Consider the following 57,671-nt stretch of genomic DNA (forward strand, 5'->3'; position numbering starts at 1 on the left):
ACATTGTGGTCTGACCGCGAACTGCATAGGAGGCACTCATGTCACACAATCGATCACTCGCAAACATTGCAAAGAACATGCTGTCCGTATTTCTCTTCATTGCTGTCGTTTTTGTCTGTCCGGCAGCTTTGGCCAGCGGCCTGCTGAAACCGGTGCAAAGCCAGTATCAGGATTTAAAGATTCAGTCCCATCACGTCAGTGTCGTGATTGAAGACGGCTACGCAACCACCAGTATTGAGCAGGAATTCTTCAACCCGAATGATACCGAACTGGAAGCCCTCTACACTTTTCCCGTTCCGAAAAAAGCCGTTGTCGGTGAATTCATATACTGGATCAACGGCAAGCCTGTCATTGCCGAAGCAGTCGCGAAAGACAAAGCCAGGGCAATCTACAACGAACAGAAAGATCAGGGGAGCGCAACCGCTCTGACGGAAAAGAACAGCTTCAAAACCTTTGAAATGCGAGTTTTCCCGGTTCAGCCGCAGCAGCAGGTCAAAGTGAAGCTGGTGTACGTGCAGGATGCACTTCTGGATCACGGTGTCGGACGTTACGTTTATCCGATGGAAGAAGGTGGTGTGGATGAACAGGCAGCGTTTTTCTGGACACGCAATGATCGGGTCGAAGAAGCATTCACGTTCAATGTCACCGTCAAGTCGGCTTATCCGGTCGATGGCCTGCGTTTGCCTGCCCACCCTCAGGCGCTGATCAGTCAGTCCCAGCAAGACGGGCAAACGGTCTGGTACAGTGAAATCACCAATCAGTCGCAACAGCAAACAACTGAAGCAAACGAAGCTCAAGCGGTCAACAGTCCTTTCAGACTGGATCAGGACATCGTGGTTTACTGGCGGCTGAAAGACGGATTGCCCGGTCGTCTGGATATGATTGCCTATCGCGACCCGCAACGCAGTTCGCGCGGCACGGTCAAACTCACATTCACACCGGGTGATGACTTAGGCGTCATTTCGCAGGGTCGCGACTGGACATTCGTGCTGGACAAATCCGGCTCCATGACCGGTGACTACAGCACACTGGTTAACGGGGTTGAGCGTGGCCTGGATAAACTGCCAGCCGACGATCGTTTCCGGATCATCATGTTTGACGACAGTGCCCATATGGCAACCAAGGGCTTTTTACCAGTCACGGCAGAGAACATCCAAAACGCCATCGCCTCAGTGAACCGGTATCAGCCAGACGGCGGTACCAACTTATATGAAGGCATTGAAAGCGCCGTCAGCCATCTCGACGCTGATCGCCCGTCCGGCATCGTGCTCGTCACTGATGGCGTGGCCAATGTCGGGACGACTGCGAAGCGTGAATTCCTGAAACTGATGCAAAAATACGATGTGCGCCTGTACACCTTCATCATGGGGAACAGTGCCAACACGCCGCTGCTGGAGCCGATGACCAAAGTCTCAAACGGGTTTGCGATTTCAGTGTCTACCGCCGATGACATGCTGGGTCATCTGATGAACGTTACCAGCAAGCTGACACATCAGGCCTATCGCAATGTGCAGCTTGACATTGATGGCGTCAAAATCAAAGACCTGACCCCGGCACAGATCAACAGCTTATATCGGGGTGAACAGTTGACAGTGTTCGGCCATTATTTTAAGCCCGGTCAAACCCGCATCACGCTTTCCGCCACAGTGAACGGTCAGAAACGTGAATACAAAACCGAGATCAATTTGCCTGAAAGCGCTATGATGAACCCTGAAATTGAACGGCTGTGGGCTTTCTCTGCCATTCGCGATCTGGAAGATCAGATGAACTATCTGGAACAGAAAGACAGCGATATGGAGCAGGCGATTGAATCCCTGGCGGTCGAATATGGCCTGCTGACCGACTACACGTCTCTGCTGGTGGTTGAAGATGAAGTCTTCGAACAATTGGGCATCAAGCGCCAGAACAAACAGCGGGTTGAAAAAGAGCAGCTGGCACGTCAGCAACGCGGGCAGGCCAATGCCGTCCCAACCCAGGCGGATCACGCTCAACCGATGTTTCATCAGTCTGCGCCCAGTTATTCTTCGGGCAGCGGCGGCGGCAGCCTGAACGGATTTGCCCTGCTTGCTCTGCTGGGCTTCACCGCGTGGCGAGTCAGACGACATCAGGGATAACCTCAGAAATTACACGTCTCTCAAGAAGCCAGCCCTCACTGGCTTCTCGCTGCTCATCTCCGGCCAAACTCACCTTTGAAGCATCAATCCCTGGTCACTCAACTATAATCAGCACTCAACTAAAGCTTTTTCTGACGGGTACTTTTCTTTTCATCGGCTCAGAACCTGCATCAAACATCATCAGGAATGTGCCGAAAAGTGGCCGCAACGGAGATTCCCCCCAAAAAAATGCGGAGGTTCAGATGTCCTCGACCAAATTCAATGACATCATTGATAAACCAACTTTTTTTGGTTCTTTATTTTTACTTTTCGCCGTCACTCTTCCTTTAATCTTTTTCCCGGATACCGGTGCCGCCTGGGTCCGAAATGCAAAAGATTTCGTGACCGATCAACTCGGTGTACTCTACCTGATCCTCGGCCTTGGCGCTTTCATCTTCATGGTTTACGTGATTTTCAGCGACATCGGGCAAATCAAGCTGGGTACACCGGAAGAGGATCCGGAATTTTCCACCCTTTCCTGGGCCGCGATGCTGTTCTGTTCCGGGATTGGCGCTTCAATTTTGTACTGGTCGATGATCGAGTGGGCCTATTACTACCAAACGCCCCCTTTTGATATTCCGGGAGAAACCCACGAAGCCGCCAAATGGGCTGTCACTTACGGCATCTTTCACTGGGGGCCCCTGGCCTGGTCGATTTATCTGATCCCTGCCCTGCCAATCGCCTACTTCTACTACGTCCGAAACCATAGTGTGCTGAAAATCAGTGAAGCGCTGATGCCGGTGCTGGGTGATGAACGGGCCCGAGGCTGGCTGGGGAAACTGATCGATGTGTTCTTTATCTTCGGGATGTTAGGCGGCGGCGCCACAACACTGGGCCTCGCAGCACCGCTGATTAATCAGGGGATTCATGAACTGCTGGGTGTTCCCAATAACCTGTATACCCAAATCGTAGTGCTCATCATCTGTACTGCCATTTTTGGTTACAGCGCCTATGCCGGGCTGAAAAAAGGGATTCAGATGCTCTCGAACATCAACATGTGGCTGGCCGTCGGCATTCTGCTGTTTATTTTCATTACTGGCCCAACCCTCTTCATGCTGAATACCGGGGTGGATGCACTCGGCAGGATGATCAATAACCTGTTTGAAATGGCAACCTGGACTGAGCCATTTGCCCAGTTCCGGCAGTTTCCGGATACCCACTTCCCGCAGGACTGGACCATTTTCTACTGGGCCTGGTGGCTGGTCTTCGCACCCAGTGTCGGCCTGTTTATCGCACGTATTTCCCGGGGACGCACCATTAAAACCATGGTTGTCGGTTCTATTTTTTACGGCACACTCGGCTGCTTCCTGTTCTTCATGATCATGGGTAACTACGGCATCTACCTCCAGCTGTCAGAAAAATTAGATGTGATTACCATTCTGAATCAGGAGGGTGCCACCACGGCAATTTTTGCCATGCTGCACACGCTCGCATTGAGCAAACTGGTGATCCTGGCATTTACCATTCTGGCCGTGATCTTCACAGCCACCACATTTGACTCGATTTCTTATATTCTCGCCGCCGTGGTGCAAAAAGAAATTGATGAAGAACCGGCTCGCTGGAACCGGCTGTTCTGGGCATTCGCACTTTCCGTGATGCCGATTACGCTGATGTTTCTGGGTGGGCTGGACACCCTGCAAACCGCCAGCGTCATCGGTGGCGTGCCCCTGCTCATCGTGGCATTGCTTTTATGTGTCTCCATCATCCGTGCTGCGCACTTTGATCTGCGTTATCAGCCTGACTTCGAAGATAAAGAAATCTATATCGAAGAGCTGCCCGAGGATGACCCCTGGACCGAAGACGGCTCCTGGGATCAGGAAGCGCCGGAAGAACACGGGGTTTCTCATGACGACAAACCGCATGACGAAGGCGATCCCGACAGTCACCCCTCAAGGCTCTGACATGAAATTGCAATTACAGGGGCCGAATCCCTGCGGCCCTATTTACACACGGAGAGCAACATGCGTCTTCTGATTGGAATGATCGGTGTTTTCATTTCAGGGATGGGACTAATTCTGGCCGCAGAACCGAGGCTGATTCTCGATTTTCTGGCCCATCATAAAAAACAGCTCTGGCTTCAGATTGTCGCCGTCGTCGCACGCTTACTGATCGGCTACCTCCTGATTGAATATGCAGACCAGAGTGACTATCCATTGCTGGTGGCCGCTTTAGGCTGGATTGCCATTATTGCCGCACTGTTTTTAATGACCCTGGGCAGAGCGAATTTTAAAAAGCTGATCAGCTGGGCGGTAGAACTGAGTGAAATTCAAGGACGAGCAGGCGGTGTGTTCACTGCTTTGTTTGGCGCCATTCTGGTCTATATCGCGCTGTGAATAGAGATCAGACAGTACACCCGGACAGAACAGCCAGAGAGAATCGGCCGCCAGAGAAAATAAGTCACAGCAAATCTGTATTTCCAAGCCCACTGCTATTGATAGGCTTTACATGTCAGGGCATGGGTGCCGTAACCCCAGGTGACCTTCACCTCTCCCTGATGCTCCCACAAGCTTTCATTGCGTCCGACATATTTTGTCCCACTGCCGCTTTCCTGCAGAAACATCAGTGACACGCGGTCGCCGCGTTCGGCAATCAAGGATGGCGGGTCTGTCGGATAGTAAGTTGCAATGACTTCACTGCCCGGCTGATCCTCGCACCGATAAAACACGGTCTGTGTTGCTTTAATCAGCGCGTATTTCGCCTGCAGCTCTGCAATCCGGCGCTGGTATTCCTGCTCGACACATTGATGTTGAGCATCAGCTTTCCAACATTCATTCCGGCCTTTTATCCAGCCTCTTTGCTCCGCTTTCAACACCGGGGGGTGCTCATTCGTCGCTTTTGCTGTTGCTTGCTGATACACATCCGCCAATTGGTTATCCAGCGCAGACAACCTTTCATCCTGACAAATCATCGCTTCAATACTGCCGGCTCGAACAGCACTGCAATCAAATGAAGGCTGAGCCGATTTCGCCTGCGTATACATCAGCACGCCAGTGGCTATGACACTGAAAACGACCCAGCCGACTTTCACTTTTTTCACGTTTTCCGCCTCCGGCGCTGAACTGCCTGTTACAAACTCAACTATAGGCAATAGAATTTCATCCGTCAGAAAAGCATTCAGCACCGGCAGCGGATTCATTTCAATTTACTGAGCAGGCCCGTCATCTGGTTCAGCTGGCTTGTAGTCATCCCTTCAGCCATCGCTTCAGCACCATGGTTAAAACTGACCAGAGCATCCTGGTAAATCTCTTGTCCGGTTGGTGTGAGTTTCACCAGGCTGACTCTGGCATCCCGGCTGTTTTTCTCTTTCTCCACCAAATGGTTTTTCTCCATTGGATTCAGCAGCCGTGTCACACCAGATGCCGTTAAACCCACCGCTTCCGCCAGTACTACCCGGCTCATTGACTGGCCTGCAGTTTCACTGAGCTGATGCAGTACAAAAAATTCAGACACACTGATCCCGTGAGCACTGAGCTTCCGGTCAATATTTTTCATCAGTTTGGTTTGGATTAAAGTCAGTTCCATAAATAGCTGACCCTGCGGACTCATTGCAGACATAAACACCTCGATATAATCAATACTTGATGAATCAAGTATTGATCAACAATTGGTGTGTTATCAAGCAATTTTTTATTTCAGGGGCAGATAAATATCTGTCACCGCTTCATGCTCCGCAACATCCGGAAAAAAGCGGACACGTTCAAAGATCAACGGAAAATCTGCCAAAGATTCTCCGCTTTCGGGAAACCACCGGCCATACAACGCCTGTACGACAGGTGCCAGGCACTCATCTGAGCCAATGTGTCTGACTCTGGCATACCGCCCGGTCGGGATCGTTTTACTGACGATTCCGGCAGCGTCATCCGCCATTGAGTGCTTGACCTCAGCGGCTAGATCAAACCGGTATTCATCTGCCGGTGTTGCTTCCGGATCATCGTAAAGCAGGTTGAACGTCCGGCTGATATCGGGCCGCAGGCCAACTGACTTTCGCCAGGCAATAAAACGCTGGATGCTTGCCCCAAGAGTGACAGGGTCACCTTTGTGTTCAAATACAGCAAGCTGAATTTCGGGGAATTCGACAATTTCTGTTTCTGGTAATTTATCGGTCATGTTCTTTTTCCTGACATTCGAAAGTGGTTGTTGCAATGTCTGCCAGTATTCCCAGTCAGGATTTGCCTGAAATGTCGTGGGGCTCTGACCAAATACCTGCCGGAATGCCCGGGAGAAAGATTCCGCATTTTGATAACCTGCCGTAAATGCGATGTCCGTGACGCGATGTTCTGGCCGATATACCAGTTGATAAGCCGCACGTTTGAGGCGGAGCTGCCGGATATACCCATTCAATGGCATGCCCAGCATTGATGAAAATAAACGGTGAAAATGAAAAGGCGATAAACAGGCAACCTCGCTTAACTGCGCCAGTGCCAGCGATTGCTCCAGGTTTCTGTCGATCTCGTCCAGCACCCGGCTCAACGTTTGATGATAATCAGTCATGATTTTCTCCGGTCATCCGAGCCACCATCATACAAATCTTCCCCGCGGTATGCCTGACCATTCTTGCGCTCATTCAGGATACTCTTCAGGCATCAACAAACAAGCCGGGGCCTCTCGGCACCCGGCTGTTCACAACTACCAGTCTCGTAACAATTTACAGGCCGATGATTCATCAGCGTTCTTATCATCGCGTTATGAAAAGACGTCTCAGGTCACTGCGGTCAGTTTTTTAAATTCTGCCTTATCCCACAGGCCATGAGTCATGATGTCCGCCAGCACATCGACACAATCCCACAAATCGACATAGCGAACATAAAGCGGCGTAAATCCGAAACGCAAAATATTTGGCGCCCGGAAATCACCGATGATATTGCGGGCAATCAACGCCTGCATGATGGCAAACCCCTGTTCATGGGTCAGAGAGACCTGACTCCCGCGCACTACCGGATCTTTGGAAGAAACAATCCCGAAACCAAACTGGCCGCACCGCAATTCAATCAGCTCCATAAACAACTGCCCCATACGCAGCGATTTTTCGCGGATCAGGTTCATGTCAGCAGAGGCCATGATATCGACGCCCACTTCCAGCAAACTCGCGCCGACCACAGAGGTGGTACCACACAAGGTTCTTTCAATCCCTGGTGCAGGCTCATATTCGTCGCGCATGGCAAATGGATTCGTGTGACCAAACCAGCCGCTCAGCGGTTGTTCCAGATGTGCCAGATGACGTTTCGCGGCAAACAGGAAACCCGGCGCACCCGGGCCGCCGTTCAGATACTTGTAACCGCAGCCCACTGCAAAATCGGCACCCACCTGATTCAATGCCACTGGCACCGCGCCGGTGCTGTGGCTGAGATCCCAGATGATCAGTGCGCCTTTTTCATGGGCCTTGGCCGTGATTGCCGCCATATCGAACATCGCACCGCTTTTGTAGTGCACATGAGTCAGCACCACCACGGCGGTCTCTTCATCAATCGCGTCCATGATGCGGTCGCGCGACTCTGTGACCAGGCGTACCTTGCCATCCATGAAACTTTCCAGGCCCTGCAGAATATATAAATCTGTCGGGAAGTTACCGGGCTCAGACAAAATTTTGCTGCGACCGTCATTCAGTTTGACCGCTGCGGCAGCCAGTTTGAACAGATTCACCGATGTCGAATCGGCCACGATCACTTCGCCCGGTTCAGCCCCAATCAGACCGGCGATCTTGTCCCCGACACGGCGCGGAATATGAATCCAGTCATGGGTGTTCCAGCTGCGGATTAAGCCTTGACCCCACTGTTCTTCCACCACTTCCCGGGCTTTTTCTTTTGCGGCTTTCGGCAAGACGCCCAGCGAGTTCCCGTTGAGGTAAATATGGCCTGCCGGCAGCTCAAACTGCCCGCGATATTCAGCCAGCGGATCAACCTGATCCAGCGATTCAAAATAGGCTCTGTCCAGTGTTTGCATGTGACTTTACTCCTTGAAATGATGCCTTACACCACACTGCGCAGCAGTGCCCGAACCGGAGACGCATCCAGCGCATCCAGCTTCAGTGGCGGTGCAATCAGCTCGTAATCGCCCGGGGGCACATCATCTAAAACCAGCCCTTCCAGAATCGCCATCCCATGGCGCCTGACGGCATGGTGCGCACGCATGGATTTAGACGTCTGCGGATCCAGTGACGGGCTATCAATCCCAATCAGGCACGCACCCCGTTCTGCCAGTAAATCGATGGTTTCCGCAGCCACCGCCGTAAAATCAGTAACCCATTGGTTGTGCGGAAATTGCGAGTAGGTTTTCAGAATGACCCGCTCAAGCTGATCCGGCAACTGGCTGATGATGTCCTGCGGTTTCACCCACCCAACCGCCTGAGTTGCATCCACTACCACGCAGGGGCCGATGTAATATTCCAGGCTGACCGCTGCCATGGTTTTCCCTTTGGCATCATAATGAACCGGCGCATCCGCATGCGTGCCCGAATGGGTCGACAGGGTAAATTGACCGACATTCACCGGACATTCGGCACTCATTTCCCAGTGAAAATGCGAAGAAAACTCGGTATCTCCGGGCCAGACTGGCAAGCCTTTTCGCAACGTTTGCGAAATATCCCAAATCTTAATCATGTTTCGGCCCTTCAATCGACGTACGGACCGACCACAACTCAGGGAAGAATTGCAAATCCAGCGCTTTGGTCAGATATTTCACCCCGGACGTACCGCCCGTTCCGCGACGATAGCCAATGATGCGCTCCACGGTTTTCATGTGGCTGAAGCGCCATTTCTGAAAATTGAATTCCATGTCCACCAGCTTTTCTGCCAGCTCGTACAGATCCCAGTATTCGTTACTGTGGTTATAAATCTGAGCCCAGATACGCTCAACGGCCTCACTGGACTGATAGGGCTGTGCGAAGTCACGATTGAGATGGGAATCCGGCACGTCAAATCCGCGATCTTTCAGCAACTGCAGGGTGACGTCGTAAATACTTGGCGCATGCAGCACAGTTTTCAGATGATCATAATATTTCGGATGAGCGCGATGGGCCTGAATCATGGCTTCGTTCTTGTTCCCCAGCAGGAATTCCAGTTCGCGGTACTGATATGACTGGAACCCGGAGCTCTGCCCCAGCTCATCGCGGAAACTGGCATAATCTGCCGGCGTCATCGTCGCCAGTACTTCCCAGGCATTCAGCATCTGAGACTGAATCCGTGTGAGGCGACTCATCATCTTGAACGCCGGACGAAGTTTATCCTGACGGATGTTCTCAACCGCCGCATAAGCTTCATGCAAACACAGTTTCATCCATAATTCAGAAACCTGATGGATGATGACAAACAGCATTTCATCATGTTGTTCCGTGACCGGGTGCTGGCAGGATAACAACGGCTCCAGGGCAAGATACTGGCCATAGCTCATGTCCTGATCCCAATGCACTTTCTCATTGGCCAGATCCACTTTCAGCTTTGGCGCGTCCTGTGCCTTATCCACTTCACTCATAGCATATGTCCTTATTATCAGAGGTCACTTAACCTTTCATTAACAAGTTTACGAAACGCTTTTTTGCCTGTAAATTTCATAAAATAATCAAAATCCATTCATTTTTTTCATACGATATGGCGACAAAAATCAGTACCCGTCACTTACAAATGGTTATGGCTGTGGCAAAAGCAGGCAGTGTGTCAGAAGCCGCCAGCGAAATCGGGCTCACTCAGTCGGCGCTCAGCCACCGGATCCGGGAAGCAGAAAGATTGCTCAATACCGAGCTGTTTTACCGGCAACATAAAAAACTGATTCCGACTAGCGCGGGCCAGCGGCTGCTGTTATCCGCATCCGTCGTGCTCAGTGAGCTGGAAAGGGCTGAAAATGATATCGATAAGCTATCGGTCGGTATTGAACATGTCATTCGGGTCGGCAATGAAGTGTTCGGGGGATATCACTGGCTGCCCCCTTTTATCAAACAGTTTGGCGAAACATATCCAAGCTATGCCGTCGAAATCATTCCGGATGTTTCCCTTGACCCGTTTACCGCGTTACGCAATGGCACGATTGATCTCGCGATTGTTTCCGGCACGATTACCCAAACCGGATTCCGCACTTTCAAATTGTTCCGGGACGAAATGGTAGCTGTCATGCCCGACCATCACCCGGATGCCGGCAAAACCTGGCTCACACCGCAGGATATCGCCTCAAATACTTACATTACCTACCATACGACACCCGGACCCGGCCGGGAGTATGAGCAATTGTTCAGCCCAAACCAGCTGCTGCCCCCTAAAGTGATTCGTGCTGGGGTGACAGAGGCGGTTGTTGAATTTGTCAGAACGGGCACAGGCATCACCATTATGCCGACCTGGGTTGTCAAACCTTATCTGAAGGGCGGCGGTTTAAGCACCGCCAAAGTGACAAAACAGGGCCTTTACATCCATTGGCAGGCCCTGATCCGAAAGGATGAACGCCCAGATTCACCTATTGTGACTTTTGCGAAAGCGCTGAAGAAGAGCGACCTTCAGGCGCTGTAGTCTCCGGCACGGCAAACGACAAAGGCTGATAGCGCAGGCCTGCAAGTTCAGCAGGCCCGCCATTTTTCTGAAAGCCCTGAGATTCATAAAAAGAGACCGCATTCAGTGAGGAACGCACCGTCAGCTCCGGATGCCGACAATATGGCAACAGTGACTGCAACAGACACCGGGCAATCCCCTTGCCCTGCCACTCCGGTAAAACAAAAAGCATGGACAAATGGGCGCCCTGTTTCAGTTCAGCCATGCCTGTAATCACATCCTGTTCTTCATACACCAGCATGAGATTGTCTTCCTGAAGACGCAGCAACAATGCTTCCTTCGATGCAACTTTGAAAAAAGTCTGAATCCCTGCCGGGCGCAAGCTGGTCGCAACACAAGCCATAAACGATGCTTTGACCAACGCTTCAACCTGTCCGACATCATCAGCTGTCATCTGCCTGATTGCCATCCGCATACTCCCCCCTCAATTGAAAATCCGGTTTCAAACCCTGTGCTGACTTGGTTTCTTTTCTCTATCAGGTCTCTCTCCGAACTCTATCCGGCATTGGCCAGCATCGGCAAAACGACCCGGCGATATTCCGCCAGCGCGATGTTATCCGCAGCAATGGTTGCCGGTGCGGTTTCCTGTAAAGACGTCCAGATCACTGCTTCAGCTTCTTGGGCCGAAATCTCGCCGGTCCAATCAGTTACCACGTAATAGTGCAACCGCTGCAATTCCTGCGTTGGATGGTACAGCGTACACAACGGAAAATAACGAACGGGCGTAACGGTAAGTTCTTCTTCAACTTCGCGATGTAAGGCCTCTTCCAGCGTTTCACCGGCTTCGACATGTCCGCCCGGTATCGCCATTAAACCCGGGTCGACCGCTTTGGTGAGTTTACGTTTTTCCAGCAGTATCTCTCCATCGCGAATCAGCATAAAGGACACGCAGTCATGAATATCTTGCATCATGGTTTCGTTCTGCCTCGTGTTGCCATCGGATGATCAGGATTGAGTTGCAACAAATCCCACTGGTTACCGTACAAATCCTCAAACACCGCAACCGTGCCGTATTCCTGCTCGCTTGGCGGACGTACAAATCGAATGCCCTCAGCGACCATACGTTCATAGTCACGCCAGAAATCATCCGTGTTCAGAAACAGAAAGACGCGCCCGCCGGACTGATTACCGATAAAATCCATCTGCTCGGGTTTGGAAGCTCTGGCCAGCAACAGCGCAACACCATCAGAACCCGGCGGAGAAACCACCACCCAGCGCTTGTCCTGCTCTGGCTGATAGCTGTCTTCAATCAATTCGAATTTCAGCTTATTCACATAAAAATCAATCGCTTCATCGTAGTCTTTCACCAACAATGCAACGTGAACTATGGCTTGTTTCATACCTTCAGCCTTCCGTTCTCTGGATCAAAAGTTCAGACATTCTGATTATCTGAAGCATTAAAAGAATACATCCGGACTTCATCTCGAGCGAACCAGCCCAGACGTTCATAAAAACGCTGCGCCGCCTCATTCTCGCAAAAGACAAAAAGATGCGTTTTTGCAATACCAGCCGCCGCCAGCCCTTCCACGGCTTTTTCAATCAGCATCTGACCAATCCCTTGTGAACGATGCGACTCAGAAACGGCCAAGTGCTGCAGATATCCCCTGCGCCCGTCGGTTCCCGCCAGTACAGTCCCCACGACCTTGCCCTGGTGTTCGGCCACAAAACTGGTCCCCGGATTCCGCGCCAGATAAGCTCCAATGCTTTCCGGTGAATCCGCATCCCGCAAAGATAACCCTTCAGATTCAGACCAGATATTCATCACGGCCTGATAATCATCCATCGTCATCTCCCTCAGACTGACCCTCTCCCGCGAACTCACTGAATCCGATGATATGAATGGTGCGACTTCCATGTGACCGTCCCTGTTCTCTTTTTCAACTCTCATTCGCCTTTGCGGCGATACACATATCCGCCCACCCACAACGTTTCGTCTTCTGTGTGCAGATGGATCAGATTGTCATATGCCGGATATCCCATATGAACCGCCTGAGGAAAATCCGTTAAGGGTAAAGCTGCACAGCAGACTGCGCACGCGGGATCTTCCGGGATGTTATACAACGGGTTCGACGCTCGGGCATAAATGCCTTCTTCAGTGCGGGTAAAGAGAATATATCCGCTGAAGTTTTTACCCTGATTCCATGCAGCTAATGCTTCAAGCTCAAAATGAACGGCATTGAGGCTTTCCAGACTATCCAACTCAATACACCATTTCGGTTTTCCGGCACTGAATATGCCTTGTGCCAGCATCTGAGCGGGTGATAACCCGAACCAGCCTGCCTCCGCCACATCCGAAAAATTCGGCGGAACGGCTACAGAAGGCGCCATGCTGACGCTCACCTGATCACCCTGTTTTCGCACCTGGCTGATCCCCGTCCCGGTTTCCACCGAGAATACGGATGACTTCAGATGACTGGCGGCTCCCAGCAATGCATGTCCGCAAATTGGGGCTTCTTTCGAGTCCGGATAAAAAAAGCGAAAACGCACATCGGCACAGTGGCTGTCAGATATCACAACAACCACAGGAATACCTGAGTCCATCGGATTTTCGGCCACATCCGACACAGCCATGATGTTCCCGCCCCGATCCGCACTCTTGCCAAATACCTGATAGATTTCCATGATTTACTCTAAATAAGGTTCAATAACAGACAGGCAGTGATTGACCGTCGCTTCTTTCTCTCCCACTGGGGCAACATAATGGATCGCATTTCTGGCAAACGAGATACCCGCAGATTTTGCAATCAGCCACATTGAAAGATACTGAGATGCCATGCATCCGCCAGCAGTGGCAACCGACTGGCTGGCATGAAATGGCTGCTCCAGCACCTTCAGTCCGGCATCCATTGCCCAGGGCTGCGTGGTCAGATCCGTACAAACCGGCTGATGGTTCTGAATGCCTAATGCCGGTAACCACAATACGCCCGAACACTGGGCAGCCAGCAGCTGTCTGTCCGGGTTCAGTGAAAGTGCATTTAATAAATTTTCATCGGTAACCAGCTGACGGGTACAACTGCCGCTGCCCAGAATCACCGCATCCGCCTGATTGGCATACGCAAGCGGCTGTTGTGCGGAAATTTTCAGTCCATTCATGGAAGTGACTGTCGGTGTGGGGCTGGTGATCTGTACCTGCCAGTGCTCCCCTTTCACCCGGTGAAGAATGGAATAGGCTATCAGTGAATCAAGCTCATTAAATCCGTCAAACGTGAGGATGGCGATCTTCATAGCATTGTCCCTTGCTCTCTTTAATCGTCATTGCGGCATCACTGCCTGAATTGTGTCCGGGAACAGATTAACTTGAATGAATAAAAGGTTACCAGCACTAAATTGACGATCTTATTTTCAGGTTCAATAGGTCTGCAGAAAGAAGCAATCCCCTCTCAGCAGCGGCTCGGATAGCCTTTTCGGGCAGACTTCAGCTTTATTCCGTGGCCAGAGTTCGGGTCGCTTCTGTTTCTGATTCCGGATATAACCTGAACACACCAAAGAAGAAGCACATCAATACCAGGATGAGCAATGCCAGTCCTAATGCTGCAGCGTCAAACGACCAGTCAAACAGGTATGAACAATAAAATGCAACGAATGTATTGCCCGCCGCAATCAGGATGTTTTGGGTCGCTGCCGTTCGGCCAGCAACACCGTTGAGCGTCCTTGATTGCAAAAACGAAGACAGACTCACCGCTGCAAACGTAGTCGAAGCGCCAAAACAAAACAGCATTACCGGCAGCCACAGCAATTGTTCAAACAGCCCGTAGCACAGGAATGCAACAGCAGAGATACCCTGATTCAGCATCAGGAGAAAATCGGAAGAAAGTGACTGAAACCTCCGATGGAATTGCTTCATCAGTATCCCGGACAGAATCGCACCCGATGCATAGCTGACGCTCAGCCACGACAACCAGACGGTATCATCAGAAAATTTTGCAGCCACCAGCGGCGCCAGCAGTAGATAAAAACCTCCCAATGAAGCAGCAATAGAGAAACTGCTGGCCAGACGAACACTGAAAGCCCGGTCGCTTTTGATGAAATCAACAAAATCATGCCAGTTTAGCTGCTGAGGCTTTTCCTGTGCTTCCGCTGTGGTGTTGAAACGGCGGCGGCGATAGATGGAAAGGCTCAGCACGAAGCAGAACCCATAGATCAGTGTCATCAGATAAAAAACGGCAATTTCAGAGTACCAGGATAAAAATAACCCGGTTAGTGATAAACCAATGATCTGACCAAGCTGAGACGCTGATGTCATGCGCCCATTTACCACTTTCAATTCATCTTTTGCAGCAATTTCTCTGACCAGAACAAACAGAGACGTCCGGTAAAATGGCCGGAACACATACACCATCGCGGCAGCAATCAATAAACTGACCGAATAGAGCACGTCATAGCTCATCGCCAGAAAAAGAAACACAGACACACTCAGTGCATTAATGGCAATCAGTATCCGGGCCGGTGCATATCGGTCCGCAAAAGATCCGGCATAAAGCTGGATGAGCGTGACAATTAAAAATTCGCCGCCATAAGCTGTGGCAAATGCCCACAAACTATTCGTCTGATCGTATAAAAGTTTGCCCAGTAACAGCGTAAAAATGGCACTGGCCATCTTGGTAAAAAATTCGATATAAGCCGGAAAATTTTTCAAAACTTCACCCAGTCGATGGATTGATTCAGAGACGCGATACCAGAAAGCAAGGACACACGGGATGAACATTTGGCCCTGAAGTCAGCCTTCAGCGCTCACACCGTTGGCGCTTCGGGCTGATGCGGCACCACGACTTTCAGTCCGGGCCAGTGTTCGAGCCACTGTTTTTCTGCCACTCTTGTCTGAAAAGCCGTGAACGGACGACGTGGATTGTGCGTCAGGCAGCCGGCAAACAAAGATGTCAGGCCAAAGCAGGCAATAATATCCAGTTCTCCTGCCACACTGCGGGCCGCGACAGCCGTCTCACATTCAACCCAATAACTGATGGCATCCATCGTGCTGGTATACGGCTGATCGCCATTTCGTGTGTGCATCAGTGCCTGATTGCGAACCTGCCAAACCACAAACGGATATTCACGGTTCAGCTGTGCTTCTGTTTGCCAGGCTTTTCCTGTGTCTGCTCAGACGGGTCGAAATAAACCACATCGACATCATTGAGCGGTGTCGGCGGACTGTAACCATGTAAATGATCCCACACCAGATTTCGGACAAACCCGGCCCCGACATATGCTTGCGGTAAGTTCAGCGATTCTACAACGGCTAACACCGACATACGCAGATCATCCTGTCGCAGCCACTGCGACAGTCTGTCTGCCAGTTCGGCTTCCTGTTTCAACATCTGACTCATTTATTCACGATTTCCGGCGGGACCTTCGGCTGACCATCCAGGTTGAAAAAAGGATTCGGTTTGCCTTTCCCCGTCAGTTTCCAGCCCAGAATTTTCAGCATCACCCGGATCATCATTGGCCAGACCCGGTTTGTCCGCAGAATTTCTTCCGGCAAAACAGGATCAGCATGTTGCGGATAAGCATGCGCGCGAACCGGTCCGAGATGCGCTTCAGTTCTGTCTTCAGGGACAATCGCGGTTTCAATCAGTCCCACGAATGGAAAACCGGGTTTCAGGGTATTTGCAAGCGGGGTCTGACAACAGCCTGCATACCAGCGATAAAGTCCGTCCGGCGTCAGACGCAGACAGCGAATCTGTTCCGCCCCTTTTGTCCATTGGACGCTGGAAGGGCTGAGCTGAAAAATCGCGGTGCCACGATGTGCGGTTAAGATTCTTTCCGGTTTCAGCTGCTCAGCAAATGCCTGACAATCCTTGCAATAGCACACCACACGATTTCCAGACGATGGCGCAGGCACCAGCGCAGTCCCCTGAACTTCCCCGCATTCACAAGCAAGACGAATTGTTGCCATACCCCTCTCTCCCTGATTGATAATTCCCGGATGCATTATTGTGTGACGGGCGGTTTTTCTTCAGAGCGCGATATGACACTTTCTGAATTGACCGCCAATCGTGCACGCAAATGTCTTGCATACTCTCTCAAACGTAACGCATTATTAGCAAACTTTTTGTTTCCGCAGAGAATCCCGCGATAAGAAATTTCCGGACTGGAATAAACAGGCAGCACCTCGTCAGCGTATGACATGATGGTCCCCTTACCAGCGCATTGATAACCAAAAGCATAAAATTTGAAGAATTGCTTTAAGTGCGACGGGGTCGTTTCAATGACCTCATCCAGAGTCATTTCCGTCTGCGCTGAAAATGTATCGATATCATGCTGAGCCCAGGCCAGATGCCCCAGTTCATGCTCTAGCGTATCTTTATCGCAGGCCATATCCAGGGTAAAAAACTGCGGAAAGACGCGGTTATTTGTCATCCCACAATGCTCCGGCGGCAAGGCTTCAGAACGTTTACTGCTGAATATGACGCCATAATAATGATTCGGTTTTCGGGTCATTTCCTTGATGGATTCCGGGTCATAATATTCCAGCATCGAATGAACCACATTGATGCTCTCAAATTCCTGTAAATTCAATTCATCCACCTCAACAATCTGATGCAAGGTGCGATGCATCGGCACACAAGAATTCTTCAGAATCAGGTTGGCCCTGTTGATCCAGCTTTGAATCATGCCCTCCCGCACATACGGGGAATAATCATCTTTCACTTCTTTCGACAGAAAAAATGTAATCGGCGTTTCGACCACTTCTTCCTGCTGACATTTTGGTAAAATCAGGTTTTCGGGCGATGCCATAACAGAAGCAGACATCAAACAAAACAAAGAAAAGAAAATAAACGTGCGCACAGCTGACTCCGGGTCATACAGAAGCTAGGCAATATATACTCAACTATGCGCATTGCTTGAGTCCAAGGAAAAAACTGTGTCTGAAGACACAGTTTATCAATGGGTTATACCGCTATCTGTACCACTTCTGGTGCAATTGGGTCAGTTTGTGTGAGATGACGCCGCCATCATGCCGGAAGAAAGACGACGAGCTGCCTGATATTCCCGAATATCTTCCAGCACGCCGTACAGACAAGGAACGACAAACAACACCAGGACACTGGATGCCAGCAATCCAAAGGTAATACTGATCACCAGCGGGATCATGACCTGCGCCTGCAGGCTGGTCTCAAAGAGCAACGGCAGCATACCTGCGATGGTGGTTGTCGAGGTCAGTAACATTGCCCTGAGCCGTTCCTCACTGGCCTTTCTTGCGGCGTCGTGCAGTGTCAGTCCCTCACCGGCATTCGCTTTTACAAATTCAACAAGCAAAATGGCATTGTTCACCACAATCCCGGCCAGTGACACATAGCCCACCATGCTTGGCATGGTCAGCGGGTAACCCATCAGCATGTGTCCGCCGATCACACCAATCAGTGATAGTGGAATCGCCAGCATGACGATCAAAGGCTCGGCATAGCTTCTGAACTGTATGCTCAGCAAAACAAATATCCCGACCAATCCGGCCAGAAAACCAGAACGTAATGATATCTGGGTCACCTTGCTGTTTTTCATTTCACCTTCCGCCGTCATCGTTAACCCGGGAAACCGGGCCTGCAATTCAGGCAGAAATCTTGCGAATGTATCTGTGACGACGGCTTGTGCGTTGGTGTGCTGTGTATGGACGGCACCGAAAACTGTGACGGTCTGCTGACCATTGATTCGGTTGATGCGTGAATAATCCCGTTCAAAATGGATGTCTGCGATACTTGCAAGCGGTATCCGTGTGCCTGTGACCGGGTGAATGATGGGGAAATATTCCAGCGTTTCCAGACTGGCCGATTGCCGGGTATCCAGTTGAACATTGATTTCAACCTCATCCAGTCCCTGATAAACCTGATCCACTTCCTCACCATAAAAGGCCTGTCTTAACTGTCTTGCGACCTGCGCAGCCTTCACCCCGGCCGCCAGGGCTTCCGGTTTAAGTGTCAGACGCAGCTCCGGACGTCCGGCCCTTAAATCATCAAAAACGTTATAAACCCCGGCATACCCCTGAAGCCATTCCTGCAGAGCAAATGAAGCCCCCGATAAAACAGCGGCATCGCGTCCCTGCAGGCGCAGTTCGATGGCCCGGCCTGCCGGACCAATCGCAGGTTCGGTGAAAATGACTTTCGACACCTCAGGCATTGGCGGTAACGCTGCCATCCATTCGGCAGTCAGGGTATCGACATCCGTCTTGCGCCGCTCAGCGGTAAGCAGATCGACACTGATGGTTGCCAGATGAGCTCCGGTTTCGAAAGCATCCACATTCTTGTTGAAACTCACGGTCACTGCCTGTACCAGAGGCGCAGCTTCCTTCTGATTCAACGACTCGCTGGCCTGAGTCAACGCACCAAGCACAGTGTCGACGGCAGATTCCGTCTCTTCCAGCCGCGAACCGGCAGGCAGGATCAGCCTTGCTTCCAGCACATCGCCATCCATCTCCGGCAGCGCCTGAAACTTGAGGTCACCACTGGCGAGCATTGCAACGGACAAAATGAATAACGCAATACTGCCGCCAATCACTGCATAACGATACTGCATCGCCTTGTGAACAGCTTCACCCGTAGCAAGCTGCAAACGGCTGAAACCCCGATCGACCGCTTGCCTGAACCAGTTGTGTGTCTGCTGCTTTTCATGCGTCAACGTATGATGTAAATGACTGGGCAAAATCAGAAATGCTTCAATCAGACTGACCGTAATCACAATCAGTAACACAGACGGGACCACCCGCAGGATCTGCCCGATATCACCCTCAATCGACAGCAGCGCTCCGAAAATCAGAACCGTGGTTAAAAAAGACGACAGCACGCCCCGGGCAACCATGGAAACGCCTTCGGTGACCGCAGCCAGTGGCGATTTCCCCTGACGGGACTGCGCAGCAATACTCTCGGCAATCACAATGGCATCATCCATCAGAATGCCCAGTGCCAGCAGCAGTGCAACGATGCTCATCATATTGAGTGTGATCCCCAGCGCTGACAAAAAGAAAAAGCTTGCCAGAAAGCTGACCGGCAGCCCGGCGACGACCCAGAGGGTATACCGCAGATTGAAAAACAGCAGCAGGCTGAAGAACACCAGCACAAGCCCCTGCCAGGCGTTATCGATCAGCATTGTCAGGCGATCAACCACAATGGAAGTGTTGTCTTTAGTCAGCGTCAGTTGCACGCTGTCCGGCAATTGCTGGCGTTCAGTGGCAAGAAATGCTTCAACCGCAGCCAGCACATCCAGACTGTCATCACTGGTATTTTTCGAGACATTCAGCAACGCGGCCGGATTCCCGTTAAACAGCGCAAAGTCTTCCGGATGACTGAAAGTTTCTTCGATTGTCGCGATGTCTCCCAGCTGGACCTGACTGCCGGTTTGCCCACTGAGGATCTGCAAACGTGATAAACCATCCACCGTCACACGCTGGTCGTCCACACTGAGATCATACGTCTGATGACGGGTCTCCAGATCCCCCAGCGGCAGATTGATATTCTGAGATGCAATGCTCGCGCTGATTGATTCCAGTGACAGTCCGTAAAACCTCAGTTGCTCAGGATCCAGTGACACACGCAACTGCCGGGTGGAAAAGCCTTCAATCCGAACCAGTGGAATCCCTGGTTGTCTCAGCATTTTCTCTTTCAGCTGTTCAGCCAATGCTTTAAGTTCTGGCCGCGTCAGCTGATCGGCTGTCACAGCCACGGTGACGACCGGACTTGTCCGGCCCATTTCTTCGATCACAGGTGTGTCTGCTTCGTCCGGAAAACTGTCGATACCATCCACAGCCGAACGAATATCATCCTGAAATGCTTTGAAATCTTCACCTTCCGCCATCGTCAGTGTCATCATCGCCAGACTGTTCCGGGATTCACACTGCACTTCGTCCATGGCAACAATGGCTTCGGTGGCCTCTTCCAGCGGACGGCAGATGCCATTTTCCACCTCTCGCGGACCAGCACCGGGATAAGGCACCGTCACACGAACCGTATCGGTATCAATCTTCGGAAAAGTTTCCCTCTGCAGGGTTGGTAAATAATACAGGCCCGCCAGAATAAATAACGCCATCAGCAAGTTGGCTGCCGTCGGGTGACCAGCAAAAAACCGGATCATGGTCTGCCCTCCCCATCCGTTTTCACCAGCTCAGTTGAGGATGAAGACAGACGTTGCTGCAACGCCACGTCCTGCTGCAGGACCAGAGGCATTCCCGCCATCGCGGGCAAGAGATCACTGGTGATTACTGGCGTACCAGCCGGAATCGCATCCGGGCTGAATAATGCCAGATCCTGCATGGTCAAATCTGGCGAGGCCGGTAACCGGCGCAGCTTTGAGTCTTGATCTGCAATCAGCAAATATCCCTCATGCAACGCATGACGCGGAATGATCAGTGCGCGGATTTCTGTCCCGACCAGGCTGGCGACAACCGGCATCCCATCCAGCAAAGGCGGCTTACTGCCCGGCGTCAGATCCTGATAAGGCTGATCAATTGCCAGCCGGATGCCCAGCGTATGCGACTGTGGGTCCAGAGATTCTCCCAGACTGACAATGTGACCGGTCCAGGACGATTCAGAAAAGCCGGGCACCCGAATCTCGGCCTCGATTCCCATCTGGGCAATCAAAGTGCCGAACACACGGGCATCCGTCACATTCACCGATTGTGTTCTGTCGCTAAAAAGGGTTTGAAAAAAAGGTTTCAGCTTCGCAACAGGAAACTGGGCCGTAACTTCCATTCGGTCAATACCGCTGGCTTCAAATAAAACTTGTCCGGTCTGCATGAACTGCGCCTGCTCCGCCTGTACCGCTGTCACCCGGCCGGTGAACGGCATGACAATCCGGGTTCGTGCCAGGTTTCGCTGTGCCTGCGCCACCTGAGTTTCCGCAACCGTCTGTCTGGCGATCAAGACCTCGCGATTAGCTGGCAGGACAGCCAGCTCATTTTCCAGCAACGCCTGTTCCTGCTGCAGCTGAATTAGCTTCTGACGCTCACCATCGACCTGAGAAGCCGACTGAGCACCACGCTGGTTCAGCGTTTGCTTTCTGTCCAGTTCCCGTCTGGCAACTTTCATCGTATCCAGAATCAGTGTCTGACGGCGTTTCAGAGTCTTGTCTGTCTGTGCCAGCTCAGCCAGGTTGGCCTTCGCAATGGCAAACTCAGCTTCTGCCTGGCTCAACGCCAGCAGGTAATCGGCCTGATCCAGTTCAACCAGGACTTCGCCCTGATTCACCAGACTGCCCTGCTTCAGCAAAGGTGAAACCCTGCTGACCCTACCCGAGACTTCAGCAATCGCTTTGACTTTCACAGAAGGTTCGATAAAACCGTGTCCGGTCAGACGAGGACGCACAAGTGACGGCGTCGCTTCAATGTAAGACACTGCGGTTGGCGAAACCTCGACCGCCTGATGCTTCACCGGGGGCCGGGTAATCACGAGCGTCACCATGACAATCACGGCACAACCGATAAACAGCGGCGCAACAGCTTTCGTTTTCAGTAACTGACGAATTTTAGCGGATTTCATCGGAGTCTCCTTGCGCCGGGAAGTGGCCAAACCCCTGGGTCAATAACAGGGTTAAATGCTGTTTCCATGCATCTGAACGTAACACCTGACGATCCACACCCAGAACGCCTTGAATCAAAGGTTCTGCAATCATGGGGAACGCCATCAGGCTGATCATGGAAGCAGTGGCAAAACGAGGATTAATCTCTGCCCGTAAAATGCCTTTTTGCTGCAAGACCGAAAACATGGTCAGCAACGCATGGCCGATGCGGACTGGGAATGTTTTTACAAAATGCTCTCTCAGCCGCCCCTCACTGGCCAGCACTTCATCTTTCACCAGATTGATGAGCCATGGCTCTTCCGTCATGATGTCTGATATCGTCGACACCAGCACAGGCAGTACCCGTTCCGGCTCCGTGCCGAGTAAGCCTGCCACCTGCTGAAGCCTGCGTTGACGCATATCGCCGGTACGATCCAGTAACGCAAGAAACAGCCCTTCTTTGTTGCCGAAGTAATAACTGATCATCGCAGATTGCGTCCCGGCTTCAGCCGCCAGTTCGCGTATGGTGATGGATTTATATGATTTTCTGTTCAGCAAACGTTCGGCAGCATCAAGCAGTGCCGCCATCATCTGTGCCTGCTTTTCCGGATCCTGTGGTCTTCCTCTGGACATAAGCCTTCAATTCATTAATCAAGTGATCAACTAAAAAATAAGAGGAATCTGGCTACTTTGCAATGCCTGAAAACTGAACACAGATCAAAAATTCAGATGAAGATACAGACAACGTTCACCTTGTCCGGGTGACACATACAGCGAACACCGGCTGGCAAAACCTGAATCTGAAATCATTACTCGTGATTTGCATAATAAAATTGCCCGTCTATTTTTATTTTTGCTGACATTTGGGGTTGGCTTTTATTTATAACAATGACAATAAATGGTGGACAAATGAACAAAACAACGGATTTGGCTTTTTATCGCGAAGAAAACTTTGGGGGTACCCCTGAATACTATTCGCTCGGAGATGATGTGACGTTTCACGATGGTGACAACTTCAATGATAAATATTTATCTTTAAAAGTCATTAACCCGGTGAAAGTCAACTGCTACCAGCACTCTGATGGTTCAGGCTTTTTCAACAGCTACACCTATGGCAATTACCCAAGCCTTAAAGAAATGGGCGGACTTTCAAAGTTCCAGGTGACTGAAGTAGATACTCATTTTGCAATCAGTATGCGGTTGATTGATGTGACCGGGGGTGAGCCTCGTCAGTTCCTGATGACATTTAATGCGCATGATATCGGTGATGCACAAATCTGGTCTGGTGATCAGGAATATAGTTTATTGCCAGTCACTGAGAATAGCGATATCGTCACTTGCGCCATTTATATTCGGGACATGACAACCGGAGAATATATTGCCAATGGTTCGATGTATTTCCAGTACAATCCGCACAATGGCATTGTTGAGATCATCACACCAGCAGAAACCTTCCCATCGAATCTGACAGTAAAACGAATGGATAATACGAAGTTCGACTTCACGCTGACCAGCCGATAAAACATAGCTTCCTGTGCCTCAGCAGCAAGTGTTGAGGCACAAAATCAAATGCTTATCCTGCGATCAACTTTGATTTGCCAGAGCCGTGAGGACCGCCACGGCCTTGTCTGCTTTGTCGGCAGGGACAAATATATGATCGTGGTAATACGCTGCAATCACATTCGCACTGATTCCGTGCTCAGCCAAAGCGGTGGACACAGCAGCTGTCAGTCCGACGGCTTCCAGGCTGGAATGTACCGTTAAAGTAATACAGCGAAACGTCGTATCAGAGACTGCCCCGATAGCCTCGGCCGCTGACTCTGTGACAACCAGCGTCAGTCCTTCCTGCTCTCTGAACATTGCTATCGGCGAAAGCGCCAGATATTCAGCCACACCCCCTTTCACACTACAAAACACATAGGCTTCCGGGCGCAATTGTGGCGACATTGAACGAAGTAAGGCTTGTAAATCCGTCATCCCTGACATTTTTCTCTCCATTTCATCTTTTGATTACAGTGATTTATACATGACAAACGTATCGACATATCCCAAAGTCCGGTGCCGGTAGGCACCAGAAATCGTCCCGACAATCTGATATCCCAGTTTCTGCCATAAAGCGACCGCGGCTTCATTTGTCGACACCACGGAATTAAACTGCATAGCCCGGAATCCAAGCGAAACCGCTATTTGCTGAGAATGTTCACACATGGCTTTTGCCACACCCCGACCACGCGCCTCTGAAGTCACCATATAACCGCAATTACAGACATGATCACCCGGCCCCATCGCGTTCGCTTTCAGGTAGTAAGAGCCCAGCAGCATACCATCCTGTTCGCAGACAAAAGTTCTCAGCGGTTGTTCACACCACAATGCATAAGCCTGAGATACATTCATTTGCGGCTCAAACGCGTAAGTTTCCTGTTCCTGAATGATGGTCTGAAACGTGGGCCAGAATTGCTGGAAGTCTGAAGAGGTCATTTCTCGGAAAAGCATTCTGATTCCTTTTGATTGCCTGAAGAAAAGCGTGTCTATTTCGGTAAATACAATTTAGTTTGCGCTGTGACGCTGAGCATCAGCTGGAACTGTGTGACGCTCAGTATTTTTGAACATCCGGATATTGAGCTGAGGCCTGTTCATGATAAATATCAGCCAGATAACCTGCCAGCTCTGACTCCTGCAAATCTGAAGGAATGACCACATCATAAACCCGGGCTCTCAGAGAAGTCTCGGATTCCATGAAGAGCAACCATTCCCCATCCTTGCGCTGAACCGACATCAGATGACCAAAGACATTAAATTTGATGAACATCATGATTCCATTCCTCCCGGGTCATGTCAGTCTCTGTCGAAACAACATAACAGCTTTTCAGGCAGGGGCAATCACAGGGTTATCTAAGTGTTTCCACTTGCGCTCGGAAGGCGTGATGAAAGAAGATGTTCTGAGAGGTGAAACCAAAAAAATTCGGGGCTTTGCAGCCCCGCACTCAAGGAACCATAGTTCAGTTTCTTATTATAATTCCGGCGGTTGGCGACGTGGTGTCACCAAGCCATTAACTTAAGCGTATTCAATCGATCACGATATGGCGAAAAATAAACGCAAAAATACGTCAAAATTTCGTCACGATCACGAATGAAACACAGGGCTTCTGTTCAGATTGGCGTAAAATGCACGAAGAGTTAACGAAACCGGTCATTGTCAGACAGACATCAACCCGTTGTATCGATAAGTTGTACCACACCAAAACACAATGAAAGCCTGTTTGCTTTCCTGACAGCCATAAACGAATTGCAGCATCCTAGCATTGGTTTATGACAGTACAAATACGTCTTGAAAGCTTCTGAATGCACACCACAATCTGTATGAAATATACTGCATCCAATTCCTGCTGACTGAACTGATTTATCCGTCAGTTTATATGTCTCTTTCATCAGGAAGCAAAAGGATACATGATTCTCATCAGTTTTGGCAATTATTCTCTGTCCATTCATATGATGCAAATAGGAATATCATTCAATAATCACTTACCATTTCCTATTCAGATCAGACGCATACCTCAGAATTGTCTGCTCATATTTCTTAATGGAAGGACTGTTTGTTTTTTCGACAAGTAACCTCAGTACAATTTCCATCGCTTCTTTATGTCTGCCTAAATGATACAAACACATCGCATAGAATGGTTTTATTTCATCCGCATCAGGATACTCTGCAATAACTTGCTTAAAATAATCCAGTGCATCGTCATAATTTCCCAAACAACGATGAGTACAGGCTAATCCAAACAATGCTTCGAATCGATCCAAAACACTCAATTATCCTGCCAGTGCAAGTTCATAATGCAGGACCGCTTCTTTTTCTTTTCCCTCATTGTCATAGGACCAGGCGATATGCAAATGTGCCTGTGGAGCGTACGGTGATTGGTTCTCAACTAAGGTAAAAAGTAATGCTCTGGATGCCAGATGTTCCCCTTCCCGCCTCAGTGAAACAGCGCGAGTAATCATGGTTTCCATTTGAAACTCCTTTAACTGATAAAGATAATTAGAAAATAAAACGCCGTAAACCCTTCAATGATGAAGCATACATTCATCGTCTGAAGGTAAGACTCAAACCATTTCATCTTCATCATGAAAGGTAATATGAATGCCATCAGACAAAATAAGATATCTATCAGCAGCCTGTTTTCCAGAATAAAACCAGACAATTTCTTATTATTCATGTCACGCATATCGACCCATCGTTCAAGAAGCAATGATCGCTCTAAAAGAATGGCATCCTATTTTTGGACAGTTTTACAATTTCCCGCATCGACACTTCTTCTTACCAGGACCTTATTCTGAACGATGCCTAACTCGCAGGTATGCCTTTTCCTGAATCCTTCAATATTGCGGAATAAACCATCACCGTACTGGGTGGCGCACGAAGAAAAAACAGATCGGCGAACACAATCAATGCAATAATCCAGATGAATATCCAGGCAGGCAACATATACTGACGTTCAAATATCAGATTCATCGGACTCTCTTTATTTTCCAGGCCACGACATCCCCTTCTGACCGTCTTTTACCCCACTAAGATTCACCAGGAATTACTTCAGCCTTAGCCCTGAACCACCGGCCTCCCAAGACACACACAGCCAGACCGAGAAAAATGAACCCCGCACCTAAAATTTCTGATTCTGCCATTCGCTCACCAAGCAGCAAAGCCGCTGTAATCATCCCGACCACAGGGATCAGCAAGGCAAAAGGAGTGACTGTGGCAGCAGGATAACTCTTCAGTAAGTGTCCCCATAAAGCAAACGCCAGGAGGGTCGAAATATAACTGACATAGGATATGGCCAGCCAGGTCTCTGTTTTTGCTGCGAGTAATAACGAAATTGGGTCAGATGTTTCTGTGAAGTAAGAAATGACGAGCAGCGGAGCCGGCGGAACCAGACTCACCCAGACCATAAAATGTAACAGGTTCACCCCTTTCATACGTTTCATAATGCTGTTCGCAATTGCCCAGCAGAAGGCAGCCGCAAGGATCATCACAAGACCCAGGGCCGTGATATTTCCGCCACTTTCCATCAGAAATAAGCTGAAGCCTGTGCTCGCAATCAAGATTCCTATGGCATGATGCTTGCCGATCGCTTCTTTGTAGAGCAACACGCTCAGGCCAATCGTAAAAAATACCTGCGCCTGCAAAATCAGGGAAGATAAACCTGCCGATGCATCCGCTTTCATTGCGATAAATAACAGCCCGAATTTCAATACACCGAGAAACAGCCCGACGCCAAGTACGTTGAACACCGATGTCTTTGGAAAAGGCACAAAAAAGACAGCCGGTAACGCAACCACAGCAAACCGTAATGCAGAAAATAAAATGGGTGGCAGTGTTTCCAGACCGATTTTAATCGCAGAAAAATTCACGCCCCAAATCAGAACAACCAGCAACGCTGTGGCGATATCTTTTGACTTCATGTTTCATTCCTTGATTCAACAGCAGCATCAGGCTTTGTGGACGACAAATTCACCCTTTCCGACCGGTAACAGGCAAGACGTCAACGTGTCTTTGGTACTTAAATAGGCCATAAAGTCTTCCAGTTCATGCCGGTGTGACATGGCATTGTCACACACCAGTACCCCGCCTGAAGACAATCGGCTTAAAAGGTCATCTGCATACGCCAGATATGATGAACGATCAGCATCCAGAAAAATCAGATCGAACATCTGCTGGCTGCCACGAAGAAATTCGCCGGCGTCAGCCTGAACCTGCACAATGCGATCCTGCAGTTCTGCGCGGGCAAAGTTCTCGGCTGCCATCTGAGCTTTATCAGCAAGCTTTTCAACCGTCACAACTTTGCCGGATGCCGGAAGCGCTGATGCCAGCCAAAGCGTGGAATATCCGTTTGAAGTGCCGATTTCCAGCACCAGCTCCGCTTTGGAAGCCTTCACCATGACAGCCAGAAACTCACCTGTGTCACGGGTGATATTCAGCAGTTTTTTGGCTCGGTTCGTTTCACTCGCATCATTCTGTTCACCCAAAATTTCCAGCTCATGCAGCAAGTCTGATAGCGGCATACTTCCTCCCTGAAAGCGCAGTCATGAAGTTGTGGATCTCATCTGACGACAGATGAAAATGATATGCAGCAAGAAACATATCAGGTGTGCAGGGTTTGGGCAATGCTGGCCGGGCAACAAAAAAAGGCTGCACAAGGCAGCCAAGCATCACAACTAACTGGGCTTTTATGCCCATTCTTATACCGTTCAACATCTATCTGCACTGGCAGATGAATGTATCAGTTAGATGTAACGACCCACTGAACGGTGATATTAAACTTTATGATGAAATTAATTGAATTAGTTATCCTTTGCGCAAGGCACAACCAACTTTTCCTGATAACCGCACATGACCGGATAACTAGTCGCATGCCGGATATCCGGCACTTCCGTCAGCACATGATCTTTATAATGCCGCCATGTATATTCAGCCATCCGGACACAGTAGGCAGGGTTTGAGTCGGCATGACATAACTGTCTGGCACGAAGTAAAGCCGACATTTCGACCTTGCACTGTTGGATCTGTTGCTCATCCTGATAGAGCTGAGAACATAACGACAACTGATCTTCATTTGTTGAAACTGCTTCACGTGAAATATCACGCCAATGGATTTTGGATGACGCACAAGCACAGAGAAAACTGCAGAGTTGCAAAATCAGCAACCACCGAATCCACATAACAAGCCCTTCCTTTCGCTTTAACCCTATAAAAAAGCGACCGTTAAGGAATGGTTCATAAATGTCGGGGGCCGTAAAAAAGCCATGCTTCCGCATGGCTGACTCTTAAACTGAGGTGCTGCACACCTCTTCGTTAGTGATGTACCGCGGCTGGACGGGATTCCGATTCACCATAAGCCTTTCTGAGCTCAGTCACTGCCGTGCTCGGGCCAAGGATCAAAGATACAAACGCAACACCGCCGACTAATAAGACTCCCCCAACGACAGGCCCCACAACAAAACAGTAGAACGCCAGAAAAGGCAGATATACGGTATAGCGAAGTACCGTTAACAAAATAGCTCTGAAGAAAAAGATTGTGTTCATCATCATCTGTACCCCTGAAATAAAATTGAGCGCGCTCATTTATGCTAATTTGAGCGCGCTCAATTTTCAAGGGTATCACTGATACTTTTTTCCCGATGCGTTATTATGGTGGCAAAAGCAGGATCTTAACCGGGCACAGCCACAGATGAATAAAAGAGAACAAACCCGCCTTAAAATTTTACAGGCAGCCTGGCAGCTGTTTCGTCAAACCGGGTATCAGGACACGACCACTCGTCTTATTGCGGAACAGGCTGGCGTTGCCGCCGGGACTGTATTCAGCCATTTTCCATCCAAGCTCTCGCTGCTCAAAGCAGGACTGATGCAACAAATCGATATGGTTTTGAAAAATGCGAAAGCTGAAGAACCCGATACCCACCCGCAAGGCAAGCTCATCCACTACGCAAGCCATCTGTACGCTTTTTACTGCAGTGAAGCCGACTTCAGCCGGGAGTTATTCAGAGAATTAATCTGGCAGCAGGAAGAATTTGAGCAGCAGCTGGATGCCTTTCGTCATCAGCTTTTTGCTCAGGAAGAGAACCACAACCCGGATATGGCTGCCGTGATGATGGATTGTTACTTCATGACTTTAGTTTCCGGGCTGAACGCAACTGAGCCTGATGCATCCGTCATGCTGCATCAGTTACAACGAAAACTGCAGGTGTTACAGCTCAGCGAAGCGCCTGACGACGCGCATGCGCCACAGCAATGAGGCGTTTTTCAAGCACAGATTGCTTACCGGACTGTGCTTTTTCCAGTTCTCGCAGCAAACGGGTGATTTCAGTGTCCAGATATCGGGCATTTTTCGTTCTGACCAGTGAACGAATCACTTTTTCAGCATTCTCCGGTAACGGCTGTTCAATCGCCCAGCGATAACTGTATCCGGCGATACCCGGGTTCACCGCGACCCGGCTGGTATCACTCCTGGCTTGCTCTGGCTGTTTCGGAGCAGGCGCATCTTCTGTCCGCCCCACTCTCGCATAATATTTTTCTGTCACTGGCGTCCCGGCTGCAGGCAACTCACCGGCTTGGTACAACAACGGACCGATGCTTCCGGCCAGTTCGATCGCCGCTTCCCGGACAAAAGCGCTGGCATTGCGCTTCCCTTTTTTTTCTGTATCTGTGTAATACACAGCGGCAAAATCTTTCGCACGGGTCAGTGCCACATAAGCGAGACGTCGCTCTTCTTCCTGATCTGTTTTCATGTCTGTCGCCGCGGGGTTACGGTAAGGGAACGCATCTTTATCCCAAAACGGCAGATAGACCCGGGTATACTCACATCCTTTTGCCCGGAAAATTGTGGTCACCTGAATACTTTCGGATTGCGCTGGCTGTGCGCTTCGCTCCGTACTGACCTGTCTGGACTGAGCCGAATAAAATTCGAAATATTGCAGCGCTTTTTCACACCGTTGGTCCATCGTTTCCAGTACGGTTGAAACCGCATCCAGCCGGTCAATCGCTTCTTCGATTTCACTGGCTGTTGCTTCTGTTTTCCATATCCAGCTGTCCAGCCCGCTTTCCCGGCGATACTGCTCAAAAACGTCAAACGCCTTCTGGCTGCCTTTGCGTTGCAGACGCCCCAGTAAATCCAGCCGCTCAATCAGATTATCCAGTTTGAGATTCGGGTTCGCTTGACCATGACGTTCTGCAAACCCGGTCCAGGCCTTGCTGTTCATTTTCGCCAGCTGGTCGCACAGCGGTTTCAGTTCCTTATTCGGCACATAACAATGCGGAAACGACATCAGATTGAACATCAGCGCCGAACGATCCTGATCAGCCATCTGTTCAAAACGTCCCACAGCAAGCTGCATGACTTCCATCAGCAACCGGACTTCCCTGCTGTTGGCCAGGACAGACGGCACTGGCATCTGGTATGGAATTTGTTTACTGAGAAACGCCAGTTCAAACAGCAGCGTCTGGGACCAGCGCCGGACCAGAATCGCTACATCGCTCGGCTTGCCGCCTTGCTCAAGGTGTGTCTGTATTGCGGTCACAATTTCTCCGACCTGACGTGGCGAACCAGTCAGGCTGACCTGCGTATCTGACACAGCCTCCGAAGGAACCGTCAGAAAATCAGAAAAACGGGCCTGGTTATGCGCAATCAAATGACTGGCAGCCAAGGCCAGACTGTGCCCGAAACGAAAGGTCTGAGACAGGGTATAGACATTCGCAGGTGTGAAGTCCCGCTCAAAGTTGAGCATAAACTGAGGCGCACTGCCCCGCCAGGTGTAAATACACTGATCCACATCGCCGACAGCCACCAGCTGGCAGCCGTCCCCGAGTAACAGTTTCAGCAGGCGGTACTGTGCATTGTTGATGTCCTGAAATTCATCCACAACCAAAAGCCGACACTGATGCTGATAACGCGCCCTCAGGCTGATATTTTGTTCCAGCAGACCAACCACGGTGACCAGCCAGTCGTCAAAAAACAGCAACCGCTGTGCCTGCCGTAAATGCTCAAAGGCCTGAAAAGCCTGCAGAATAAAACGGTAATCGCTGTTAATTCCGGCCATCGCAAAGACTTCAGCCGGTGGCAGCATATGCGCTTTCACCAGCCCCACAAAACTCAGCAGCAATTCCAGCGTTTTCGGCTCTTTCAGTTGCTGCTGCTTGCTGTAAGCCGTTTCTTTGCCGGCCATTTGTCGCAGCACCTGCTTTGCCAAACTTTTATCGTTTTCACCCGGTTTGAAATCGACTCTGAAGCCCGATTCCGCCAGATAACCGGACTGGTTCAGCACACTCAGACAAAAACTGTGAAAGGTATGCACGGGCACAGGCTGTTCAACACCCGCCTGCGCCAGCTTCCGCTGAAAGTCACGCCGGATATCACTGTTGAACATCAGCACCAGCATTTCCTGGGCTGGCCGCTTGAGAAGCTGTGACTGAATCAGGCCAACCAGCGTCGTTGTTTTACCTGTGCCTGCACCGGCAATACATAAGGCATTTCCTTCTTCATGCTGAATAAAACGCTGCTGTTCAGAAGTAAAATGCATGTTGAATACGCCGTGGCCTGAAAGATGAAGGGACGCGATTTTGCCATAATTTCGTCCCATACACGAACCTCTGCTCTGTCTTTGCGATTTCTGCTGAATTTTCAGGGATTGCCGGATTAACCATCAGTCAGAAAAACACCAAGGCAAACGTTTGCTTTTTGCTGAAAGGCAAAATGACTTCTGCTATTATCTGCCTCGCCAACAGGAGGTTTCGCCCCCTGCCAGTAATTTTCATCGAATTGACTCTTGAAATAGGAACTTCACCATGAGCCTTGCTGATCAAGTTCTCGCTGTAAATGATGATCTCCCAATCCGTACCGACCAGCCGGTTCACAGCGGTAAAGTACGCTCCGTTTACTGGCTGACTGAAGCTGACAGCCGACGCCTGATCCAGGAGAAAGGCTATGATGTCAGCCCGGATGCCCCGCTGGCAATTATGGTCATCAGCGATCGCATTTCTGCATTCGACTGTATCTGGCACGGTGAAGGCGGCCTGAAAGGCGTTCCGGGAAAAGGTGCCGCCCTGAATGCGATTTCAAACCACTGGTTCCGCCTGTTCCGTGAGCAGGGTCTGGCAGACAGCCATATTCTGGATATCCCGCACCCCTTCGTCTGGATAGTGCAGAAAGCGCGTCCAATCAAAGTAGAAGCCATTTGTCGTCAGTATATTACGGGTTCAATGTGGCGCGCATATGCCAATGGCGACCGTGAGTTTTGCGGCATTGCAGTCCCGGATGGTCTGCAAAAAGATCAGAAACTGCCAGAGTTACTGATCACCCCATCCACAAAAGGTATCCTGCACGGTATTCCGGGTGTGCCTGCGGTTGATGATGTCAATGTCACCCGCAACGATCTGCTGAACAATTTCAAAGCCTTCAACTTCAGCAAGCCTGAAGACATAGACCATTACGAAACGCTGCTGAAACAAGGTTTTGGCGTGATCAGTGATGCCCTGGCTCAACTGGATCAGATTTTTGTCGATACCAAGTTCGAATTCGGCTATGTCACCGATGCCAGTGGTAAAGAAAAAATGATCTATATGGACGAAGTTGGCACGCCAGACTCTTCCCGTATCTGGGACGGCCCGGCTTACCGTGAAGGTCAGATTGTTGAAAACTCAAAAGAAGACTTCCGGCAGTTACTGCTGAACCACTTCCCGGATCCGGATATTCTGCTGAATAAAGATCGTATGAACGAACGTGAGGCACTGGCACGTGATAACGCATTGCCGAAAGAAGTACTGATGCAGGTGTCCCGCATTTATACAGGTATTGCTGAAAAGATTACCGGCAAGAAAATTGTCCTGGGCGGTAATCCCAAAAAAGAAATCATCACAGTCCTGCGCAATGAATATAGCCTGATCGACTGACAATATTCCTCTCGTTGTATACTTTCAGGGCAGCTTCGGCTGCCCTTTTCAATCCGCACAATATTCTTCACTAGCGTCAAATGTATTATTCCTCACAAAATGATTCTCAAAAAACATTCATGCATCACAAATACAAATTTTCGCTATTAAGGCTTTTTTGCTGCGGGACGACAATAGAAGGACAAAAACATTCAAAGCAGTAGTTGAGGGACCCAATGAAGTTTAGCCACAAGATCGTTGCCACTTCGTCGGCAATACTGTTCGCCGCCTTAGTATTACTTTCAGGTATCCAGTACGTTCACACCAGAGATGATGTCAACAAGTTAGTCAGCAGCAGCATCAATGAGATCGTTTCCGGCGTGAATCAAACGCTGGTCACCGAGATCGCCAGCCGTACCAAATTAGCAAATATGACAACCAGCCTTGTCGAACAAAATTTCTCTCCTGAAAACATTCGTACCGTTATCGGTCAATCCGTTTTAGCAAACACTTTTGAACTGACTGGTGTCGGATTCGAGAAAGATGGCTCCTACATCATCAGTGATCCAAGCTGGCAGCCTTCCGCAGGCTGGGATCCTCGCAAACGTCCCTGGTATACACAGGCCAGAGACGCCGGGCATATGATCATCACATCCGCCTACCGCGATTCAGTCACCAATGAAATTCTGGTTTCTTTTGCTGCGCCAATCAAACAAAGCGGTAAATTTGCAGGCGCCATTTTCTTCGACGTCAGCATGAGTAAAATGGCCAGCCTCATCAACCAGGCCTCCCTGTTTGATGCAGGTTATCTTTTCCTGATATCTGGCAAAGACACCATCATTGCCCACCCGGATAAGAAGAATAACGGTAAAATACTGTCTGAAACTTATCCGGGATTAAAGGTATCAGACAAACCCATTGATACTGAGCTGGATAACGAATCTGTGAACGTCAGCTTCCATAAAGTAGATGGTCAGAATCTGTATATTGGTGCTGTACTGAAAAAAGACATCGCTTTTGCGGCCGTGAACCAAATTAAGCAAAATGCGATTGTGTATTCACTGCTGTTCATTGCATTTGGCTGTGTAGCAGTTTTCCTGATGGTGAAACGCCTGATGCGTCCACTGGACGTGATTAACCAGGCCATGAGAAACATCTCTTCCGGTCAGGCTGATCTGACACAGCGTCTCAACACCGATGCTGAACCAGAATTTGCCACTTTGGCACAAAGCTTTAATCAGTTTGCAGAACGGATGCAACAACAGATTATCCGTTCACAAACCTTAAGCCGCGACATCATGCAAGGCACGGAACTCACCGCAGAGGGTGCGAATCGTTCCGCAGAAGCCATGAACCGCCAGCTGCAGCAACTGGAACAACTGGCCACGGCCATGAATGAAATGGCTTCCACTTCTGCCAATGTCGCTGACAACGCACAAAGCGCCGCGTCTGCTGCTTCTGCAGCCGAAGAAGCCGCACAACAAGGCAGCAATGTCGTTTCCCGTACATCCGTATCGATTCACGATCTGTCGGATCAAATCGATCAGGCCGTTGATGTGGTCAGAGAACTGGAGTCTGCAACCGGAAATATTGAGCGTATTCTTCAGGTCATTAATGACATCGCCGATCAAACCAACCTGCTGGCACTGAATGCGGCGATTGAAGCAGCAAGGGCTGGTGATTCAGGCCGTGGCTTTGCCGTGGTTGCTGACGAAGTCCGTACGCTGGCCCAACGTACCCAACAATCGACCACAGAAATCCGCCAGATGATTGAACAGCTTCAGGCGGGCGCAAGCTCAGCAACCAGCACAATGGCGCTGAGTAAAAACACCGCCAGCAGCACGGTGGCTATGGCACAGGAAGCGGATGATGCCCTTTCAAGCATTCGTGAGGCCATTCAGCAAATTAATGATATGAATATACAAATTGCTTCCGCTGCAGAAGAGCAAAGTCTGGTCGCTGAAGACATTAACGGTAACACCATCAACATTAAAGATCTGTCGGTTCAGGTAGCTGAAACCGCCAGTGAAACCAGTGTTGCCATGGAAACGCAGATTCAGAATGTCCGAGAGCAGAATGATCTGATGAGACAGTTTACGGTTTAAGCTGTGTTTTGCCGCCAGATTAATTATCTGGCGGCATCATTGTTCTATCCCGTGTGGAAATGTCCGGATAAGGGTTCAGAAACGAACGAATTTCATCGTCTCAGGTAAATATGGTCCGCATAACGTTTGCCGCCAATTTCGTAAGCTTCAGGAATTTTTTCCTGTAACGTGAAACCGCACTTTTCCAGCACGCGCTCAGATGCAATATTTCCTTCCGTGACCACCGCTTGAAAGGCATCCAGACCACATTCATCTTCAGCCCAGTTGATCACGGCGCGCAGGGATTCTGTCCCATAGCCTTTGCCGTAATACTCAGGCATGAACAGATACCCCACTTCCGCAATCCCATCTTTAAGAATGAATCCGGTCATTCCGACTTTTTGATGCGTCTGCTTTTCTGTAATCACCAGTGTCAGCCAGCCATCACTTTCTGGCGTCCAGCCGTTCAGACGTGATTCGAACTTGGTTTTCAATTCGTCTTCTGCAGGCGCATCAAAACATTTTTCAATCACAACAGGGGTAACATGCAACGCATAAAAAAGTGACCAGTCTGCTTGCGTGATTGGTGTCATGATCAATTGCGGGGTTTCTAACTTCATCCGTGATTTCCTCACCTATTTATCCAACACTATTTTATTTTCCATTCAGGAACTTAACATGGACACAGAGATTCCCACCAGAGCGAATCAGTAAAAAATTCATTTTAATCAGTCACTTGTCTTATCGGAAATATAGGCGGAAATATAGGCAGAGATGTTGTACAGCAACTGGATGTCACACAAAGCCACACTCAAAAGACAGACGTCACGATAGTCACGTCTGCCTTATACAAATCAGGCTTCAGCAATTGTTTGGGTAATGAGTTTGTCGAATATCTCAGACTGCCCCGCTGGAATCAGTTGTCGGTGTATCGCTCGGCGCTTATCGGCATCATACAATCGCTCAATCAGCCAGCCTGTCAGATACATCTGAGACAAGCATCCGCCAGCCGTTGCTACATTGCCATTCACGACCAGTGCTTTATCCAGCACGCATACGCCTTCCGCTGCAAGGGCTGGCTTTGCATCCGGATGGGTTGTTGCCGGCACGCCATCCAGAAGCCCGAGTTTAGCCAGAATAAAAGCCCCGGCACAGATCGAACCGATCAGCTGCTGCTGAGGATTCAGTTTCAAAGCAGACATAAATTCAGGATTATTCAGGGCCGCAGGCACACCTTTATAGCCACTGCAGAATAAAACAGCATCCGCGTCAGACACTTCAGCAAGATGACCATCTGTTTTAACTTCCATACCCAAGGTTGAAGTATGCACCGACTTTGTTCCCAGTACTTTTACAGTCCAGTCCGATGACATTCTCCCCAGAATATCCCGCAACAGGAAAAAATCGACATCGGTAAAATCATCAAAAATAACAATAGCTATCTGATACATCCTATTCCTCCAGACTCACATGGTCATTCATATCATTTGGTCGAACGCAGCATGATGAATTGACCTCACCCTCTCTGCGTGCTGAAAAGAGTCATACTTAAAATCGCTGACTAAAACACGATTTCAGGCCGTCGTAGTTACAGCGATTGCTTCAGAAAAGAGAGGGCTTCACTGGTTTTGGTCGGGATAAACTCGGTGATTTCATAGGTTGCCAGCCCATGCTGACGGAAAGGATCGGCCAGCAACACTTGATCTAAAGCTTCACGGTTTTCTGCATTTGCCAGGATGACACCTCCGGTTCGGGGCTCTTTCCGGCCTGACAACAGAAAGACACCGGCAGCATACTGCTGTTCCAGGTAAGCGATATGCGCATCCAGGTGTTTTTCTACTTCACTGAGCGCACAAGTATATGTGAGTGATACAACAAACATAGGCTTCCTTGATTTGATGACGTAGCAGTTTCGTCTGCACAGAGCCAACCAGAGGCACTGATACTTCCAGTTTTCATCGACAAAACAAATGTAACAATTTGTTTATTAAGGGGACCTTAACACATACACACCCAAACGCATATTTCTCTGTGTTGCAGAATCTGTTTTGCAGTTTCGCCTTGCGGCAAAAACACAAAGGCCAGCTCATGCTGGCCTTTGAATTCATTCCTGTCTGTCTATTTTATTATGATGTTGATTTGGCTGTTCCTGCAGAAGAAGCCTCACCATCTACATTCGGCGATTGCTGGCCTTTACGCTTCATACGCTCTTCCCAGTAATCCGCGCCTTTAATGCCCAGTTTGACTGGATCAAATACGTATTCGGTTACACCGGCTTTCTTCTGTTCTTCATAGTCTTTCAGTGCTTTTAGTGCAGGTTTTGCCATGAAGAAGATAATCAGAATACCGACAATGTTCAGCCAGGCCATCAGACCTACACCAACATCACCCATTGCCCAAGCCAGGTTCGCAGTTTTCACAGCACCGTAGAATACAGAGCCCAGCAGTACCAGTTTCAATGCGAAAACCAGTCCCGGAACATGAATCGTACGGTGGATGTAAGCAATGTTCGTTTCTGCGATGTAGTAGTAAGCCAGAATCGTTGTGAATGAGAAGAAGAACAACGCAATGGCTACGAATGGTTTACCCAGACCAGGCATTGCTGTCTCAATCGCCATCTGCGTAAATACCGGGCTGTTCGCCGCAATATCAGCAGGCAGATTCTGTACCAGGAATGCACCTTCAGCACCGTGTACGTTAAAGGCACCGGTAATGATGATCATGAATGCAGTTGCACTACAAACCAGCAGCGTATCGATATAGATTGAAAACGCCTGTACAAAACCTTGCTGTGCCGGGTGATCAACCTGTGCTGCCGCTGCAGCGTGAGGACCTGTACCCTGACCGGCTTCGTTCGAGTAAACACCACGTTTTACACCCCAGCCAATCGCTGCACCCACACCCGCCATTGGCGAGAAGGCATCACCAATAATGGTTGCAAATACATGCGGCACCATATCAATGTTCAGCAGAATGACGACGAAAGCCATCACAATGTAACCCAGCGCCATAAACGGAACGATAATCTGGGTAAAGTGCGCGATACGCTTCACACCACCAAAGATGATGATAGCCAGAACCAGACACACAATTGCACCGGTGATGATCTTCGCAGAACTGAATGTACCTAAAGTGGTTTCGATCATCTCACCAGAACCGAACGCAGCCGCTACTGCATTACCGATACTGTTTGACTGTACACCAGGCAAAAGCAGACCACATGCCAGGATTGTTGCGATTGCAAAGACCCACGCATACCATTTTTGTCCCATCGCTTTTTCAATGAAATAAGCCGGGCCACCACGGAACTGACCTTCATCTTCCTCTTTATAGATCTGAGCCAGTGTTGACTCATAGTAAGCCGTTGAAGCACCCAGGAAGGCAACAACCCACATCCAGAATACGGCACCAGGACCGCCAAAACCGATTGCGGCAGCAACACCTGCAATGTTACCTGTACCGACACGACCAGAAAGTGATACCGCCAGTGCCTGGAAAGAAGAAATACCCTTGTCAGAACTCTGGCCAGAGAACAACAAACGAACCATCTCACCAATATGGCGGACCTGCATGAAGCGTGTTGTGATGGAATAAAATAAACCGGCACCCAGGCAAAGATAAATCAGTGCCGGACTCCATATTATTCCGTTGAGAAAATCGACCAATGACTGCATATGAGTCTCCCTGTTATAGTCTGTATGGTTACAACTCGAGCAGTATAATACTCAGATTGTAATCTAATTGTTAAGAACTTTATTTCATCAGCCTTCATTCACCCATTGAAAGCATCATATGATAACAAAAACACAACAAGCAGTGTTTTACACCAATCAATTGTAGTTCAATAAAATTATATTCCAATAAAGACTCTTACATCCTGTAATAATTTGTATAACAATTAGCCAACCCCACCTGAAAAGATCTCAATATTGTGCAGTAAGTCAGCATAAAGGATGCGACAAGGCACATTTTATGCGCATCTTTATGCACAATATTCTGTAACTAAAGCATAATCCATCTGAGGCAATCTGTGAAAAAGAGGTGCCTGATCAGGATAAAAACCTGTCGCACCTCTCAAAGGGGGGAAAGAGCGTTTTAGCTCATTGCAGATAAGCTGACGAGTTCGCGCGTATACTCAGCTTCAGGCTGATGAAACAGCTTCTGCGTCGGTCCTTGCTCAACAACGCGACCATCTTTCAGTACCAATGTGTAATGGCATAGCGATTTGACAACATTCAGATCATGGCTGATGAACAGGTAGCTCAGCCCGTACTTCATCTGTAACTCTTTCAGAAGATTCAGGACCTGGAACTGCACCGTTCTGTCCAGTGATGACGTGGGTTCGTCCAGCAAAATGAATTCGGGTTTCAGCACCAGAGCCCGTGCAATCGCAATCCGCTGCCGCTGCCCGCCGGAAAACTCATTCGGATAACGAAACCGGGTTGCCGGATCCAGCTCAACATCCTGCATGGCCTGGCAGATCATGGCATCCTCTTCCTGTTCTGACAGATGCTGATGTACCTTGAGCCCTTCACCAATAATCTGAGCAACCGACATACGCGGGTTGAGCGCAGAAAACGGATCCTGAAAGACTACCTGTAACCGGCTCCGGTAAGGCAGCATTCCCTTCCTGCTCAAACCTCCGATTTCCTGACCATCAAACCGGATACTGCCTTCACTGCTGAGCAACCTCAGAATCGCCATGCCCGTCGTCGATTTACCGGAGCCGCTTTCCCCCACCAGACCAACACTCTGACCCCGTTTCAATAAAAAACTGACATCCGTCACAGCTTTAATATGCCCGATGACACGTTTCATAATGCCGCCTTTTACCGGGAACCAGACACGCAGCTTTTCAACTTCAAACATCGCATCCGGATCGCCCTGAACCGGCACAGGCTCACCAGGCGGATCGGCCGCAATCAGTTGTTGAGTATAAGGATGCGCAGGGGCGGAAAAAATCATTTCCCGGGTATTGGTTTCCACCAGTTTACCCAATTGCATAACCGCAACCCGGTCTGCAATCTTACGAACAATGCTCAGATCATGGGTAATGAACAGCATCGCCATGCCCATTTCTTCCTGCAATTGCTTGAGCAGATCCAGTATTTGCGCCTGCACCGACACATCCAGTGCTGTCGTCGGCTCATCCGCAATCAGCAGGTCCGGTTCATTAATCAGCGCCATGGCAATCATGACCCGCTGCCGCTCGCCGCCGGAAAGTTCATGCGGATAAGCATACATCCGTTGCTCCGGATTCCGGATCCCGACTTTCTTCAGCCAGCTCAGTGCGCGCTTTTCAGCCTGCCGCTGACGAACACCCCGGTGTATCGCCAGGGTTTCACACAACTGGCGGCCGATTTTATGGAGCGGGTTCAGCGACATCATCGGTTCCTGAAAAATCATCCCGATTTTTCCGCCACGCAGTCCCCTGAGCTGGCGTTCGCTGCATTTCAGTGTATCCAGACCATCATAAAGAATCTGCCCTTCCAGATAACGTGCCGACGCCTTCGGCAGCAGACGAAGGATCGCATTGGCGGTGACGGATTTTCCCGAACCGCTTTCCCCGACCAACGCCAGCGTCTCTCCGCGCCTGATGGTCAGGCTGACTTGTTCCGTCACGGGGCGAACAGGTTTGCCATTTACAAACCCCACAGACAGATTATGAATCGTTAACAGTGCATCACTCATGGTACTTCCTGAACACTACTGTTGATGAGGGTCGAATGCGTCACGCACGGCTTCACCTATGAACACGAGCAGACTCAGCATAATTGACAGAACAACAAAGGCCGACAGCCCCAGCCAGGGTGCCTGAAGGTTGGTTTTCCCCTGTGCCAGCAGTTCACCAAGAGACGGTGATCCCACGGGCAGGCCAAAGCCGAGAAAGTCCAGCGATGTCAGCGTGGTCACTGAACCACTGAGGATAAAGGGCATCATGGTCAGAGAGGCCACCATCGCATTCGGCAACATATGGCGCAGCATAATCCGCCGGTCATTGACGCCTAACGCCTGTGCAGCACGGACATAATCCAGATTACGGCACCGCAGAAATTCAGCACGCACCACACCTACCAGCCCCATCCAGCTAAACAGCACCATGATGCCGAGCAGCCACCAGAAATTGGGCTCCACGAAACTGGAAAGAATAATCAGCAGAAACAGCGTCGGCATCCCCGACCAGATTTCGATAAAACGCTGTCCGAACAAATCCAGCCAGCCGCCATAGTATCCCTGCCCTGCGCCCACCATGACGCCAACCACCGTAGAAATCAGTGTCAGCGCAAAACCAAATAAAACCGATATCCGAAAACCATAAATGATGCGCGCCAGAACGTCGCGACCTTTATCATCCGTCCCCAGCCAGTTCACACTGTCAGGCGCTGAAGGTGCCGGGCCGGATAAGTTGTAATTAATCGTGTCGTAATGGAAGCGAATCGCAGGCCAGATCATATAACCGTCGGCATTGATCAGGTCCTGAACATAGGGATCGGTATAATCCGCTTCTGTTGCAAATTCGCCGCCAAACTCTGTTTCGGCATACTGTTCGGCAATCGGAAAATACCAGTCGCCTTTAAAGCTGATCAGCAGAGGTTTGTCATTGGCGATGACTTCTGCAAATAAACTGATCAGAAAAAGCACCGCAAAAAACCAGAGCGACCAGTAGCCACGCCGGTGCGCCTTAAATCTCGCCCAGCGCTCCTGTGTCAGCGGATTCAATGAAAACATGGAAGATAATTTCTGAAACACCATACTACCTGGCCTCGAAATCAATACGCGGATCGACCAGGGTATAAGTCAGGTCAGAAATAATATTCATGACCAGACCCAACAGGGTCATGATATAGAGTGTGCTGAACACAATCGGATAATCGCGCTGAATGGTTGATTCAAACCCTAACAGACCAATCCCCTCCAGTGAGAACATCACTTCAATCAACATCGAGCCGGTAAAAAAGATACTGATAAAGGCGCTGGGAAAGCCTGCAATAATGATCAGCATGGCATTGCGGAAGACATGCTTATATAAAATGCTGTGATCATCTAACCCCTTCGCCCTGGCGGTCACGACATACTGCTTATTGATTTCATCAAGAAACGAGTTTTTGGTCAGCATCGTCAGCGTGGCAAAACCGCCAATCACCATGGCGATAATCGGCAGGGTCAAATGCCAGAAATAATCCCCGATTTGCTGATACCAGGTGAGCTGATCAAAATCAGAAGAAAAGAGCCCCCGTAACGGGAACCAGCTGACATAATTCCCACTGGCGAAAAAGATGATTAGCACGATGGCGAACAGAAACCCGGGAATTGCATAGCCGGTGATCACCAGTGCGCTGCTCCAGATATCGAAGCGAGTGCCATGATTCACCGCTTTCGCAATCCCTAACGGGATGGACACAAAATAGATAATGAGCGTACTCCACAACCCCAGAGAAATCGAAACGGGCAGACGTTCAATAATCAAATCAATCACGTTTCCGCCGCGGAACAGGCTTTCTCCGAAATTAAATGTGGCGTAGTTTGTCAGCATGTCGACATAACGCTCCCACATCGGCTTATCAAAACCGAATTGTTTTCTGATTTCAGCAACCACTTCCGGGTCAAGTCCGCGCGAACCCCGGTATCCACTGCTGCCATTCCCCTCACCCTGCGTTGTGCCCGATGGTTTGACTTCCTGACCACCGCCGGTGAACCGTTCCATAATGCCGGACGTGTGGCCCTCCAGTTGCGCTACGGCCTGTTCTACCGGCCCGCCCGGCGCAATCTGAATCACAAAAAAGTTAATGGTGATGATGGCCCAGAGTGTCGGGATCACCAGTAAAAGCCGCCGGATAATATATGCCGTCATACTGCTTACCTGCTTTCAACCCATGATTAACGACGTTTTTCCGGCAGTTTGGCTGCCTTGGCCTGATCAACCCACCAAGTGTCGACACCCAGCGCATATTTCGGCCGGACGGCAGGACGATCAAATTTATCCCAGGTCGCAATACGGAATGTGCTCAGATACCATTGCGGAATCACAAAGAAATTCCACTGTAATACCCGGTCCAGAGCCGGGCCAAGCGCAGCCAGTGCTTCCGGATCCTGCTGATGCGCAGCAATTTGTTCTGTCAGTGAATCAATCGCCGGATCCTGAACCCCGGCAGTGTTATAAGTCGAGTCCAGATATTTACTGTTCCAGGCAATCAGCAGGTTTTGCGTTGGATATGGGTTCGCACTGTAACCGGAAGACACCATATCAAAATCACGATCACGGAGTCGTTTGATGTACTGCGTGGTGTCAACGGTCCGGATTTTCATGTCGATGCCCATCTGCTTCAGATTTTTCTGTAATGGAATCGCGATTCGTTCAGTCGTCGGACTGTAGATCAATAATTCAAATGCGAACGGTTCACCGGTTTTCACATTCGTCATCACCTGATTTTTCAGCTCCCACCCTGCTTCTTTCAGTAATGCAAAAGCTTTTCGGGCCTGTTTACGAATACGTCCGGAACCGTCTGTCACCGGCGGCTGATAAGTTTCGGTGAATACACGTGGCGGAATTTTATCTTTAAGAGGCTCCAGATACTTTAATTCCGCAGGTGATGGCAATCCTTTGGCCTCATAAGGCGTATTCTGGAAGTAACTCCGGGGACGCGTATATTGGTTATAAAAGAGAGTTTTGTTCATCCACTCAAAATCCATCGCATAATTGAGTGCTTCACGAACTCTGGCATCCTGAAAGACAGGACGCTGTGTGTTGAACACAAAACCTTGCATTGCCTGAGGAATTTCGTGAGGGATCTCTTCCTTCTTTATGTAGCCATTATCAAAGTTGGTGCCTTCATAAAGCGTGGCCCAGAACTTCGCGACATTTTCCTGCCGGAAGTCGTACTCACCTGCTTTAAATGCTTCCAGCGTGACCGTGTCATCCCGGTAGTAGTCATACCGGATCGTATCGAAATTATGGCGCCCGACATTCACCGCCAGATCTGCCGCCCAGTAGTCTTTCACCCTGGAATAAGTCACGCTCTGCCCGACCTGATAACTGGTAATTTTATAAGCACTGCTGCCGACCGGAGGTTCTGTCAGAGGCTCGCTGAGTTTTTTGTCTTTCCAGAAATGTTCCGGCAATACATTCATTCCCTCAACCAGTGAGAACAGCTTTTCGCGGTTCGGGACTGACATCTCAATGCGGGCTGTCAGTGGAGAAATAGCAGTCACAGATTTCACGTCTTTATAAAAAACACGAAACTGCGGCACACCTTCTTTCATGAACTTATCAAAAGTAAAAGCGACATCTTTTGCTGTAATTGACTGACCGTCGTGAAACCGGGCTTTCGGATTCACATCAATTTCCATCCAGGAAAAGTCATCGGCATAACGGACTTTCTGAGCAATAAGGGGGTAATAACTGTCGATTTCATCATTGGCCGACGTAAACAGAGTGTCATAGATCTCATCTGCCCCCGCAACTGAGACCCCCCGGGATGCATAACGGTTAAAGCTGTCGTATGTACCGACTTCGGCATAGGTGATGCTGCCGCCTTTCGGGGCGCTGGGATTCACATAGTCAAAATGTTTAAAATCCGGCGCATACTTTGCCGTTCCGAAACCTACTAAACTTGTACTTTCAACCACATCAGCTGCAAAGCTGTTCGCACTCACCCACAGCAATCCGGCCAGCAACGGCATGCTTCGTTTTAATCGGTTCTCCATATCCCCTCCAAAACACCTCAACCACTAATTTGACCCATTCATTTAAAATTGTTTTATTTTCATTATTGTATGAATGGTCAATAACAATTAGCCGACATGTACCACAAATATACACCATAAGAAAATAGCCAGCCTGAATCACTGGGCATATCATCAAAGTTATTTTTATGGTCCGTCTATCCTGACAGCACAGAATAAGGCTCAGGACAGACTCATCTGTCCAGTTCAACCAGGAGTCTTTCTGATTGCATCTGTCCTGAAAACGAATTTGAAAGCAATCAAAACTGCGCTTCATGCGAAAATACCGGGAAGACATGCCTATCCAGCCCCGCAATGCACCAGATTTCCGTATAATCGTGCCAATTTTTGCGTTTTTCTTGAGCAATCATTCGCTTCTGGCCAACATCAACGGGTTAAAAGCCAGCGAATAATCATTAAATTACTCAGATCTATGTTCTGATACTTGGAAGTAGTGCTATACTCCCCACCCTGACATGTGACAACAATTGTTCATATAGAGAAAAACAATGGCAGATCTATCTAAATACAGAAACATTGGTATTTTCGCGCACGTAGATGCGGGTAAAACCACTACCACTGAGCGTATCCTGAAGCTGACCGGTAAAATTCACCGTCTGGGTGAAGTACACGATGGTGCTTCTACGATGGACTTCATGGATCAGGAAGCTGAGCGTGGTATCACAATCCAGTCTGCTGCGACGACCTGTTTCTGGAAAGACCACCGTTTCAACGTAATCGATACTCCGGGACACGTTGACTTCACCGTTGAAGTTTATCGTTCTCTGAAAGTTCTGGACGGTGGTGTTGGTGTATTCTGTGGTTCTGGTGGTGTTGAGCCTCAGTCTGAAACGAACTGGCGTTACGCGAACGAATCAGAAGTATCTCGTCTGATCTTCGTAAACAAACTGGACCGTATGGGTGCTGACTTCTTCCGCGTTGTTGAGCAAGTGAAGAAAGTTCTGGGCGCTAACCCTCTGGTGATGACTCTGCCAATCGGCCGTGAAGATGACTTCGTGGGTGTGGTTGACGTTCTGAACCGTCAGGCGTACGTATGGGATGACTCAGGCCAGCCAGAAAACTACGAAATCAAAGAAATCCCAGCGGATATGGTTGATGACGTAGAAGCTTACCGTGAAGAGCTGATCGAAACTGCTGTAGAGCAAGACGACGCACTGATGGAAGCATACATGGAAGGTGAAGAGCCTTCTGTTGAAGACCTGAAGCGTTGTATCCGTAAAGGTACTCGTGACCTGGCATTCTTCCCGACTTTCTGTGGTTCTGCATTCAAGAACAAAGGTATGCAGCTGCTGCTGGATGCTGTTGTTGATTACCTGCCAAACCCAACAGAAGTTGACCCTCAGGATCTGACTGATCCAGAAACTGGTGAGCCAACTGGTAAAGTTGCTACCGTTTCTGTTGACGAACCATTCCGTGCGCTTGCGTTCAAGATCATGGATGACCGTTTCGGCGCCCTGACCTTCATCCGTGTTTACTCTGGTAAGCTGAAGAAGGGTGACACCATCCTGAACTCTGCCACAGGTAAAACTGAGCGTGTTGGCCGTATGGTGGAAATGCACGCGAACGACCGTAACGAGCTGGATTCTGCGCAAGCCGGTGACATCATCGCTATCGTTGGTATGAAGAACGTTCAGACTGGTCACACTCTGTGTGATCCGAAGCACGAATGTACTCTGGAACCAATGATCTTCCCAGATCCAGTAATCTCTATCGCTGTTGCTCCAAAAGACAAGAGTGCTTCTGAGAAGCTGGGTATCGCACTTGGTAAGATGATCGCAGAAGATCCATCATTCCAGGTTGAAACTGACGAAGATTCTGGCGAAACCATCCTGAAAGGTATGGGTGAGCTGCACCTGGACATCAAAGTTGACATCCTGAAGCGTACTCACGGTGTTGAACTGACTGTTGGTGCTCCACAGGTTGCTTACCGTGAAACAATCACTCAAGCAATCGAAGACAGCTACACGCACAAGAAGCAGTCTGGTGGTTCTGGTCAGTTCGGTAAGATCGACTACCGTATCAAACCAGGTGAGCCAAACTCTGGCTTCAAGTTCGTTTCTACTGTTGTTGGTGGTAACGTTCCTAAAGAATTCTGGCCTGCAATCGAAAAAGGCTTCGCTGGTATGATGAATACTGGTGTTCTGGCTGGCTTCCCAGTGCTGGACGTTGAAGTTGAGCTGTTCGACGGTGGTTTCCACGCAGTTGACTCCTCTGCTGTAGCGTTCGAAATTGCTGCACGTGGCGCTTTCCGTCAGTCTATGCCTAAAGCGGGTGCACAGCTGCTGGAACCAATCATGCACGTTGACGTATTCACTCCAGAAGATCACGTTGGTGATGTTATTGGTGACCTGAACCGTCGTCGCGGTATGATCAAAGACCAGGTTGCTGGTACAACTGGTGTTCGTATCAAGGCAGACGTACCTCTGTCTGAAATGTTCGGCTACATCGGTCACCTGCGTACAATGACTTCTGGTCGTGGTCAGTTCTCTATGGAGTTCTCTCACTACTCTGCATGTCCAGCAAACGTTGCTGACGCAGTAATCGCAGAAGTTAAAGAACGTAACGCTAAGAAATAATTCATTTCTTAACGGACCAATAAAAAACCCCAGCTCAGGCTGGGGTTTTTTTTATCTGTACGAATGAAAATTAACGACAATTCAGTGAAGGATTACTCGCTGCATTCACACAGAAAACGCATCAGCCCATACTGCTGTAACCAGACCAGCTGCTCAGGCTTCTTCACCAGAAAGCGGCCGCTGTAATTCATTCCATTTGCAAACAAGCCTTCAATATTATTTGCTGAACGCGGCAAAATCAGCATCCATCGCTCAGTCAGCAGGATATTATGCGGCTTACAGACGGCCCCACCCGCTTCAATCAAAGACAAACGATGCATTCCCTGCAAATAAGCTTCATACAGTTCATCCGTCGTCATGGCTTCAACCAGATACAGACAATGCTGAAACGGCAGTTTTCCCCCGGCAATCACTTTCTCCAGCGGGATTTCACTGCGGACCAGCTGCATGTGACGATGTGGCTGGCTGGCACCGGCTAAGGGACCACTGTTATAAAAACCAAAGACATCCGTCTGTGTAAAACCGCCTAACCACGCATGCCAGTCTTCCCAGCTTAACGGCGACTCCTGCGGTACAAAATCTTTCGAGCAAATCAGCAAATGAGGTGAGATCACCGGATACTTATTCAGCAGGCAAACATGGTGTTCTCCCGCTTCACAAACATACATCGACTTTTCATAGGGCAGAAACGGGTTAGCCTCTGGTTTAGACATCAGCCCCTGAAGTTTTTTACCTGCATTCTCTGTGACCACATGACCCAGATAATCGACGCCCTGCTCCACAATCGTTTCTGCTTCCGTCGTAATGGGCATCAGACTCCCGTCTGCCAATGCCCGTTTAGCCACCTGCTCAGCGAGTTTCCAGTTCATATCCGAATCCCTTGTTTTTTTACCAAGATACTCCAACTTCGCGGATGTGTCATAACACTAAGCCGACTTTTAACGAAGAGGCTTCTCAGCAGTCAAAACCTTGCCGTCAACAAAGCTACTTGCGCTGAAGAAAGCATTCCGGGGCATTGGATTGTGTGTACAAAAATATTTACGGTTTGAACATTTTTGTCCAGTTACGAAAACAGGCCCGCACCTAGCCGCTCATCAGGAAAGTCGGTAAGATTCCCGCATCTTTATGAGGATACGTCATTCACTACTGCTTATCTGTGTCTACAGATCACTACTCCTGCAGCTAGGTTGTTTCAGCGTTCGGTCAAACCTGATACGACTCCGACGATATCGGTCTTGTTCGGTCAAACAGATCTTTAGCATCCTCAGAACAATGTCGTTCAAACGACATTGCAACAGATAAAAAAGGCGCTTCCTAAGGGAAGCGCCTTTTTAACATCAGATGTTCTCTGTGCTACCTGTGACGTTAAATCAGCTCTGCCATCAGCAGGAAGCAACCAAACAGAAAGCTCAGCCCCATTGCCATCATGCCGCCACCAGCCTGATACACTTCAGCATTGCCATTATCACTTGCCCTGTCACCACGCTGTCTGACTTTGATTGTCATTGCCATTGGCACGAAAACAGCGAGGAATACCAGAATAATACCAGCGTAACTCAGGACCGACAGGAACTGATTGGCTGCCAGCAAAGCACCCAGCATCGGCAGAATGAACGTAATCACATAAGTCACGGCCCGATTTTGACGAAAGGTGTCAGCATTCTGGTCAAACAGTGCCATAGCAACCCCCAGGAAGGACGTGAGCAGTGCCAGGCCGGTGAATACGGAAAGGATGAGTTGCATGCTGCCATGGCTGGCACTCAGTGCCGCAATCAGTTCAGAAACGTTTGCAAAACCGACCAGTTGCTCTGAGGTTAGATTCCCGACCGCTGCGTAAAGCCAGAACAGATAACAGAACAGCGGGATCAAAGAACCCAGGATAACCATATTTCGCAGTTGCTTGTGTGACGCCTCAGGGTTGTAAGTCACCAGCGACGGAATCACCACCATGAAGCCAAAACTGGTGAAGAGGACCGAACTGGTTTTAACCAGCGCGACTTTGTTCTCGCTCCCCACGGATGCCAGATTTTCCAGGCTGATCCCCGGTACCAGCGTCACTAAAGTAATTGCCAGCATCAGAACCATTGCTGCAAACAGGAAACGGTTCAACCGGTCAATCACCCCCGTACCCGCTGCAACGACCAGACCGGCAATCACGGTAAAGCCGACTTGTGCCTGTGTTGCTGTCAGCTCAAGCCCAAGGCTGACTGTCAGCTTTTTCACCAGATCGCCGGCACCAATGATGTAAGCCATCAGCAGGCAAACCAGCAGCGCATACAGCAGGCCATTCGTGATGACCTGGCCGCCTTTACCCAGTGTTTTTCGGGCAATGGAATTCATTCCCAGGCCGCCACCCGCTTTAATACTGGCTTCGAGCAGCAAAAGTGCGGCATAGGTGGTACCCACCCAAATCAGGAGCATCAGCAAAGAGCCCCAGAGCAGGCCAAATTGCGCCAGGACCATTGGAATGGCGAGCATACCGGCGCCTAATGCTGTTCCGGCAATGATCAGGGAGCTACCCAGTAATTTCATATTCACGACTTTGTCCTTTATTTTTATGGAATGCCGATAACCCTCATCAAAGGCATTCTGAATGCTTGATTCCGCGTGTTCCCTTCGGCAACTGCCAGTGGCTGTATGTGACGCAGGCTTTCGCAAGCACAATTTCGTCAATAAACCACAGACAATGCTTCAAAAGCTTGCTGACCAGCCCTCAGGCTTCAGCATGCATGGCTTTCGGGATGATGGATGACGCGATAAATCGGTTCGTACAGTGAAAACGCAATGCTTTTACATCATGAAAATCAGTTGTGATCAAAACAGACCAAACTGGCTCAAGCGACTAAAAAACAAAGGACGAAATGCAGCTCGCAGAGAGGTAAATTGCGGCAAAAAGGATGCACAACTGCAGGTTATGGTTCTCTGACGAGAAAAAGCAGGTATAGATATCCTGTCCGGCAAGGTCGCCAGATTCAGGGATCCAGGGTGTAATATCATTAATCGTACTCCTGATACGATAGTTTTTCGGTCATTCTGATGAAAAAGCAAGCAACTATCCTGCGTTTTCATCTCTTACCAGAGAAAGGTAAGGCGTTCGGTCAGGTAGCAAGTTAATAAGGTGTAGCACAAACCACAACCTGCATTTATGAAATATTTGATTTCGATCTTGAAAAATCTGGGAGGAAGGTCATTTTGACCAGAAATGAGAAGGGAAACAAAAGATCAACCTGGACATTTTCTGTCCAGGTTGTGTGTTTGCAACGGTGATGCGATTACTCTTTACAATAGTGTTTGTGCAGCATAGAAATAATATCTATAACAGCCACATTATCCAGACGATAATAAATGGTCTGTGCTTCCCGACGGGTTTTCACAAACCCTGCACGGCGCAGCCAGGCCAGATGCTGTGACAAAGAGGACTGAGGTATCGGAAATCGCTCATTGAGCTGAGAAACAGACAGTTCCTCTTCCTGTAATACACACAGAATCATTAATCTATGCTGATTTCCCATAGCCTTCAGCAGCTCTACGGCCTGCTCTACGTTCGCCTCCATCTTGGAATAATCTTGCATTCGCGCCCTCGTATTTACTTCATGTTATTTTTAACTATTTTAAGAGACGGTCGATAGTGCCAGAAAACTGCATTCCCGCCAACATTGCAACAACAAAGCCGAAGATTTTTATATTGCCACTCAGTAAATTAGCCACAGCAGGTCCCGGGCAAATGCCCACAAGCCCCCACCCCAAACCAAAAAGTACTGCACCAATAACCAGAGGTTTATCGATCACTTTATTGGCAGGAATAAAAAACTCGCCGCCAAAAACTGGCGTGGAACGTGTTTTCACCAAAAACTGATAACCCAGGCCGAACACCACTAATGCGCCGCCCATGACGAGAATTAAACTGGGATCCCACTGTCCGGTTATATCCAAAAAGTTCAGCACTTTATCCGGATTAACCATCTGTGAAACCGTCAGACCTGCTCCAAACAGCAGACCTGCAATTAAGGCGATGAAAAGTTGCATAACATTAAACTCCGATCAGGTGACGAACCACAAAAACCACAACAATCGCCACGGCCATAAAGGTGAGAGTTGCCACAACAGACCGGGGCGACAACCGGCCGATCCCACAGATGCCATGGCCACTGGTACATCCCGAGCCAATTCGGGTGCCTGCGCCGACGAGCAATCCTCCGATGAGAATTACAGACCAGCTAGCATCGATATGTTCCGGCAACACCAGTCCAAAAGGCGCAGCCAGAAGCGGGCCAAGAATCAGGCCAAGAATAAACATCCAGCGCCATTTCGCATTCGGATCACTGACCTGCATTGCGCCACTGACAATCCCGGATATCCCGGCAATACGGCCGTTCAGTAACAGCAGCATCAAAGCTGAACCTCCCAGCACAAAACCGCCAATCAGCGCACTCCAGGGCGTAAATTCCGTCATAATTTCCTCTCTGTCTCTTTCATTCGATGATCAATACACATCAGCTGCTATTTCAGCGAAGCACTGACTGACAATGGAATTTTGATATAGGCTTGCTCGTTACTTTCAGCCGCCGGCATCTGACCCCCACGGATATTCACCTGAACCGAGGGATACAGAAGCCGGGGAACATCCAGTGTCTTGTCCCTGTTTTCACGAACAGCAATAAACGCCGCTTTTTCTGTTCCGTCATGGATATGTATATTGGTACGGAAACTCTCAGCGACCGTCGTCTCATACGCCAATTCGCGTCCTCCCGGCTGATAGTCATGACACATCCAAAGCCGCGTCTCAGGCGGCAGCTGATGCAGACGGTTCACACTGTCGTACAGCACACCGGCATCACCACCGGGAAAATCACAGCGCGCGGTGCCGCTGTCGGGCATAAATAAGGTATCCCCGACAAACGCATTGCCTTCAATCAGATAAGTCACGCTGTCATTGGTATGCCCGGGGGTCATCAGTACCTGCCCCTGAAGTGCACCAATCTGAAACGATTCATTGTCTTGAAATAAATGATCGAACACGTCGCCATTTGCTGCTAACTCAGCATCATCTACATTGAAAATCAGTTTAAAGGTCTTTTGTACTTTGGTAATGCCTTCCCCGACACCAATCTTGCTGTTCAGATGCCGGCGTAAGTAATGCGCAGCCGATAAATGATCAGCATGAGCGTGTGTTTCCAGAATCCAGTCCACCGTCAGATCATTGTCTCGAACAAAAGCAATCTGCTCGTCTGCAAACGCAGTCCAGACCTTGCCAGAGTTCTCTGCAAAATCGAGCACGCTATCAATGATTGCTGCATGCCCGCCTTGCCTGTCATAAACAACGTAGCTGATGGTGCTTGTACTCTCGTGATAAAAGGCTTTGATTAACGCATTCATGGTAAATCTCCCTTTGCATTCTTTTCTTTATATCGTATATTACACACATACGATTTAACAAAGCAAGTTTTTGAGGTAACCATGATCACCATTTTGTTTGGTTCAGTTGCCATCGGATTAAGTTTAGGTGTCCTGGGCTCCGGCGGTTCAATTCTTACAGTGCCTGTGTTGGCCTATGGTTTAGGGCAGACAGAGAAACAGGCCATCGCCAGTGCCCTGCTGATTGTCGGCCTGATCAGCTCTGTGTCTTCTTTCTCCGGCATCAGACAGCGTCTGGTTCACTGGCCGCTGGTCTGGCTGTTTGGTTTACCCGGGATGGCCGGGACTTACCTTGGCGCCTGGTTCGCCAGCTATACCTCCGGCATCATTCAAATGACGGTCTTTGCAACGATCATGCTGGCAGCCGCCTGGCGCATGTTCAGACCGGCCAAAACCGAACCTGAAACACGACCTCAGCGCTCATACTGGCTGACCGGTTTTCAGGGGTTACTCGTGGGTGTTCTGACGGGCTTTGTCGGTGTCGGAGGCGGCTTCCTGATTGTTCCCGCCCTGGTTTTACTGAGCGGCCTGACGATGCGGACAGCGGTTGCCACCAGCCTGGTGATCATTGTGATGAATTCTTTCGTCGGATTCCTGAAATATCAGCAAGTGCTAGCTGAAAGCCATACTGAACTGAACTGGCAGATCATCGCCATCATGGCAGCTATCGGTATTGCCGGCAGCCTTACAGGTCAGCGCCTGTCCGGCCGGTTACCCCAGCAGAAAATCAAAAGTGCTTTTTCTGTGTTCCTGATTCTGATGGCAGGTTTCATTTTGTACCAGTCCCTGCCCGCTTTATTCCCTGCTTCCACGCTCTGATTGAAAAGGAGTCAGACTATGCTTGTGAACGGACGTAAACTTGCTGAGCAAGCCAAAGAAAGTATCCGTGAAATCAGCTGCCATGAACTTGCGGTATTAATGGACAACGACATCATTTTGATTGATGTGAGAGAACATCATGAGACAGAGAGCGGTATACTGCCGGGTGCAGTCCATATGTCACGGGGGGTACTGGAAATGCAGCTGGAGAATCACCCGTCTGTCGCACATCACCCGGAGCCGTTACAAGTGATGTCTCAGCAACCGGTGTACCTGTACTGCCGATCCGGCGCACGTTCAGCGCTTGCTGCAGAATCGTTACGCCGGATGGGGTTTACACATGTTTATTCTCTGGCGGGCGGTATCTTGGCCTGGCAGGAAGCGGGCCTCCCTGTGATCAGTCTTTCGCAGCGTCATGCCGGACAATGACATTCAGGGGCATTCATTTATCAGCCCCGATGGCAACTTACAGCCTCCAGTCAGCGTGACGGCCATCAGGGTGTGGGCGTTTCAGAGACAGTTTTTTAAAGTTTAAGCATTCAAGAAAATTAAATGGTGGAATTTTAATGACGAAAATCGTAATTATTGGCGGCGTCGCAGGCGGCGCTTCCGCAGCTGCCCGTGCAAGACGTTTAAGCGAAGATGCGCAAATCATCATGTTTGAGCGTGGCCCCTATATCTCATTCGCCAACTGCGGCCTGCCCTATCATATCGGCGGAGACATACCTGAGCGCAGCAAGCTGTTGTTACAGACACCAGAAAGCTTCAACAGCCGCTTCAATGTCGATGTACGTGTGATGAGCGAAGTCATCGCGATCAACACATCCGGCAAATCCGTCACAGTCAGAAATGGTGTCTCGGGCGAAACCTATGAAGAGCCTTATGACCACCTGATCCTCAGCCCGGGGGCCGCTCCCATCATTCCGGACATCCCGGGACTGCCAAACCCGCTGACACACTCCCTGCGGAATATCCCGGATATGGATCACATCATCCACACCATTGAAATGAACAAGGCTGAACACGCAACGGTCGTCGGTGGCGGGTTCATCGGCCTGGAAATGATGGAAGCACTGCATCAGCGTGGCATCAAAACCACACTACTGGAATTAGCCGATCAGGTGATGACACCGACCGACCCTGAAATGGCCGGATTTGTGCATCAGGAAATTCGTGAAAAAGGTGTGGATCTCCGGCTGGGCACCGCGCTGACTGCCGTGGAATATAACGGCCGGGAGCCTGTCGCCAGTGTCGATGCGGGTGAAGATGACAGCGACCAGCACCTGCTTGGACACTTACAGCTCACGCTCAGTACCGGTGAGACCTTGCAGACTGACTTGCTGATCATGGCCGTCGGTGTCCGCCCGGAAACCACTCTGGCCAGCGCTGCAGGACTGACACTTGGCCCGCGGGGCGGTATTCAGGTCGATGATCAGATGCGGACCAGCGATCCGGCCATTTTTGCCGTGGGTGATGCCATTGAGACGCTTGATTTTGTGACGGGTGAACCGATGCTGGTTCCACTTGCAGGGCCTGCGAACCGTCAGGGACGCATGGTTGCCGATGTCATCTTCGGCAAAGAAGAGCACTACCAGAACACTCAGGGCACAGCCATTTGTAAGGTTTTCGATCTGGCCATTGCCTCCACCGGCATGAATGAAAAACGCCTGAAGCATGCAAATATTCCCTATGAAAAGGTATATGTGCACACTGCCAGCCACGCCGGTTACTATCCGGGGGCGGAAGCGGTTTCCCTGAAACTGATTTATGCCCCGGACAGCGGAAAAATTCTGGGGGCTCAGGCTGTCGGCAAAGACGGAATTGATAAGCGCATCGATGTTCTGGCGGTGGCACAGCGTGCCGGAATGACCGTGGAACAACTGCAGCATGTCGAACTGTGTTATGCGCCACCCTACGGTTCCGCGAAAGATGTGATTAATCAGGCTGCCTTTGTTGCCTGCAACATCCGAAGCGGTGACATCACTCCCGTGCATTATCACGAGCTGGGTGAAATCAGTGAACACCAGATTCTGCTCGATGTGCGTAATCCGGGAGAACTGGACGCTCAGGGAGCAATTCCGGGTGCCGTCAATATTCCGGTCGACAGCCTGCGCGAGCGTATGGATGAACTGCCGAAGGACAAAGAAATTCTGGTTTACTGTCAGGTTGGACTGCGCGGCAACGTCGCTTGCCGTCAGCTGAATCACCGGGGATACACAACGAAAAACCTGGTTGGCGGATACCGGACTTATCGCATCGCGCAACAATAATGCATCAGACAGCATTCTGAATCAGGGGATTCGTTCCCCTGATTGGAGCGTGTTGATTTTCCCTGTCGCAGACGCGGTCGCTTGCTTTGGTGACTCGCCTGTCTACTCGCCGTCAATCCAGAGTTTGTGAAAATCACTGTAGCCGGTTTTCGTCACCTGAATCCCCCTGACCTGACAGACGTTCAGGATCTCTTCTTTGCCGAAGAAAAGCGGCAGATACTGGCGTGACGCCAGCAAGTCCTGCTCAATTTTCACGAACGCGTCAGCAGGTGATTGCAGCGACACCGCCTCATCCACCAGCCGCTGATGCTGACGCCAGGATTCAGGTTCAGCATACAAAAAGCGTAAACCTGAAGAAGCCAGCATCCACTCATACACCCCATATTTATGAGGAAGCTCCATTACTTCTTCCAGAAACAGTACATCAGCCCGGTCTTTCATCAGAGACGGATTGCTGATATCTGTCAGCTCAATCACTTCCAGCTCCAGCCCGGTCTCTCTGATCACACCGTGCAGCCATTGTGCCAGCTGCGCTAAATGGGGAATCGTCCAGCGAGGTTCGGTCAGAATCAGTTTTCCTTCCAGCTTGAGGTCTGCAGGCGGTGCTGAATCTGATGGCGCTGAAAACGACAGTCCGGAGACGACATTGCCGCCATCAACAACATTTCTTTTCGCAGCAATATAATCAATGAGCTGCTCCAGATCTTCAGGCAGAATCTCGGCATCTTTGCGAAAGCGTGCCGTCAGATAAGAAAAGGACTGCAGCGTATAGGTTTCTTTGATCCCATCATCCTGACTTTGCTGCCCCAAGTATTCGCTGAGCTCTCCTCCCTGATGACTGAGTGTAATCCGGTCAAGCAGTGCAGATTGGCGGAAGTAAGCCGGGTGTATATTCAGCACCAGCTTGTCGTCGTCCCAGGCTTCGATACAGAATGGTCCTGTTCCAACAAACGCCTGACGGCTATCGCCATAATGCCTGACATCCCGGGTCACGATCGACGCATGAGGCACCGCGAGTGCATGAAGAAAGAGCGGGTTTTGGGCTTTCAGCCGAATACGCAGACTGTGGGCAGATAACTGGCTGATTGATGCAATCTGGCTGAACAGATAACTCACGGGTCCGCTTTCAATCACCAGGCGTTCAAGGCTGGCAATCACATCCTCAACCGTCAGGAATTCACCGTC

At 49.7% G+C, this 57,671-nt stretch carries 53 protein-coding genes and 2 pseudogenes (1 of these 55 cut by a window edge); 12 read left to right on the plus strand and 43 right to left on the minus strand.

Annotated elements, in window-relative coordinates; translation table 11 throughout:
- The first annotated feature begins 38 nt into the window (after positions 1-38).
- From ACYP03_RS13565 to ACYP03_RS13575, 3 genes are all read left to right on the plus strand, one after another.
- The gene (locus tag ACYP03_RS13565) at positions 39-2,114 is read left to right on the plus strand and encodes a VIT and vWA domain-containing protein (RefSeq protein WP_459780387.1); all 2,076 of its coding nucleotides are present in this window, start codon (positions 39-41) and stop codon (positions 2,112-2,114) included.
- Between the two features lie 242 nt (positions 2,115-2,356).
- Complete coding sequence (locus ACYP03_RS13570; protein WP_248140440.1) at positions 2,357-4,054, plus strand: BCCT family transporter; 1,698 nt, start codon at positions 2,357-2,359, stop codon at positions 4,052-4,054.
- Between the two features lie 60 nt (positions 4,055-4,114).
- Entirely contained in the window at positions 4,115-4,486 is a 372-nt protein-coding gene (locus ACYP03_RS13575; protein ID WP_248140441.1) for a hypothetical protein, read from the plus strand.
- A 95-nt stretch (positions 4,487-4,581) separates the two neighbouring features.
- On the opposite strand, the gene ACYP03_RS13580 is transcribed toward ACYP03_RS13575, so the two are convergent.
- The 6 genes from ACYP03_RS13580 to kynA all read right to left on the minus strand — a co-directional run bounded on the left by ACYP03_RS13580 (position 4,582) and on the right by kynA (position 9,620).
- Positions 4,582-5,289, minus strand: coding sequence for an MliC family protein (locus tag ACYP03_RS13580; protein WP_459780390.1), 708 nt, complete (start codon positions 5,287-5,289; stop codon positions 4,582-4,584).
- The gene (locus ACYP03_RS13585) at positions 5,286-5,675 is read right to left on the minus strand and encodes a MarR family winged helix-turn-helix transcriptional regulator (protein WP_459780392.1); all 390 of its coding nucleotides are present in this window, start codon (positions 5,673-5,675) and stop codon (positions 5,286-5,288) included. The genes ACYP03_RS13580 and ACYP03_RS13585 overlap by 4 nt, the downstream gene beginning before the upstream one ends.
- Before the next feature lie 105 nt (positions 5,676-5,780).
- Positions 5,781-6,644 carry an AraC family transcriptional regulator gene (locus tag ACYP03_RS13590; RefSeq protein WP_459780394.1) on the minus strand — a complete coding sequence of 288 codons (864 nt, stop codon included), beginning with the start codon at positions 6,642-6,644 and terminating at the stop codon, positions 5,781-5,783.
- Between the two features lie 207 nt (positions 6,645-6,851).
- Positions 6,852-8,093 (minus strand): kynureninase, encoded by a 1,242-nt coding sequence (gene kynU, locus ACYP03_RS13595; protein WP_459780396.1) that lies wholly within the window; start codon positions 8,091-8,093, stop codon positions 6,852-6,854.
- 26 nt (positions 8,094-8,119) lie between these two features.
- On the minus strand, positions 8,120-8,749 hold the full coding sequence (kynB, locus tag ACYP03_RS13600; protein WP_248140446.1) for an arylformamidase: 630 nt from the start codon (positions 8,747-8,749) through the stop codon (positions 8,120-8,122).
- Positions 8,742-9,620 (minus strand): tryptophan 2,3-dioxygenase, encoded by an 879-nt coding sequence (gene kynA, locus ACYP03_RS13605; protein ID WP_248140447.1) that lies wholly within the window; start codon positions 9,618-9,620, stop codon positions 8,742-8,744. Before kynA ends, kynB begins: the two co-directional genes overlap by 8 nt.
- Positions 9,621-9,769: 149 nt before the next feature.
- On the opposite strand from kynA, the gene ACYP03_RS13610 reads away from it, so the two are divergent.
- Positions 9,770-10,642, plus strand: a complete 873-nt coding sequence (locus tag ACYP03_RS13610; RefSeq protein ID WP_459780568.1) for a LysR family transcriptional regulator — start codon at positions 9,770-9,772, stop codon at positions 10,640-10,642.
- On the opposite strand, the gene ACYP03_RS13615 is transcribed toward ACYP03_RS13610, so the two are convergent.
- From ACYP03_RS13615 to ACYP03_RS13675, 13 genes and pseudogenes are all read right to left on the minus strand, one after another.
- The gene (locus ACYP03_RS13615; RefSeq protein WP_459780399.1) at positions 10,590-11,090 is read right to left on the minus strand and encodes a GNAT family N-acetyltransferase; all 501 of its coding nucleotides are present in this window, start codon (positions 11,088-11,090) and stop codon (positions 10,590-10,592) included. The two genes, ACYP03_RS13610 and ACYP03_RS13615, sit on opposite strands and share 53 nt — an antisense overlap.
- Before the next feature lie 86 nt (positions 11,091-11,176).
- Entirely contained in the window at positions 11,177-11,590 is a 414-nt protein-coding gene (locus ACYP03_RS13620; RefSeq protein WP_459780401.1) for an NUDIX domain-containing protein, read from the minus strand.
- Positions 11,590-12,021 carry a VOC family protein gene (locus ACYP03_RS13625; protein ID WP_459780403.1) on the minus strand — a complete coding sequence of 144 codons (432 nt, stop codon included), beginning with the start codon at positions 12,019-12,021 and terminating at the stop codon, positions 11,590-11,592. The genes ACYP03_RS13620 and ACYP03_RS13625 overlap by 1 nt, the downstream gene beginning before the upstream one ends.
- Positions 12,022-12,053: 32 nt before the next feature.
- Positions 12,054-12,470, minus strand: a complete 417-nt coding sequence (locus tag ACYP03_RS13630; protein ID WP_248141659.1) for a GNAT family N-acetyltransferase — start codon at positions 12,468-12,470, stop codon at positions 12,054-12,056.
- A 95-nt stretch (positions 12,471-12,565) separates the two neighbouring features.
- A complete protein-coding gene (locus ACYP03_RS13635) occupies positions 12,566-13,303 on the minus strand; it encodes a PhzF family phenazine biosynthesis protein (RefSeq protein WP_459780405.1) in 738 nt (245 codons plus the stop codon).
- Positions 13,304-13,306: 3 nt separating this feature from the next.
- A complete protein-coding gene (locus ACYP03_RS13640) occupies positions 13,307-13,906 on the minus strand; it encodes a DJ-1/PfpI family protein (protein WP_330959396.1) in 600 nt (199 codons plus the stop codon).
- Between the two features lie 196 nt (positions 13,907-14,102).
- On the minus strand, positions 14,103-15,317 hold the full coding sequence (locus ACYP03_RS13645) for an MFS transporter (protein ID WP_459780407.1): 1,215 nt from the start codon (positions 15,315-15,317) through the stop codon (positions 14,103-14,105).
- Between the two features lie 95 nt (positions 15,318-15,412).
- Positions 15,413-15,930 (minus strand): annotated as a pseudogene (locus ACYP03_RS13650) (nucleotidyltransferase family protein).
- A 71-nt stretch (positions 15,931-16,001) separates the two neighbouring features.
- Positions 16,002-16,574: a DUF6151 family protein gene (locus tag ACYP03_RS13655; protein ID WP_330959393.1), complete on the minus strand. Its 573-nt coding sequence runs from the start codon at positions 16,572-16,574 to the stop codon at positions 16,002-16,004.
- A 35-nt stretch (positions 16,575-16,609) separates the two neighbouring features.
- The gene (locus ACYP03_RS13660; RefSeq protein ID WP_459780409.1) at positions 16,610-17,416 is read right to left on the minus strand and encodes a hypothetical protein; all 807 of its coding nucleotides are present in this window, start codon (positions 17,414-17,416) and stop codon (positions 16,610-16,612) included.
- Positions 17,417-17,608: 192 nt separating this feature from the next.
- Positions 17,609-20,740, minus strand: coding sequence for an efflux RND transporter permease subunit (locus tag ACYP03_RS13665; protein WP_459780411.1), 3,132 nt, complete (start codon positions 20,738-20,740; stop codon positions 17,609-17,611).
- Entirely contained in the window at positions 20,737-22,143 is a 1,407-nt protein-coding gene (locus tag ACYP03_RS13670; protein ID WP_330959390.1) for an efflux RND transporter periplasmic adaptor subunit, read from the minus strand. The genes ACYP03_RS13665 and ACYP03_RS13670 overlap by 4 nt, the downstream gene beginning before the upstream one ends.
- On the minus strand, positions 22,130-22,795 hold the full coding sequence (locus ACYP03_RS13675; RefSeq protein WP_248140465.1) for a TetR/AcrR family transcriptional regulator: 666 nt from the start codon (positions 22,793-22,795) through the stop codon (positions 22,130-22,132). The genes ACYP03_RS13670 and ACYP03_RS13675 overlap by 14 nt, the downstream gene beginning before the upstream one ends.
- A 276-nt stretch (positions 22,796-23,071) precedes the next feature.
- On the opposite strand from ACYP03_RS13675, the gene ACYP03_RS13680 reads away from it, so the two are divergent.
- Entirely contained in the window at positions 23,072-23,683 is a 612-nt protein-coding gene (locus tag ACYP03_RS13680) for a beta/gamma crystallin domain-containing protein (protein WP_248140466.1), read from the plus strand.
- A gap of 63 nt (positions 23,684-23,746) precedes the next feature.
- On the opposite strand, the gene ACYP03_RS13685 is transcribed toward ACYP03_RS13680, so the two are convergent.
- The 8 genes and pseudogenes from ACYP03_RS13685 to ACYP03_RS13720 all read right to left on the minus strand — a co-directional run bounded on the left by ACYP03_RS13685 (position 23,747) and on the right by ACYP03_RS13720 (position 29,246).
- On the minus strand, positions 23,747-24,148 hold the full coding sequence (locus ACYP03_RS13685; RefSeq protein ID WP_248140467.1) for an ACT domain-containing protein: 402 nt from the start codon (positions 24,146-24,148) through the stop codon (positions 23,747-23,749).
- 24 nt (positions 24,149-24,172) lie between these two features.
- Positions 24,173-24,655 carry an N-acetyltransferase family protein gene (locus ACYP03_RS13690; RefSeq protein ID WP_459780414.1) on the minus strand — a complete coding sequence of 161 codons (483 nt, stop codon included), beginning with the start codon at positions 24,653-24,655 and terminating at the stop codon, positions 24,173-24,175.
- A 100-nt stretch (positions 24,656-24,755) separates the two neighbouring features.
- Positions 24,756-24,974: a DUF7661 family protein gene (locus ACYP03_RS13695; protein WP_371929326.1), complete on the minus strand. Its 219-nt coding sequence runs from the start codon at positions 24,972-24,974 to the stop codon at positions 24,756-24,758.
- A gap of 710 nt (positions 24,975-25,684) precedes the next feature.
- Positions 25,685-26,170, minus strand: a pseudogene (locus tag ACYP03_RS13700) (tetratricopeptide repeat protein).
- 558 nt (positions 26,171-26,728) lie between these two features.
- Positions 26,729-27,619 carry an EamA family transporter gene (locus tag ACYP03_RS13705; protein ID WP_330959384.1) on the minus strand — a complete coding sequence of 297 codons (891 nt, stop codon included), beginning with the start codon at positions 27,617-27,619 and terminating at the stop codon, positions 26,729-26,731.
- 27 nt (positions 27,620-27,646) lie between these two features.
- Positions 27,647-28,219, minus strand: coding sequence for an O-methyltransferase (locus tag ACYP03_RS13710; RefSeq protein ID WP_330959383.1), 573 nt, complete (start codon positions 28,217-28,219; stop codon positions 27,647-27,649).
- A gap of 279 nt (positions 28,220-28,498) precedes the next feature.
- On the minus strand, positions 28,499-28,876 hold the full coding sequence (locus tag ACYP03_RS13715) for a hypothetical protein (protein WP_248140472.1): 378 nt from the start codon (positions 28,874-28,876) through the stop codon (positions 28,499-28,501).
- Positions 28,877-29,009: 133 nt separating this feature from the next.
- Positions 29,010-29,246, minus strand: a complete 237-nt coding sequence (locus ACYP03_RS13720; protein ID WP_248140473.1) for a hypothetical protein — start codon at positions 29,244-29,246, stop codon at positions 29,010-29,012.
- Between the two features lie 139 nt (positions 29,247-29,385).
- Between ACYP03_RS13720 and ACYP03_RS13725 the strand changes: the two genes are divergently transcribed.
- Positions 29,386-29,949 (plus strand): TetR/AcrR family transcriptional regulator, encoded by a 564-nt coding sequence (locus ACYP03_RS13725; RefSeq protein WP_330959381.1) that lies wholly within the window; start codon positions 29,386-29,388, stop codon positions 29,947-29,949.
- Here ACYP03_RS13725 and ACYP03_RS13730 read toward each other — a convergent pair.
- On the minus strand, positions 29,909-32,290 hold the full coding sequence (locus tag ACYP03_RS13730) for an ATP-dependent helicase (protein WP_459780419.1): 2,382 nt from the start codon (positions 32,288-32,290) through the stop codon (positions 29,909-29,911). The two genes, ACYP03_RS13725 and ACYP03_RS13730, sit on opposite strands and share 41 nt — an antisense overlap.
- 205 nt (positions 32,291-32,495) lie before the next feature.
- Between ACYP03_RS13730 and ACYP03_RS13735 the strand changes: the two genes are divergently transcribed.
- Together ACYP03_RS13735 and ACYP03_RS13740 are read left to right on the plus strand one after the other, a co-directional pair.
- Positions 32,496-33,599 carry a phosphoribosylaminoimidazolesuccinocarboxamide synthase gene (locus ACYP03_RS13735; protein ID WP_459780421.1) on the plus strand — a complete coding sequence of 368 codons (1,104 nt, stop codon included), beginning with the start codon at positions 32,496-32,498 and terminating at the stop codon, positions 33,597-33,599.
- Between the two features lie 215 nt (positions 33,600-33,814).
- Positions 33,815-35,683 carry a methyl-accepting chemotaxis protein gene (locus ACYP03_RS13740; RefSeq protein WP_248140476.1) on the plus strand — a complete coding sequence of 623 codons (1,869 nt, stop codon included), beginning with the start codon at positions 33,815-33,817 and terminating at the stop codon, positions 35,681-35,683.
- Between the two features lie 92 nt (positions 35,684-35,775).
- Here ACYP03_RS13740 and ACYP03_RS13745 read toward each other — a convergent pair whose 3' ends face one another.
- The 8 genes from ACYP03_RS13745 to ACYP03_RS13780 form a co-directional block, all read right to left on the minus strand.
- Entirely contained in the window at positions 35,776-36,282 is a 507-nt protein-coding gene (locus ACYP03_RS13745; protein WP_459780424.1) for a GNAT family N-acetyltransferase, read from the minus strand.
- 234 nt (positions 36,283-36,516) lie between these two features.
- A complete protein-coding gene (locus tag ACYP03_RS13750) occupies positions 36,517-37,113 on the minus strand; it encodes a DJ-1/PfpI family protein (RefSeq protein ID WP_459780426.1) in 597 nt (198 codons plus the stop codon).
- Between the two features lie 137 nt (positions 37,114-37,250).
- A complete protein-coding gene (locus ACYP03_RS13755; RefSeq protein ID WP_330959375.1) occupies positions 37,251-37,544 on the minus strand; it encodes a YciI family protein in 294 nt (97 codons plus the stop codon).
- A 244-nt stretch (positions 37,545-37,788) separates the two neighbouring features.
- The gene (locus tag ACYP03_RS13760; RefSeq protein WP_248140480.1) at positions 37,789-39,336 is read right to left on the minus strand and encodes an alanine/glycine:cation symporter family protein; all 1,548 of its coding nucleotides are present in this window, start codon (positions 39,334-39,336) and stop codon (positions 37,789-37,791) included.
- Between the two features lie 421 nt (positions 39,337-39,757).
- Positions 39,758-41,353, minus strand: a complete 1,596-nt coding sequence (locus tag ACYP03_RS13765) for an ABC transporter ATP-binding protein (RefSeq protein ID WP_330959374.1) — start codon at positions 41,351-41,353, stop codon at positions 39,758-39,760.
- Positions 41,354-41,368: 15 nt separating this feature from the next.
- On the minus strand, positions 41,369-42,391 hold the full coding sequence (locus ACYP03_RS13770; protein WP_248140482.1) for an ABC transporter permease: 1,023 nt from the start codon (positions 42,389-42,391) through the stop codon (positions 41,369-41,371).
- A gap of 25 nt (positions 42,392-42,416) precedes the next feature.
- Positions 42,417-43,514 (minus strand): microcin C ABC transporter permease YejB, encoded by a 1,098-nt coding sequence (locus ACYP03_RS13775; RefSeq protein ID WP_330959373.1) that lies wholly within the window; start codon positions 43,512-43,514, stop codon positions 42,417-42,419.
- A 26-nt stretch (positions 43,515-43,540) separates the two neighbouring features.
- Complete coding sequence (locus ACYP03_RS13780) at positions 43,541-45,343, minus strand: extracellular solute-binding protein (protein ID WP_459780570.1); 1,803 nt, start codon at positions 45,341-45,343, stop codon at positions 43,541-43,543.
- Between the two features lie 551 nt (positions 45,344-45,894).
- Between ACYP03_RS13780 and fusA the strand changes: the two genes are divergently transcribed.
- Complete coding sequence (fusA, locus tag ACYP03_RS13785) at positions 45,895-47,982, plus strand: elongation factor G (RefSeq protein ID WP_248140484.1); 2,088 nt, start codon at positions 45,895-45,897, stop codon at positions 47,980-47,982.
- 92 nt (positions 47,983-48,074) lie between these two features.
- Here fusA and ACYP03_RS13790 read toward each other — a convergent pair whose 3' ends face one another.
- The 6 genes from ACYP03_RS13790 to ACYP03_RS13815 form a co-directional block, all read right to left on the minus strand.
- Positions 48,075-48,851 carry a DUF4922 domain-containing protein gene (locus ACYP03_RS13790; RefSeq protein WP_459780430.1) on the minus strand — a complete coding sequence of 259 codons (777 nt, stop codon included), beginning with the start codon at positions 48,849-48,851 and terminating at the stop codon, positions 48,075-48,077.
- A 496-nt stretch (positions 48,852-49,347) separates the two neighbouring features.
- Positions 49,348-50,520 (minus strand): amino acid permease, encoded by a 1,173-nt coding sequence (locus ACYP03_RS13795; protein ID WP_459780432.1) that lies wholly within the window; start codon positions 50,518-50,520, stop codon positions 49,348-49,350.
- A 734-nt stretch (positions 50,521-51,254) separates the two neighbouring features.
- The gene (locus ACYP03_RS13800; RefSeq protein ID WP_248140487.1) at positions 51,255-51,554 is read right to left on the minus strand and encodes an ArsR/SmtB family transcription factor; all 300 of its coding nucleotides are present in this window, start codon (positions 51,552-51,554) and stop codon (positions 51,255-51,257) included.
- Positions 51,555-51,588: 34 nt separating this feature from the next.
- A complete protein-coding gene (locus ACYP03_RS13805) occupies positions 51,589-52,008 on the minus strand; it encodes a YeeE/YedE family protein (protein WP_248140488.1) in 420 nt (139 codons plus the stop codon).
- 4 nt (positions 52,009-52,012) lie between these two features.
- Positions 52,013-52,435, minus strand: a complete 423-nt coding sequence (locus ACYP03_RS13810) for a YeeE/YedE family protein (RefSeq protein WP_248140489.1) — start codon at positions 52,433-52,435, stop codon at positions 52,013-52,015.
- A 47-nt stretch (positions 52,436-52,482) separates the two neighbouring features.
- A complete protein-coding gene (locus tag ACYP03_RS13815) occupies positions 52,483-53,358 on the minus strand; it encodes an MBL fold metallo-hydrolase (protein ID WP_459780434.1) in 876 nt (291 codons plus the stop codon).
- An 81-nt stretch (positions 53,359-53,439) separates the two neighbouring features.
- On the opposite strand from ACYP03_RS13815, the gene ACYP03_RS13820 reads away from it, so the two are divergent.
- The 3 genes from ACYP03_RS13820 (at position 53,440) to ACYP03_RS13830 (ending at position 56,486) form a co-directional block, all read left to right on the plus strand.
- Entirely contained in the window at positions 53,440-54,216 is a 777-nt protein-coding gene (locus ACYP03_RS13820; RefSeq protein WP_330959367.1) for a sulfite exporter TauE/SafE family protein, read from the plus strand.
- Between the two features lie 18 nt (positions 54,217-54,234).
- The gene (locus ACYP03_RS13825) at positions 54,235-54,645 is read left to right on the plus strand and encodes a rhodanese-like domain-containing protein (protein WP_459780436.1); all 411 of its coding nucleotides are present in this window, start codon (positions 54,235-54,237) and stop codon (positions 54,643-54,645) included.
- Positions 54,646-54,782: 137 nt separating this feature from the next.
- Positions 54,783-56,486 carry an FAD-dependent oxidoreductase gene (locus tag ACYP03_RS13830; RefSeq protein ID WP_459780438.1) on the plus strand — a complete coding sequence of 568 codons (1,704 nt, stop codon included), beginning with the start codon at positions 54,783-54,785 and terminating at the stop codon, positions 56,484-56,486.
- A gap of 102 nt (positions 56,487-56,588) precedes the next feature.
- Here ACYP03_RS13830 and ACYP03_RS13835 read toward each other — a convergent pair whose 3' ends face one another.
- On the minus strand, positions 56,589-57,671 hold the 3' portion of the coding sequence (locus ACYP03_RS13835; protein ID WP_459780440.1) for an ABC transporter substrate-binding protein. Its footprint extends 576 nt past the window's final position; only the last 1,083 of its 1,659 coding nucleotides appear in the window; its start codon lies beyond the right edge, outside the window — the gene reads right to left on this strand; its stop codon occupies positions 56,589-56,591.

The organism is Photobacterium sp. R1 (assembly GCF_054600795.1).

Bases quoted from the DNA above. Each gene is read 5' to 3' on its own strand.
- ACYP03_RS13565 (WP_459780387.1), top strand. From the start codon at position 39: ATGTCACACAATCGATCACTCGCAAACATTGCAAAGAACATGCTGTCC.
- ACYP03_RS13570 (WP_248140440.1), top strand. From the start codon at position 2,357: ATGTCCTCGACCAAATTCAATGACATCATTGATAAACCAACTTTTTTT.
- ACYP03_RS13575 (WP_248140441.1), top strand. From the start codon at position 4,115: ATGCGTCTTCTGATTGGAATGATCGGTGTTTTCATTTCAGGGATGGGA.
- ACYP03_RS13580 (WP_459780390.1), bottom strand. From the start codon at position 5,289: ATGAATCCGCTGCCGGTGCTGAATGCTTTTCTGACGGATGAAATTCTA.
- ACYP03_RS13585 (WP_459780392.1), bottom strand. From the start codon at position 5,675: ATGGAACTGACTTTAATCCAAACCAAACTGATGAAAAATATTGACCGG.
- ACYP03_RS13590 (WP_459780394.1), bottom strand. From the start codon at position 6,644: ATGACTGATTATCATCAAACGTTGAGCCGGGTGCTGGACGAGATCGAC.
- kynU (WP_459780396.1), bottom strand. From the start codon at position 8,093: ATGCAAACACTGGACAGAGCCTATTTTGAATCGCTGGATCAGGTTGAT.
- kynB (WP_248140446.1), bottom strand. From the start codon at position 8,749: ATGATTAAGATTTGGGATATTTCGCAAACGTTGCGAAAAGGCTTGCCA.
- kynA (WP_248140447.1), bottom strand. From the start codon at position 9,620: ATGAGTGAAGTGGATAAGGCACAGGACGCGCCAAAGCTGAAAGTGGAT.
- ACYP03_RS13610 (WP_459780568.1), top strand. From the start codon at position 9,770: ATGGTTATGGCTGTGGCAAAAGCAGGCAGTGTGTCAGAAGCCGCCAGC.
- ACYP03_RS13615 (WP_459780399.1), bottom strand. From the start codon at position 11,090: ATGGCAATCAGGCAGATGACAGCTGATGATGTCGGACAGGTTGAAGCG.
- ACYP03_RS13620 (WP_459780401.1), bottom strand. From the start codon at position 11,590: ATGCAAGATATTCATGACTGCGTGTCCTTTATGCTGATTCGCGATGGA.
- ACYP03_RS13625 (WP_459780403.1), bottom strand. From the start codon at position 12,021: ATGAAACAAGCCATAGTTCACGTTGCATTGTTGGTGAAAGACTACGAT.
- ACYP03_RS13630 (WP_248141659.1), bottom strand. From the start codon at position 12,470: ATGACGATGGATGATTATCAGGCCGTGATGAATATCTGGTCTGAATCT.
- ACYP03_RS13635 (WP_459780405.1), bottom strand. From the start codon at position 13,303: ATGGAAATCTATCAGGTATTTGGCAAGAGTGCGGATCGGGGCGGGAAC.
- ACYP03_RS13640 (WP_330959396.1), bottom strand. From the start codon at position 13,906: ATGAAGATCGCCATCCTCACGTTTGACGGATTTAATGAGCTTGATTCA.
- ACYP03_RS13655 (WP_330959393.1), bottom strand. From the start codon at position 16,574: ATGGCAACAATTCGTCTTGCTTGTGAATGCGGGGAAGTTCAGGGGACT.
- ACYP03_RS13660 (WP_459780409.1), bottom strand. From the start codon at position 17,416: ATGGCATCGCCCGAAAACCTGATTTTACCAAAATGTCAGCAGGAAGAA.
- ACYP03_RS13665 (WP_459780411.1), bottom strand. From the start codon at position 20,740: ATGATCCGGTTTTTTGCTGGTCACCCGACGGCAGCCAACTTGCTGATG.
- ACYP03_RS13670 (WP_330959390.1), bottom strand. From the start codon at position 22,143: ATGAAATCCGCTAAAATTCGTCAGTTACTGAAAACGAAAGCTGTTGCG.
- ACYP03_RS13675 (WP_248140465.1), bottom strand. From the start codon at position 22,795: ATGTCCAGAGGAAGACCACAGGATCCGGAAAAGCAGGCACAGATGATG.
- ACYP03_RS13680 (WP_248140466.1), top strand. From the start codon at position 23,072: ATGAACAAAACAACGGATTTGGCTTTTTATCGCGAAGAAAACTTTGGG.
- ACYP03_RS13685 (WP_248140467.1), bottom strand. From the start codon at position 24,148: ATGTCAGGGATGACGGATTTACAAGCCTTACTTCGTTCAATGTCGCCA.
- ACYP03_RS13690 (WP_459780414.1), bottom strand. From the start codon at position 24,655: ATGCTTTTCCGAGAAATGACCTCTTCAGACTTCCAGCAATTCTGGCCC.
- ACYP03_RS13695 (WP_371929326.1), bottom strand. From the start codon at position 24,974: ATGATGTTCATCAAATTTAATGTCTTTGGTCATCTGATGTCGGTTCAG.
- ACYP03_RS13705 (WP_330959384.1), bottom strand. From the start codon at position 27,619: ATGAAGTCAAAAGATATCGCCACAGCGTTGCTGGTTGTTCTGATTTGG.
- ACYP03_RS13710 (WP_330959383.1), bottom strand. From the start codon at position 28,219: ATGCCGCTATCAGACTTGCTGCATGAGCTGGAAATTTTGGGTGAACAG.
- ACYP03_RS13715 (WP_248140472.1), bottom strand. From the start codon at position 28,876: ATGTGGATTCGGTGGTTGCTGATTTTGCAACTCTGCAGTTTTCTCTGT.
- ACYP03_RS13720 (WP_248140473.1), bottom strand. From the start codon at position 29,246: ATGATGATGAACACAATCTTTTTCTTCAGAGCTATTTTGTTAACGGTA.
- ACYP03_RS13725 (WP_330959381.1), top strand. From the start codon at position 29,386: ATGAATAAAAGAGAACAAACCCGCCTTAAAATTTTACAGGCAGCCTGG.
- ACYP03_RS13730 (WP_459780419.1), bottom strand. From the start codon at position 32,290: ATGGGACGAAATTATGGCAAAATCGCGTCCCTTCATCTTTCAGGCCAC.
- ACYP03_RS13735 (WP_459780421.1), top strand. From the start codon at position 32,496: ATGAGCCTTGCTGATCAAGTTCTCGCTGTAAATGATGATCTCCCAATC.
- ACYP03_RS13740 (WP_248140476.1), top strand. From the start codon at position 33,815: ATGAAGTTTAGCCACAAGATCGTTGCCACTTCGTCGGCAATACTGTTC.
- ACYP03_RS13745 (WP_459780424.1), bottom strand. From the start codon at position 36,282: ATGAAGTTAGAAACCCCGCAATTGATCATGACACCAATCACGCAAGCA.
- ACYP03_RS13750 (WP_459780426.1), bottom strand. From the start codon at position 37,113: ATGTATCAGATAGCTATTGTTATTTTTGATGATTTTACCGATGTCGAT.
- ACYP03_RS13755 (WP_330959375.1), bottom strand. From the start codon at position 37,544: ATGTTTGTTGTATCACTCACATATACTTGTGCGCTCAGTGAAGTAGAA.
- ACYP03_RS13760 (WP_248140480.1), bottom strand. From the start codon at position 39,336: ATGCAGTCATTGGTCGATTTTCTCAACGGAATAATATGGAGTCCGGCA.
- ACYP03_RS13765 (WP_330959374.1), bottom strand. From the start codon at position 41,353: ATGAGTGATGCACTGTTAACGATTCATAATCTGTCTGTGGGGTTTGTA.
- ACYP03_RS13770 (WP_248140482.1), bottom strand. From the start codon at position 42,391: ATGTTTTCATTGAATCCGCTGACACAGGAGCGCTGGGCGAGATTTAAG.
- ACYP03_RS13775 (WP_330959373.1), bottom strand. From the start codon at position 43,514: ATGACGGCATATATTATCCGGCGGCTTTTACTGGTGATCCCGACACTC.
- ACYP03_RS13780 (WP_459780570.1), bottom strand. From the start codon at position 45,343: ATGCCGTTGCTGGCCGGATTGCTGTGGGTGAGTGCGAACAGCTTTGCA.
- fusA (WP_248140484.1), top strand. From the start codon at position 45,895: ATGGCAGATCTATCTAAATACAGAAACATTGGTATTTTCGCGCACGTA.
- ACYP03_RS13790 (WP_459780430.1), bottom strand. From the start codon at position 48,851: ATGAACTGGAAACTCGCTGAGCAGGTGGCTAAACGGGCATTGGCAGAC.
- ACYP03_RS13800 (WP_248140487.1), bottom strand. From the start codon at position 51,554: ATGCAAGATTATTCCAAGATGGAGGCGAACGTAGAGCAGGCCGTAGAG.
- ACYP03_RS13805 (WP_248140488.1), bottom strand. From the start codon at position 52,008: ATGCAACTTTTCATCGCCTTAATTGCAGGTCTGCTGTTTGGAGCAGGT.
- ACYP03_RS13810 (WP_248140489.1), bottom strand. From the start codon at position 52,435: ATGACGGAATTTACGCCCTGGAGTGCGCTGATTGGCGGTTTTGTGCTG.
- ACYP03_RS13815 (WP_459780434.1), bottom strand. From the start codon at position 53,358: ATGAATGCGTTAATCAAAGCCTTTTATCACGAGAGTACAAGCACCATC.
- ACYP03_RS13820 (WP_330959367.1), top strand. From the start codon at position 53,440: ATGATCACCATTTTGTTTGGTTCAGTTGCCATCGGATTAAGTTTAGGT.
- ACYP03_RS13825 (WP_459780436.1), top strand. From the start codon at position 54,235: ATGCTTGTGAACGGACGTAAACTTGCTGAGCAAGCCAAAGAAAGTATC.
- ACYP03_RS13830 (WP_459780438.1), top strand. From the start codon at position 54,783: ATGACGAAAATCGTAATTATTGGCGGCGTCGCAGGCGGCGCTTCCGCA.